The organism is Prochlorococcus sp. MIT 1318 (genome assembly GCF_047304505.1).
In the GTDB taxonomy this organism is placed as follows: domain Bacteria; phylum Cyanobacteriota; class Cyanobacteriia; order PCC-6307; family Cyanobiaceae; genus Prochlorococcus; species Prochlorococcus marinus_D.
This window is the reverse complement of the sequence record NZ_CP138958.1, coordinates 57,672-111,153: the sequence shown is the minus strand read 5'-3', so window position 1 is coordinate 111,153 and position 53,482 is coordinate 57,672. Positions and strand designations below refer to the sequence as shown.

Here is a 53,482-nt window from a genome sequence, read left to right as displayed (position 1 = left end):
TTCACCTTGGGATACGTCGAACCCTGCAGCCATGGCAGCCGTTTGGCCATAGTTTTTGCGTAGAAGTACGCCCACCAGTTCTGGTGTTTTAATACTTAGCTGCTCCAGCACCTTGGCGGTTCCGTCGGTGGAGCCATCATTCACCAGCACCAGCTCGAAGATTTCACCAGTAGGGCGTAAGGCTGCAAGGAGTTGATCTATCAACTTTGGCAGGCTTTCCTCTTCGTTGAAGAGGGGCACTACGACTGAGAGGTCCATGGGCGAGGGCATGCCGGAGGCCTTCCGCAGTAGAGAGCAACTTAGGCGCTGCCCTTCAGGGGAGGGTGGTTCCGTCATGGCAGCGTTCCACTCGCCCCGCCCCGCGCAGCTCAGCTCGGTAGTAGCAGGCCACTGGATGGGTGTCTTTGGCAGGCAGCCGGTCGAAACCGATGCCGTTGCGTCCATGCTCTTTACCGGAGCTATGCCAGTAGCTTCCGTTGCCTCCATATACGCCAACGTGGCTGCAGCGTTTTCGACTGCCGAAGAAAATCAGATCTCCAGGGCGGAGTTGTTTGGTGTTGTCAGGTTGCACAGTTATTGGCGTACAGAAGCTTTCCTGCTGATAGGCGTCGCGCGGCAGCCAGATGCCTTGACTAGCAAAGGCGGTCTGTACAAGGCCAGAGCAGTCAAAATCTGGCCCGATGCTGCCGCCCCATAAGTAAGTGTTTGGCTGGTTGGCTGCTGCCTCCACCCAGGTCATCACAGCCGCTAGTCGTTGCTGGATCTCTCTGATGGCAAGCAGTTGAGGTCGCCAGCTTCCCCGTTGAATGATCTGGCCGTTCACTTCGCGCAGATCAATCCAGCAGGGGTATCCGTCTTCCAGTAGCCGCACCCTTAGCCGTGTTAATGGCTGTTGATATTTGTTGGGCTTCGCTGCATCGAGCACTTCAAAGCTTCGGCCTGCGGCCGCCTGGGTGGCCAGTCCTGCTCCTTCGACACCGGCATAACCGTTGACTCCCTTTTGCAGTTGCCAGCAGCTGCCTGGAGCAAGAAGGTCAGTGGTGATTGGGGTGCCTAGGGTCGGCATTGCCTGAAGTGATTAGCAATGGCGTTCTACCGCCCCGATAGTGCTATGCAGGCTCAGCTAAAGGGGCTGTTAGATCGATTGGAGGCAGAGAGGCGCCCTGGCCTTCATAACAGCGTGGCGATCAGTTGGGTTCGTTATGACTGTTCTGATCCAACTCCCGGCAGTGGCTCGGGGGCCGGTTGGTCGGATCAGCGCATTCTTTTCCCTGCCAGTGTGGTCAAGCTTGTCTATGCCCTTGCTGCTGAGGCATGGCTCCAGCGGGACCTGTTGCCAGAGGCCGATGAGCTTCGTCGGGCGATGCGAGACATGATTGCTGATTCGAGTAATGACGCCACCAGCCTTGTGTTGGATTTGCTTACCGGCACGACAAGCGGCCCATCGCTGCTGGGAGAATCCTGGCAGACTTGGCAGCAGCAGCGGCACCTGGTGAACGACTGGCTGCAAGGGTTGGGCTGGGAAGAGTTGGAAAAGGTGAACTGTTGCCAGAAGACCTGGGGTGATGGACCTTATGGTCGAGAGCGAGATTTTTATGGCGTAGGTCTCGGGAATCGCAATGCGTTAACCACTGCAGCTACAGCTCGCCTGCTTGAGTCAGTGATGACTGATGCTTTGGTGTCTCCGTTGGCCTGCAAGCGCTTGCGTCAGCTTCTTTCAAGGTCTATTGATCTCATGCAGCGCAAGGCTGATCCAGAGAATCAGGTGGATGGATTTCTTGGAGAAGGTTTGCCGGTGGGATCCAGTTTGTGGAGTAAGGCTGGCTGGATGAGTCAGGCTCGTCATGATGCGGCTTGGTGGTCTTTACAAGGAGGCAGGCCGATGCTTTTGGTGGTCTTCACTCAAGGCAGGGAGCGAGCTAATGACACAACCCTCTTGCCGGCAATAGCTCGCGAACTCAGCAAGCTATAGGGTTAAAAGAATTGAGGCCTCTAAGTAAATCAAACGACAAAAAGTTGAATTTGAGTGAAAGCGGTATAAAGTAGAAAGCACATGTCTTAATTGTATTTATCTATATAGATAAAGCCTTTGTTAGCAATTGATCTAGTGAATTTAGGTCCTTTTACCTTTTTAAAGGTGCCCCCGCCTTTCTCGTTTGGCGGGGCTTGAGTGGATCGATTCAGTCAAGTCGGTTAAAGCGGGATTAGTTTGGAGAAAAGATATATATATTTTGCTTGGAGTTAAATGCTCACACATACTTTGGGAGCTCTATGCTTAAGTAGAGAAGGCAAGTCCTCCTGCTATGCCCCATTTAACAAATCGCCTTTAGAGGGGTCAAACGGTAGGGAATTTGTTAGATGCTTAATGCTTTCAACCCCAGCTTGGTTGGTTGAGTAAAAAATAATAAGCTTTCTAGATGTTTTCATTGCCTGCTTTTGTCGGGCTGGAGAGCTTTCGCTGAACGTTACGCAGAATTGGACAACGAATTCCTTGCATGCTTTTGCAGGCAAAGGGATTTGCCGCGCCACGAAGAAAAATTCTTGCCGATTATTGGATAGCTTCTTGGACAACACAAGCTTGCAGCTGGTCTAAACGGCGCAAATCCGTTTGACACGCAGGAACTGTTTGATGGCAGTCGATTAAAGCCGTTTGAGGAGTGCCTGGCACTCTCGGAAACTGACTTTCAACGGAGAGGGAGGGATTCGAACCCTCGACAAGAGTTGCCTCCTGTAACTCCTTAGCAGGGAGCCGCCTTCAACCACTCGGCCACCTCTCCAGCGGCATACATACCCTACCAATACCCACCTCTAGTGCTTTGTTTTAGTTGTCTGGGTTTGGTGTCAAATCACCAGTCTGGGTAGTCGATGTTTGAAGCTGCAGAGCACCTCCCATGGAATTGATCCACTGAGATCACTCCATTGTTGTGGTGTAATACAGGCGTCGCCGTCCTTGCCTAGGAGGGTCACGATGCTTCCTACCTCTAGGTCGGGGTGATTTGTGGCATCAAGCACGAGTTGATCCATGGTGATGGCGCCAACCTGTGGGAGAAGCTGACCATCGGCTATTGCAGAGATTTGGCCTGATAGGGATCGGCTGACCCCGTCGGCATAGCCGATTCCTACGACTGCTAGGCGACTGGGGCGTCGTGTGGTGAAGCGATGGCCGTAACTCACTCCCACACCTGCAGGCACATCCCTTATCAATGTCACCCTTGCTTTTACGCTGAGAGCTGGCTGAAGGTCTACTTTCCCTTGCAGTTGCTGGTTGGGGCTGTGGCCATACAGAGCAAGACCAACTCGCACCATGTCGTAGTGGAGTCCGCGATCGCGAAGGGTGCCGGCGGAGTTGGCAAGGTGCCGCACAAATCCACTGTGTTGCTCTGGCAGCGTTCTGAGTACCGTCTCAAAGTGTTGCTGCTGCTGATCCGTCACCATTGCGGCTTTCCCTTGGAGATCCCCATCTGCCAGGGCTAAATGGCTATAGATACCCTTTAATTCGAGTTGATTGAGGTGGCCTATCGCCTCCACCAGCCTGGGAGCTTCCTTTAGCTCGCAGCCGAGGCGGGTCATCCCAGTATCGATTTTGAGCTGAATCCTGAATTGCCGGCCGCTGCCATCTGCAAGGTTTTGGCAGAGCAGAGCCTCTCGCATACTGCTGAGTGTGGGCATGAGTTGCCAATGAAGGCAAGCTTTCAGGTCTTCGCTATGTGTGAGATTGCCTAGCACAAGCACTGGAGCATTGTGGCCGGCTTGACGAAGCTCAATTCCTTCTTGGAGGGTTGCTACTCCAAGGCTTTTTGCTCCTCCTTTCAAGGCGGCTCGGGCTACGGTTAAAGCGCCATGGCCATAGCCATCAGCTTTCACCACGGCCATCAGGGCACAACTTTCACAAAGGTGTCTCCGAAGGCTGCGGCAATTGGCTTCCACAGCTGCGGGATTAACTTCCACCCAGGCGCGCTGACGTGGATCGGCTTTTGCCATCTGCACAGAGTTTTTGCCCCTAGGCAGATCACCGTGTGGGGCGATCAGGTCTCGCATGCTGGCAGGGTAAACAAGGGAATGACCTCACCCTTGGGGTGTCGGTAGCATGGCGCTTAATCAGGGGGCTGGCATGAGCCAGGTTCTCGTACTCAACGCGTCCTATGAGCCTCTGAATATCACCACCTGGCGACGCGCCCTGGTGATGATGTTCAAGGGCAAGGCGGAGAGCCTGGAACAGGATTCTTCACGCATGATTCGCGAGGACACCATGCTCCCTACGGTGATTCGGTTGCGGCATTTTGTTCGGGTGCCTTTTCGGCAATTGCCCCTGACGCGTCGAAATGTGTTTTTTCGCGATGGCCATTGTTGCCAATACTGCGGTTACCAAGGAGAGAAACTCTCCATAGATCATGTGATCCCTCGCAGCCGTGGCGGTAGCGATACCTGGGAAAACGTCACCACGGCTTGCTTGATTTGCAATGTACGTAAGGGTAGCCGTACTCCTCAGGAGGCTGAAATGCCTCTACATCGGTTGCCGCGGCGACCACTCAGCAGTCTCAGTTTTGAGGCGACTCGACAGATTCACTCGGGCCGACACAGCGAGTGGGAAAAGTATGTAATCGGCTGGGGCTCTGGTGATACCAGCCTCAACGTTAGTCTTCCTCCTGATGACTGAGTTCTTCCAGTTGATGGCGTTGCTCTTCGGCAACGCAGGCGCCGATCAGCTCTTCCAGCTGGCCAGTCAGCACTGGCTCGAGGGAGAAATTGCGTCCTAATCGGTGGTCAGTGGTGCGATTGTCTTTGTAGTTGTAGGTGCGGATCTTTTCGCTGCGGTCACCAGTTCCTACTTGGGCTCTTCTCGTTGAGCTTTCACGCGCGTTGGCTTCTGCAATTTGTCTTTCCAGCAACTTCGCTCTCAGGATTTCCATGGCACGTTCTCGGTTCTGCAGTTGGGAGCGTTGCTGGGTGCAGAACACCCTGATACCGGTGGGCTTGTGGAGCAGGTCCACTGCCGTTTCAACCTTGTTGACATTTTGTCCGCCAGCCCCGCCTGAGCGAGCAGTGCTGATTTCTAGTTCGCTGGGATCGATCTGCACTTCCACTGCATCAGCTTCTGGCATCACGGCCACTGTTGCTGTGGAGGTGTGCACTCGACCTTGGGATTCTGTAGCAGGAACTCGTTGAACTCGATGCACGCCGGCTTCGAATTTCAGTTGGCTGAAGACGGCATCGCCTTTGATTGAGAGGATGAGCTCACGGAATCCCCCCAAATCGGCCTCTGTTGCACTCAACGGTTGGACTGACCAGCCAATGCGTTGACCGTAGCGCTCATACATGCGGGCTAAATCACCTGCCCATAGGCAGGCTTCGTTTCCGCCTGCACCGGCGCGGATCTCCAGCATGACGCTGCGTTGATCACGAGGATCACTTGGGAGTAGGGCCAGGGTGAGGCGTCTCACCAAGACTGTTTTGCGTGCCTCTAGTTGTTGCAACTCTTCCTGGGCTAAAGATTCCATGGCTTCATCACCCCTACTTTCTCGTAGTAGCTGCTTGGTCTCTTGCCATTCTTGCTCCACATGCTGGAGGGCTTCAAAATCGAGTACGAGGGGTTCCAGTCGTGCTCTTTCTCGCGCAATACTTTCAAGAAGTTTGGGATCAGCTGCCACATCGGGATCAGCTAGCTGGCGCTCCAGACTTTGAAAACTGGTCTTGGCTGTTTCCAGCCGTGTGATGAGGGTTGAAGAGTCCATACCCATCAACAGCGGATGTTATTGGCACCCGGCGAAGTCTTTGAGGACAACAGCTCAGTCTTCTTTAGAACTGTTGTCCTTGTTGTTATTTTTGGCGTCTGTTTTTTTTTCATCCGCAGCAGCATCGGCACTGCCCATGCCGTACTTGCGCATGAAGCGATCCACGCGTCCTTCAGTATCAAGAATTTTCTGGGTACCGGTAAAGAAGGGGTGATTACCACTCCACACATCAACGTGGAGTTCTGGTTGGGTGGACCCGGTGGTCATCACCACCTCTCCATTGCAGATCACCTTTGCGTTGGGATACCAGTTGGGATGAATATCAGGTTTAGGCATATCAGGATCAGGAGATGGCAGTCAGGGAAAAGTAGGAGGGGTGAAGGCTCAGCGCTTGGAGAACTGAGGAGCTTTGCGAGCTTTCTTGAGGCCGTACTTGCGACGTTCCTTGGCGCGGGGGTCTCTACTGAGATGGCCTTCAGTTTTGAGCGGTTTACGGTTGTCTGCTGATAACTCACACAGGGCTCGTGCCGCACCCTGTTTGATGGCGTCGGCTTGGCCGGTGAGTCCACCACCGTGAACGTTGACGAGGACGTCGTATTGCTCGTTTAGACCAAGGGTTTGCAGGGGTGCTTTCACTGCCGCGAGATAGGCGGGATTGAAGTTCAGATAGTGGTCACCGGGGCGTCCATTGATGGTGATCGTGCCAGTGCCAGGGACAAGGCGAACGCGGGCAACTGAGGTTTTGCGGCGGCCAGTGCCCCAGTAGACAACGCTGTTATTGGAACTGCTCATTGCGATGAAGCGGCGGGATTGAGCTGAAGGGTTTGGGGTCTCTGGGCGGAATGGGGATGTTCCGGGCCGCGGTAGACCTTGAGTTTGCGGAACAACTGTCTGCCAAGGGCGTTGTGAGGAAGCATCCCTTTAATGGCTTTTTCGACGATGCGTTCAGGTAGACGATCCTGCAACGCTTGGAAGGTTTCAACCTTCATCCCCCCTGGACGGCCAGAGTGACGGCGGTAGAGCTTTTGATTTGCCTTGTTGCCGCTGACTCTGATTTTGTCCGCATTGACCACCACAACAAAGTCACCTGTATCCAGGTGAGGGGTGAAGCTTGGCTTGTTCTTGCCGCGAAGCACGGAGGCCACCTCAGTAGCAAGTCTGCCAAGAGTCTGATTCTCTGCATCCACCAGAAACCACTGGCGTTCGATCGAATCAATTGAGGGAACGGAGGTCTTGTTCATCACGCCGGCATGCCGGTTCGGAGATGCACTATCGCAAGGGATAGTGCTGGGCAGGGAGCATCAGGCACATTTAGGACTGAGCCTGATCAAGCTCGATCTCTAACTTTAGCCTTTCAAGGGAGAAAATCCAAAAAGATCACTCATGTAATGGCTCGCGAAGCCCTTGTGTTTGCCCTAGGGGTTAGGCGTGGTAGTGGGAGTTCCGCTTGCCTCCGGTGCAGATGGAGGATCCAAAGGAGGATCATTTGCTCCGAGGGAATAGCGCGGTTGGCAGTCATACCAACCGCCTTTAGAGAAAATGTCTTCTTCGTATCCTGCACGCAGGAGGCAAAGACCCTGAGCTGGTGCCGCTTCTTTCACTTCTTGACGGCGTTTCTCCTTCCAGCGCCGCTCAAAGGTCTGAAGATTAAGTCGGTGTTCGCCTAAGGCCACCAATTGGCCCATCAACAGCCGCACCATGCCATAGAGGAAGCCGCTGGCTTGGATCTCAATCATTATTAAATCTCCCTGACGCTCAATCTTTACCTCCTGAACTGTGGTGCGGGCATGGGCTCGTCGACTACCAGCCCGTTGAAAAGCGCTGAGGTCTTGCAACCCAAGGAGCCCCTCTAGAGCTATTTGCATCAGGGTTTCATCAAGACGAACGTGGTAGCGGTGCCAGCTCCAGGGGGTGAGGAACAGATTGGGTCGCCGACCGTTGTAGATCGTGTAGCGATATCTTCGGTATATGGCTGAATGACATGCATGCCAGGAGGCTGGGCGTGCTACTGCTTCCCGCACACGAATCGTGCTAGGTAGTCGTCCGTTTAGAGCAGGTGCCCAGCGTTCAGCTGGGATGGGACCACAGCAGTCGAAGTGCACAACTTGGCCCGCAGCATGGACACCAGCATCTGTGCGGCCTGCTGCAACGGCCTGAATAGGCCTCTGAGGATCAAGCTGGGAGATTGCCTCTTCAAGTACTTGTTGAACGCTCACCGCTTGTGGTTGACGCTGCCAGCCGCAAAAGTTTGAGCCTTCATATTGCACGCTGAGGCCAATCCGTCGAACTGTCGTACTTTCTGGCAGTTCGACTTTGGAGTTAGGGAACATTGCTGATCAGTCCAGCATGTTGTCACTGTTCCCAGGCTTTAGACCAATTCTATGATTGCCATCTCAGCATTGTCGCCGCGGCGAGGCACCGTACGGATGATGCGTGTATAGCCGCCTTGACGATCGCCATAACGGTCTTGGGCCTTGTCGAAAAGCGCATGAACCAGTTGCTTGTCGTAGATGTATCCGATGGCGCGGCGTCTTGATGCCAGGCTCCCGTTCTTCGCAAGAGTGATCATGCGTTCAGCTTCGTCCCGAAGGGCCTTGGCTCTGGCTTTTGTTGTTGTGACACGGCCTTCACGGATGAGTTGAGTGGTCAGACCGCGAAGCATGGCTTTGCGTTGATCAGTTGGGCGCCCAAGCTTTGGGACTCGACATTGGTGACGCATGGTTCTCGGTGGTGCGCTGGGGCGGGAATGTAAAAACGGCTAGGCGCTGGTGCGGCTTTGTGGAATTGAGATGCCGATGCGCTCTAGGGCTTCGATGACTTCGTCTGCAGACTTGGAGCCGAAGTTCTTGATCTCAAGCAGGTCTTCGTAGCTAAAGCCCATCAGATCAGAAACTGAGTTCACCTGGGCTCGCTTGAGGCAGTTGTAAGCCCTTACAGAGAGGTTGAGCTCTTCAAGGGGGATCTGTGATTCAGCGGAAGGCTCGGGTTCCAGGCCTGGTTCTTCCACCATTGTGACGGTGGCAAGGGGCTGAAAGAGTTCGATCAGTTGGTTAGCTGACTCTGCAAGGGCATCATCTGGTGTAGTTGAACCATCGGTGACAATTTCTATGCGCAGCCTCTCGCGGGTAGATCCTCCTTCTGCGACGGCAGTCTCGTCGATGGTGAAGTTCACCCGACGGACGGGCATGAACACAGCATCGATCTGCAGTAGATCAATGGCGCTTATGTCTTCGTTGTGGCGATCAACAGGCCGGTAACCGATCCCCCGCTCAACATGAACTTCTAACTCAAGGCTGTGACCCTCATGCACAGTGGCAATTTGGCGGTCTCCATCTACCACTTGGACTTGTGAGGAGAACTGCAGGTCTTTAGCTTTGACCTGGGCAGGGCCGGTAACCACAAGTCGCCCAATCTCTAGTTCACTCGTTCGACTGTTTACCGACAGTTGTTTGCAGTTCAACAGGATGTCGAGCACATCTTCTCGGACTCCTGGGATGGTCGCGTACTCGTGGTTGACACCGGCAATGCGGACAGCGGTGATGGCGCTGCCCTCAAGGCCCCCCATCAGCACCCTGCGGAGGGAATTGCCAAGCGTGGTGGCTTGCCCGCGTTCGAGCGGTCCAATGAGGAAGACGCCTGTTTGGGCGCGATCATCGGCAACTTGATGCTCGATCCGGTCGATCTGGTATTGCAGCACGGTCTGAAGCGGGGAGAGAGGGCAGGAGCTAGGGAGTGAAACGCGGTTCAGACGCGCCGGCGTTTGGGCCGACGGCAACCGTTATGGGGGAGTGGGGTGACGTCTCTAATAAGAGTGATTTCGAGGCCTGCCACCTGCAGGGCGCGGATGGCGGTTTCACGGCCGGAGCCGGGTCCACGGACTAGTACCTCGATCTGACGCATGCCCTGTTCGAGTGCCCTACGAGCTGCAGCTTCAGCTGCAGTTTGAGCGGCAAAGGGGGTGCCCTTACGAGCACCCTTGAAGCCACTGGCTCCAGCAGATGACCAGGCGATAACTTCCCCAGCTGTATCGGTGATTGAGACGATGGTGTTGTTGAAGGTGCTCTGAATATGTGCAACGCCATTGGGGACATTGCGCTTGGTCTTTTTGGAACCTGTTTTTTTGGTGGGTTTGGCCATGGGCTGGGGCCTGGTAGATACGGTTTTGGGAGGGTCTGCCTGGGCAGCGCAAATAGATGTTGCTTATTTTTTCTTTCCAGCCACGGTTTTGCGTGCGCCGCGCCTGGTACGTGCATTGGTTCTGGTGCGTTGACCGCGAACTGGGAGGCTCATGCGGTGTCGACGTCCCCGAAGGCAACCAATATCTTGCAGTCGCTTGAGGGCCATGCCTTCTTGGCGTCGAAGGTCTCCTTCAATCGTGAAGGCTTCTAAGGCCGTACGCAGCTTCTGCACATCTCCATCTTCCAGATCCTTGACTCGGATGTCCGGATTGACGTCAGATTTGGTCAGGATGGTTTTGGCGCGGGTTAGACCAATTCCATAGATGTATGTGAGTGCAACTTCAACCCGCTTGTCACGGGGTATGTCTACGCCAGCAATCCGTGCCACTTAGCAGTTACTCGAGGGGGGATAGGGGTCGCCGATGGTGGCGAGAAAGGTTGGTGATGATTGAAGGCCCAATTCAGGGGTGTTCAATCACCAATGAGCAACAGGGAGTTATCCCTGACGCTGCTTGTGCTTAGGGGTGGAGCAGATCACCATGACCCTGCCGTGGCGGCGGATCACCCGGCATTTGTCACACATTTTCTTGACCGAGGCACGCACCTTCATGGAGTGTGGCTCTCCAAATTTCCAAACGGCAACCATACCACGTAGGTCAACATAAGGATTTTTCGATGCTGATAGCGATTGATTCGATACTGCCGTGGGCTTCCACCGTTTGCAGCAGTCCTTGTTGGCGGTAATGGTCGATGAGGGGGGCTGTTTTCTCGCGGTAGACCTCAAGGCGATTACGAATCACGCTTTCGTTGTCATCACTCCGGCCTCGGGAAATTAACCGTTCAATTAACACTGCATCGTTTAGTTCCAGTAGTACAACAGCCTCAATTGGTTGCTTGAGTTCCTCAAGTAAGGGTTCGAGTGCTGTGGCTTGGATCAAGGTGCGTGGAAAACCATCCAAGAGCCAACCACCACTTTGGTTCTTGAGTTGGTTTTCGACGATGGCAAGTACCAGCTCATCGCTGACCAGCTCGCCTCGGTTCATAACAGCAGCCGCCTCCTGACCAAGGGGTGTTTTGGCGCCGACCTCAGTACGCAGTAAATCACCAGTAGATAGGTGCATTAATTCATGGGCTGCGCAGAGACGTTCAGCCTGGGTCCCTTTGCCTGCGCCAGGGGGCCCTAGGAATAGGAGACGTTGCTTCATGGATGGCAAAAAAGGGCTTTCAGACGAAGTGGGGAATCGTTCATTGGCGGACAAGGCCTTCGTAGCGTTGAGAAATCACATAGGTCTGAACTTGTTTTGCGGTGTCGATGGCAACACCTACAAGGATCAGCAGTGACGTAGCTCCGAGGCCTTGAAAGGTCTGAACGTTGGTGGCGCGTTCCACCGCGGCGGGAATGATCGCAACTGCACCGAGGAAAAGTCCGCCCAGCAGGGTGAGTCGGTTCTGAACCCCGGATAGGTAGTTCGCTGTAGCACTGCCTGGCCTCACTCCTGGGATGGCCACGCCTCCCCGTTTGAGGTTTGTGGCGATGTCTATTGGATTGATGGTGAGTGAGGCGTAAAAGTAAGAAAAGCCGACAATTAGCGCGAAAAACACCAAGGCATAGGGCCATGGATTAGCGGCACCTGGGTTAAGAGTGCTTGCAGCCCTGATGAGTAAAGGGTTTTTGGTGAAGTTTGCAATGGTGATTGGTAGAAAGATCAGTGCAGAAGCAAAAATGATTGGCATCACACCACCAGCATTCAGCTTCAGAGGTAGATAGCTCTGGCGGTTTGGTAGCAAATTGGTTCCACCTATCTGTCGTTTTGCGCTCACAATCGGCAGACGGCGTGATCCCTCCTGCACGAAGATGATCCCAACGATTGTCATTAGGAAAACCATCACGAGCACAATGATGCCGACCACATCACCGCGATCGCCGGTTTGTGCTTTTTCAATCGTTGAAGCCAGTGCTTTTGGCAGGGTGGCAACGATGTTCAGGAAGATCACAAGGGACGCCCCTTGACCAATCCCTCGGTCAGTGATGATTTCGCTCATCCACATCACGATCATGGAGCCTGTTACTAATGCCAGGGCTGTCTGAACGACAAAGACGACCTCACTGAGCCCTTCAACGGCGTACTGGCGGAGGATCAGGGCAAAAATCACACTTTGAACTAGACCCCAGCCAAGAGCTACATAGCGCGTGATCTGTGCGATCTTGCGACGACCAGCCTCGCCTTCGTTTTTTTGCAGGTCCTCTAGTTGGGGTAAGGCTGCTGTGAGTAACTGGAGAATGATTGAGGCGTTGATGAATGGGAGGATCCCAAGAGCGAAAATCCCCAGAGTGGAGATCCCTCCACCGGTGAAAATGTCTAGAAAGCCGATCAGTTGTCCGCCCTGTTGCAGGAAGCTCTGAAAGGCCACCCGATCAATACCTGGCATTGGGATGTAGATGCCAAGGCGAATAAAAAGAAGTAATCCCAGGGTGGTCAGCACTCTGCCGCGCAGCTCTGGGTTGCGCACCAATTGGCTGATGACTTCAGCGGCACTGGGGTTGCGACCCCGACTGACGAGCATTGAGAGAAGGGATTGGGTTGGTTTGAAGCAATAAAGCAGTCCGTTGACCGAAGACTCGTCGGACTGCTCAGACCATAGACATGCAGATGTATTGACTTGGAATCGTTTCAGTCAAGGATTTCGCATGTGCCGCCAGCGGCTTCGATCTTGTTGCGGGCTGTAGCTGTGAATGCAGCGGCCTGAATGGTCAGCTTGACTTTGAGTTCTCCATTGCCAAGTATCTTTAAAGGGTATTTGGGACTAGTGACAACACCATTTTTGACAAGGGTGTCGAGATTGATGGTGCTACCCGTCTTGAGCTCATTGAGGGCCGCTACGTTCACCACAGTGAACTCTTTTGAGTTCACTGTGGTGAAGTGTTTGAGTTTGGGTACGCGCCTATAGAGAGGCATCTGCCCGCCTTCGAAGCCCGGGCGAGTAGGGCGACCAGATCGGGACTTTTGGCCTCTCATGCCGAAACCACAGCTTGCTCCTTGGCCAGCGGCAATACCGCGACCTTTACGCATTTTGCGGCGCCTTGCACCTGCGTTGGCTTTGAGAGAGTCGAGTCGAAGAGTAGTCATAGGGGAATCAGGAGTAGATCTGCTCGAGGGAGATCCCCCGTTCCTTTGCGGTCTCCTTATGGGTGCGGAGACTTGCCAGAGCCACCATGGCAGCTCGGGCATTGTTTAGAGGGGTTTTGCTGCCAAGACGCTTGGCTAGAACGTTTTTGATTCCGGCTAATTCCAGAACTGTGCGAATTGAACCGCCTGCGATGACCCCTGTTCCTGGGGCAGCGGGGCGGATTAGCACGTTGGCAGCACCATCGCGTCCGTTGGACAGGGTGGGGATGGAGTTGTGACGAGTGAGAGGAACCTTGACCAGGTGCTTCTTGCCATCAGCAACACCCTTGCGAACAGCACCGATCACATCGCCGGCTTTACCGACTCCAACACCAACTTGGCCACGCTCGTTGCCGACAACCACAATGGCCCGGAAACTCATCTTTTTCCCACCTTTTACGGTCTTGGAGACGCGGCGAATCTGAACGACTCGTTCTTGCCATTCGGAATCACGCTCTTGGCCTCGGCGGTCGCCACGGCGTCCGCCACCTCTGCGCTCTCGTCCCCCGCCACGGCGTTGCTGTTGCTGTTGTTGTTCTTGTTGGCCTTCCGCAGCTGCGGGGACGTCATTTGGGGTGGTCTGGGTGTTGGTTTGGGTCATGGTGAGAGCAGGGATCAGAACTGAAGGCCCGCTTCACGGGCGGCATCGGCAAGGGATTTCACTCGGCCGTGGTACAGGTTGCCGCCGCGATCGAAGACCACCTGTTGGATGCCCTTGGCGAGGGCGCGTTTTGCGACTAAATCCCCGACGGCATTGGAGGCGTCACAGCTGCTGCCATCGGCTTTAAGGCTGGTGCGTAAGTCCTTGTCGAGAGTCGAGGCGGCGCAAAGGGTGTTTTGGGCCTCGTCATCAATAACCTGGGCATAAATGTGGTTGTTGGAGCGGAATACAGCCAGGCGCGGACGCTGGGCGGTGCCATTGAGATGGCGCCGCAGGCGCCGATGGCGCTTCTGGGTCTGCTGCTTTCGGGAGAGGTTAGACATGGTGGGTAATGCGGAGGGAAGTCAGGCAGACCTCTATTTCTTGCCGGATTTGCCGGCTTTGCGCAGGATCCGTTCGCCCTCGTATCTGATCCCCTTGCCCTTGTAGGGCTCAGGTGGACGAATGGCTCGGATTTTTGCAGCTTCGTTGCCCACCAGCTCCTTGTCTGCCCCTGAGACGGTGACGTTGGTGTTGTTCTCTACTGCAAAGGTGACTCCTTCGGGGGGGTCCATTTCTACAGGGTGGCTGAAACCTGCACTCACTACAAGCTTTTTGCCTTTCACTTGTGCACGTGAGCCCACACCGATGAGTTCTAGTTTGCGCGTGTAGCCCTTGCTCACCCCTTCAACCATGTTGGCGACAAGCGAGCGACAGAGACCGTGACGCTCACGCGACTTACGTTTCTGACTTGTGGGTGTAACCACAATTGTGTTCTCCACCTGACTGACGCTGACGCCTTCGGGAAGGGTGCGGCTCAGTTCTCCTTTGGGACCCTTGACGCTGACTGCAAGACCATCAAGGGTTACAGCCACCTTGTCGGGGATGGGGATGGGATTCTTACCGATACGAGACATGGTTCAGGTTCCGGGTCAGTACACGTAACAGAGCACTTCTCCGCCAACGCCCTGTTTGCGGGCATCGCGGTCGCTCATCACGCCTTTGGAAGTGGAGATGATTGCCATCCCAAGGCCACCAAGGACTTTGGGAAGGGCACGGGTGTTCTTGTAGATGCGCAGGCCTGGCTTGCTCACCCGCTGCATTGAGCGGATGGTGGGATGGCGGTGTTTGCCGCTGTACTTCAATTCGAGGACTAGATGGGTGCGTACACCTTCACCTTCTTCGCTGATTTCAGAGATGAAGCCCTCTTGTTGTAGGACTTTGGCAATACTGCGTGACATGCGGGAGGCAGGAACGCGGGTGGTTTGGTGACGTTTTTCACTCGCATTGCGGATGCGTGTGAGCATGTCTGAGATTGGATCGTGGTTGGCCATAGTTCAGTCGTCTCCGAAGAGGGCTTAATTGCTGCGGAACGGCATTCCCATCTCTCGGAGGAGGGATTGGCCCTCTTCATCCGTACGGGCGCTGGTCACGATGGTGATGTCCATACCCCTGATGGCATCGATCTTGTCGAAGGAAATCTCAGGGAAGATGAGTTGCTCCCTCACTCCGAGGGTGTAGTTTCCACGGCCGTCAAAACTCTTTGGGCTGACACCTCGGAAGTCCCGGATTCTGGGCAGTGCAAGATTGATCAGGCGCTCCAGGAAGGCATACATCCGCTCTCCGCGGAGTGTGACGGCGCAACCTATGGGCATTCCCTGCCTGATTTTGAAGCCAGCGATGGCCTTCTTGGCTCTAGTCACGACAACTTTCTGGCCAGTGATAGTAGCCAGTTCAGTAATTGAGGCCTCCAAGGACTTTGCGTTTTGGGCGGCCTCTCCGAGCCCTCGGTTGACGGTGATTTTTAGCACCTTGGGGACTTCGTGAATATTCGAGAGGCTTAGGTCCTTCAGCAGTTTGGGCTGAATGGTCTCCCGGTAGCGCTGTTTGAGTGACATGGCTTGGTGGAAGGGTTCTTCTGGACGTGGTCAGAAGATCGGGGATTGGGAAGAAAGGGAAGTTGGTGGGCTGGAAATTGTGATTTAGATGGCCCAGGGTTCTGTGGTTGGAGCTGTGATTAGTCGATCAACTCTCCGGTTTTTTTGAGGCGGCGTTTTTTGCTGCCGTCTTTTTCGACAACCAGCTCCACACGACTGGCGATCTTTTTGTTATTGGAATAGAGCATCACGTTGGAGGCGTGTACGGACGCTTCCTCTGTGACAATCCTGCCGCTTTCTCCCTCTTGGGTGGGTTTGACGTGACGGGTGCGAATGTTGACGCCCTGCACAATGACGCGGTTCTCTATGGGCAGAGTGCGTAGCACTTCGCCAGTTTTCCCTTTGTCCTTGCCTGTGATGACTTGGACGGTGTCCCCTTTATGGATGCGCATCTTGATGCGCTGAGTGGTTTTTTGTTTGGGGGTTGCGATAGGCATTTCAGATCACCTCCGGAGCGAGGGATACGATTTTGGTGAAGTTGCGCTCGCGAAGTTCCCGAGCCACCGGCCCAAAAACACGAGTGCCTCTAGGGTTTTTGTCCTCGTTAATGAGCACGGCGGCGTTGTCGTCGAAACGAATCGAGTTGCCAGTATCTCGGCGCAGGGTTGCTTTTGTGCGCACCACCACAGCTTTGACGACCTCGGATTTCTTGACGCTCATATTCGGCATCGCGTCTTTTACGGCTGCCACGATGACGTCGCCTACATGGGCATAGCGACGGTTTGAGCCCAGCACACGGATGCATTGGATTCGCTTGGCGCCACTGTTATCGGCAACAGTGAGGAAGGATTCCTGCTGAATCATGTGGAGACCTCTTGAGCTTTGGGACTGTGGCTGAGGACTTCAGCAACCGTCCAACGCTTTGATCGGCTGAGAGGCCGTGTCTCAGTGATTCGCACGCGATCACCGACACGGCAGGTGTTGCCAGCGTCGTGGGCTTTATAACGGGTGGTTCGGCTGACCGTCTTCTGATAGATGGGATGGGGGAAGCGGTTCTCCACCGCTACCACTACTGTTTTGTCCATCTTGTCGCTGACGACGGTGCCGAGCCTTTCCTTGAGTGCCATGGGTTCTAAGGGGAAAATCAGGAGGAGGCGGCGGAGCGGCTGCGCTCCTTCTGCACCGTCAAGAGCTGTGCCAGCTTGATGCGGGCCTCTTTGAAGCGGTGCGTATTGCTCAGCTGCCGGGTGGCTTGCTGAAAGCGGAGATCGAACAGCTCTCGGCGGATGCCATCGATCTGCTCTGTGATGTCGGCGTCGGTGAGTTTGCGCACCTCGGCGGCTTTGGGATGGGCCATGGGTCAGGACTCCGCGGTGATGGCGGGCACACTGGCAGGCTTGTCGCTACCAGCAACCCTCTCTTGGTCGTCCAGGCCGATGAACTTTGTCTTGATGGGTAGTTTGTACTGGGCAAGGCGCATGGCTTCCCTAGCAATGTCTTCGGTGATCTCTTCACCGCCCATTTCGAACAGAATCCGACCTGGCTTAATGACGGCAACCCAAAATTCAGGGTTGCCCTTGCCAGAGCCCATGCGTGTTTCAGCTGGACGCATAGTGACTGGCTTGTCTGGGAAGATCCGGATCCAGATCTTTCCACCCCGTTTGACGTAGCGGGTCATGGCTCGGCGGCTGGCCTCGATTTGGCGTGAGGTAATCCAGCCACATTCCTGGGCTTGCAAGGCAAACTCTCCAAAGGCAATGGTGTTGCCCCTGGTGGCGACGCCGCGCATACGGCCTCGTTGCTGTTTGCGGAATTTGACGCGTTTTGGACTCAGCATGGTTCAGGCCTCCTCATCAACCCTCGTTTGAGCGATCTTCGAATTGTTGGGGTCGACGATTGCCCCTTCGCCGGGGGCTTGCACCCACAGGCATTGATTGGGCCTCGTCTCCCAGTACTTCGCCTTTGAAGATCCAGACCTTGATGCCTAGTACTCCGTAGGTAGTGCTAGCCACTTTTGTGGCGTAGTCGATCTCGGCGCGAAGGGTGTGTAGAGGCACACGGCCTTCGCGGGTCCATTCGGTGCGAGCGATTTCGGCCCCGTTGAGCCGACCACCAACCTGGATTTTTAAGCCCAGTACACCCGCTCGCTGGGCCCGTTGGACGGCCATGCGGATGGTGCGGCGGAAGGCGACTCGCTTCTCGAGCTGCTGGGCGATGTACTCGGCCAGCAGGAAGGCATCGGCATCGACTCGCTCGATTTCGACGACGTTGATCCGAACCTGTCGGCTGTGATCACCGATGGTTTTTTGGATGCCGGTTCGCAGCTCTTCGATGCCACTGCCCTGGCGGCCAACGAGCACACCTGGTCGTGCAGTCTTCAGCTCCACTTCGAGTTGGTCGGCCTTGCGGGCAATCAACACATCGCTGATGCCTGCTGCGCCGTACTTCTTATGGATGAATCGACGGATCCTGTCGTCCTCCTGAAGGAGGATTGGGTACATCTTGCTGGTGGCGTACCAGCGGGATCGGTGCTCCTGGGTGATCCCCAGGCGTAAGCCGGTTGGATGGATTTTGTGTCCCATCGGTCGGTGTCCTCGGGGGTCAGGAGTCGGTCTGGGCTGCCACAGCAATGCTGATGTGGCAGGTTTGCTTCTTGATCGCGAAAGCGCGACCTTGAGCTCGGGGCCGATAGCGCTTCATGGATGGACCCATGTCGGCGCTGGCTTGGGCAATCACAAGCGATGCTGGATCAAGACCAAGGTTGTGTTCTGCATTGGCCACAGCTGACCTGAGAACTTTTGTGATCGGGCCAGTGGAGCGGTAAGGCATGAACTCGAGCATGATCAGCGCGTCGCGATAGGTGCGACCGCGGATTTGATCGAGCACTCGCCGTACTTTTGATACGGATCCGCGGATGAAGCGGCCGTGGGCCTTGGCGATAGTTGTCGTCGTGGGGGATGAGGTCGTCATGGTCTCAGCGGCCTCCTTTTTTGTCTTTGATGTGGCCTTTGAAGGTGCGGGTGGGAGCAAATTCACCCAGCTTGTGTCCAACCATCTGCTCGGTGATGAACACCGGCACATGGCTCCTTCCGTTGTGAACGGCAATGGTATGGCCGATCATCATCGGCAGGATGGTGGAGGCTCGAGACCAGGTTTTGATCACCGACTTGTCATCGTCAGCATTTTGCTTTTCCAGCTTGCGAAGCAGGCTGTCAGCAATGAAGGGGCCTTTTTTTAATGAACGTCCCATGGCGGGTTAAGCGAACGGCAGAACAGTGATTGACATCAGGAATCGCGTCCTCCTCGGCTTCGTTTGGAGGTGCGGCGACGTTTCCGAAGAACGAACCGATTGCTGGGCTTGTTCCGCTTACGCGTCTTGAGACCCAGGGCAGGCTTGCCCCAGGGTGTCACCGGGCCTGAACGGCCGATCGGTGCACGTCCTTCGCCACCACCATGAGGGTGGTCACAGGGGTTCATCACACTGCCGCGAACTTGGGGTCGTCGCCCTAGCCAACGGCGACGACCAGCCTTGCCCAGGCTGGTGTTGCGCACTTCCGAGTTGCCTACTTCGCCGAGAGTGGCGTAGCACTCATGGCGCACAAGGCGAACCTCAGTGGAGGGCAGCTTGAGAGCGACGTAGTCACCCTCCTTGGCCATGACTTGTGCACTTGAGCCGGCCGTACGCGCCATCTGGCCACCCCGGCCGGCATAAAGCTCAACGTTGTGGACGCTGGAGCCAAGAGGGATGGCTGAGAGTGGCAAGGCATTGCCTGTCTCGATAGGTGATTCCGGGCCTGAAATCAGCTGCTGACCAATGGCGATCCCGGCCGGAGCAAGGATGTAGCGCTTCTCGCCATCAGTGTAGAAAAGCAGTGCTAGGTGGGCCTTGCGATGGGGGTCGTAATGGATCGCCGCCACTTTGGCCGGAATGCCGTGCTTATTGCGACGGAAATCGACGATGCGGTATAGGCGCTTGTGCCCGCCACCGCGATGGCGGCAGGTGATAACACCTCTGTTGTTGCGACCCTTGCGGCGATGTTTGGCCACCACAAGAGAACGTTCGGGTTTACGGCCGGTGACCTCATTGAAGTCTGTGACCACCCTGGTGCGTGTTCCTGGGGTGTAAGGGCGGAAGGTACGGATTGCCATGATGTTTTCAGACCCCTCAGGACTCAGGGAAGAGTTGGATCGTGTTGCCTTCGGCAAGCCGCACGATGGCTTTTTTGACCTGGGCTCGCTTGCCAGTGAAACGACCCACTCGACGGCTGCGCCGTGGAGGATTCATGGTGCTGATGCCGACCACACGGACATCGAAGAGTTGCTCTACGGCTGCCTTGATATCAGGCTTGGCGGCACGATGGTCGACCTCAAAGGTGTACTGGTTTTGTTCCAGTGCGCTGGTGGCCTTTTCCGTGATCAGTGGACGGCGGATCACATCCGCCAGCCGACCGTTGAAACGTTCAGTCATCTCCGTAAACCTCCTGGATCTTGGCGAGAGCCTCCTCGCTCAGCACCAGAGAATTGGCGTGGAGCAAATCGAAGACGTTGAGTTGATCGGCGGCGATCAGTTTCACCTTTTCGAGATTGCGCACGGAGCGTCGGATGATCTCGGAGGGTGTGGAAAGAATGATCAAAACCTTTGCATCTGCGGCTACGCCGAGCCTTACAAGGGCGTCTGAGATCTCTCGGGTCTTCGGCGCCTTCAGGCTGTTGCCAAAGTCTTTGACCACAATGACGTCCTCAAGACGGGCCATCAGCGCGGTGCGTAGGGCCAGACGACGTTCCTTTCGGTTCATCGCCAGGTTGTAGGTCCTTGGCTTTGGTCCGAAGATGATTCCGCCGCCTGGGCGTAAGGGGGTGCGGATCGTTCCCTGTCGGGCACGGCCGGTGCCTTTTTGCTTATAGGGCTTGCGACCACCACCACGAACCTCGGCACGGGTGAGGGTGCTTGCCGTTCCCTGACGGCTATGGGCCTGCTGCCTGAGCACTGCACGGTGCATGAGATCAACAGCCGTGGTTTCTTTAGAAACTTTGAGTTCAAGGCTTGCCTTGCCGGCTTCCTTTCCCTGCCAGTCGTGAACAACACATTCAGCCATCACTTACCTCCTTGAGCAGGCTTGCTGCCTACGCGTTTTGCGGGTCGGATGTTGAGCAGGGCGCCTGGCTTGCCAGGCACTGAGCCCTTCACCACCAGGAGATTGCGGTTGCTGTCCACTTTGAGGATGGTGAGTCCACGGGTGGTGCGCTTTTTGCCGCCGTAGCGGCCAGCCATGCGTTTGCCTGGATAAATCCGCCCTGGCGTGGTTCCGGCGCCTGTGGATCCAGGTTCTCGATGGTTTTTGGAACCGTGGCTCATCGGACCACGGCTGAAGCCGTGGCGCTTTTGATAGCCAGAGAACCCACGCCCCATCGTGTCGCCGCTGACGTCTACCTTCTGGCCAGCTTCAAAACTGCCGACGGTGATCGCTGCTCCCAGCTCTAGGCCTTCAAGGCCCTCGACGCGATATTCGCGTAGGTGCTTCAAGAGAACCTCGCCAGATTTGGTGAGGTGCCCTTTGGAAGGCTTGTTGATCAATTTTTCGCGGGTATCACCGAAACCGATCTGTACGGCGGCATAACCGTCGATGTCAGAAGTCTTGAGTTGGGTGATGCGGCAGGGGCCGGCCTCGATCAGGGTGACCGGGATGGCTCTGCCTTGATCGTCGAAGAACTGAGACATGCCCAGTTTCTTCCCAAGGATGCCGATTGACATGGAGGGTAAAAACGCCAGCGTGGATGACCTCCTTCCGTTGTCCGGTCGGGGGGGTGTGATTCAGTGCTGATCAAGGGAGCGCAGTCGTCGCCGAAAGACCTTGGACCGTAAGAAACGGCGGCTGAGGCAATTTCGGATAGAGCTAGCGAGCAAATCAGCTGGCTGGGACTTGGGCGACCTTTTGAGTCAATCAGTTTCCCGGCAGTTCAGGGAAAAATCCCTTTTCTGCTCTGGCCTAGGGATCCGGCGCAATCGTCGGACCTGATTCGCCTTCTGGAGGCCCGGCTAGCGGACGGGCACAGAAATACGAACCAAACCAAGACCTTACACCACTACTTATGCAAATTAAATATGTTCCGAACATGCTGGCAGACTCATGGCTACTTGAGTGATGTCGTCATGCCGCTGTTGCTTTCTGGTCGGGTGTTTCGCCGTGACCTGGATGCTTGCGGCTGTCTGGCTATGCATGTTCCCCTTGAAGGTGGCAGTGAAACCCGGTTACTGCGAAGGCTTCGGGCTGCTGGATACCGCACCCAGCTGAGCTCAGCTCGGGGGCTTGGCGATCCGGAGGTGTTTCTTTTTCAGCTGCACGGTATTCGGCCCCCCCATCTCGGGCATCAAAGCGTTGGGCGCAATGGAGCTGTCGGTGAGGTTCAGCAGGTGATGCCCCAGCTGGCTGAATTATTTGTCGACAATGCTCCTGTGGTGCTCTGGCTTTTAGAGGGGCAGGTGCTGTCAAGATCTGAGCTCTTGGCGCTTTGTGATCTTTGTAAGCGTGAGTCGCGTTTACGGGTCGTTGTTGAGATGGGTGGTGCTCGCAGTTTGAATTGGCAGCCGATGTCCACTTTGCTCGGGGTCTGAACACTATTCCTTCTAACCCTTTCCAGCAGAGTGCTCTTCGCGGTGAGCTCGCCCTGGCCAGTGGGTCTTGGGTGAAGTTGATCTGTGGTGCTAGCAATCAGGATTTGCTTTCCATAACAGACCTTTGTGCGGTTTTTGCCGCGGCTGGTATTCACTGTGTGGATGTGGCGGCCGATGCTGCCGTTGTCAGGGCAGCTCGTCAGGGGCTTGATTGGGTGCAAGCGCGGAGTGGTTTTCGGCCTTGGTTGATGGTGAGCATCAGCGATGGCAAGGATGCCCATTTTCGAAAAGCTTGGTTTGATCCTGCGCGCTGTCCAAGCGATTGTTCGCGGCCTTGTCAACATGCTTGTCCTGCTGAGGCGATTGGTGAGCAAGGTGGGGTTCAGCTAAGCCGTTGTTATGGCTGTGGACGATGTCTGCCGACTTGTCCTCTTGGTTTGATCGATGAACACGACCGGCGACTTGAACTGAGAGATTTCGGCCCTCTGTTGGCGGAATTGCATCCTGATGCAGTCGAGATTCACACGGCACCTGGGCGCGTTAAGGCCTTTGAATCCACAGTTGCAGAGCTGATGTCGGCTCAGGTGCCTCTGCAGCGGATTGGGGTGAGCTGTGGTCTTGAGGGGCATGGGCTCACGGTTGAGGCTTTAGCAAGTGAGTTGTGGCAAAGACATGTTTGTTTAAGGCGTTCTGGGCAAAGACCTCTTTGGCAGCTTGATGGCCGACCCATGAGTGGCGATATCGGGTCAGGAACGGCTCGAGTTGCTGTAGCGCTCTGGCGGAAGCTGCGGCCATTGGCTCCGCCTGGCCCCCTCCAGTTAGCGGGGGGCACCAACGCTCACACGATCACCTATATCTCTAGTGACCATGGGCCGGCAGGTATTGCTTTTGGAGGCATGGCTCGTCGTCTCCTCCAGCCCTGGTTGCTTGAAGCACAGGCCAGGCATGTGAGCCTGAGAGAATGGCCTGAGGGTTGGCAAGCTGCTCTTGCGCAGGCAGAGCAGCTTGTTCGTCCATGGCTGTTCCGCCAATCTGGGTCGTAAGCCTGCTAGAAGGCCGTTAGGGGAGCCATTTCTGCATGGCTGCGGCTGAGGGCCATGAAGCCAAAGCGTATTACTGATGATCTAGACCGATTGTTGGATTTGTTGCCTCTTGCGGTTCAGCAGGCTTTGGCGACACCCAATAGCCGGGAGCAGTTACTCGAGGTGGTCTTGGATCTCGGCAGAGTGCCTGAAGCACGCTATCCGGGTCGAGCGCTTGCTTTAGGAGAGCAGTGCCTCACGCGCGATGATCTGCAAACCACTGTTGATCGATTGGGCCAGTTTGGTGCTGACAACCGTGCTGGCATTGAACGAACTCTGCATCGCATCAGTGCTATTCGTAATCGCCAGCGAGAGGTGGTGGGACTCACCTGCCGGGTGGGAAGGGCCGTTTTTGGCACCGTGGCGATGGTGAGAGATTTACTGGATAGTGGTCAATCGCTCTTGCTGATGGGGCGCCCAGGAGTTGGTAAGACCACCGCGCTGCGTGAGATTGCCAGGGTTCTTGCTGATGATCTGCAGCGCAGGGTTGTGGTGATTGACACCAGTAACGAGATTGCTGGTGACGGGGATATTCCCCATCCAGCTATTGGTCGGGCCAGGCGCATGCAAGTGTCTCTGCCAGAACAACAACATCAGGTCATGATTGAGGCCGTGGAGAACCACATGCCGGAAGTCATCGTGATTGATGAAATCGGTACGGAGCTAGAGGCCCAGGCTGCGCGCACGATCGCTGAACGGGGGGTGCAGCTTGTGGCTACGGCCCATGGCAATGCTTTGGCGAATTTGATCAAGAATCCAACCCTTAGTGATCTTGTTGGCGGGATTCAGGCTGTCACTCTCGGAGATGAAGAGGCAAGGCGGCGACGCACGCAGAAGACTGTGCTTGAGAGGGCTGCTGAGCCCACTTTTCCTGTGGCAGTTGAAATGAATACTCGCAATCGTTGGTCGATTCATGCCGACGTGGCTGCCACTGTTGATCAGTTGCTGCGCGGACAGTTGCCACGCCCCCAGTTGCGGGAGCTGGACTCTGATGGATCGGTGCGGCTCGTGGATGCGCAGCCGAATCGATCATCTTCACCACGTCCTGCTCTGGTGGCGGTCCCTCTGCCGGATCCAAAAGCACCTTCTCCTAGAGCGGCCCCACCTGCTCACGATCATGCTGAGGCGATCTCTGCTGAGCGTTCAGATCACAGAGCACTGCAGGTGCTCTGTTGCGGTATCACGCCCCAACTGGTGGATGAGGCTGTTCGTCGTCATGGCTGGCCTGTTCGTTGGGTGGATGACCTCAATGAGGCTGACGTTGTGCTCAGCATTCGTAAGGGACTCGGCCATCAGCCAACTCTGAGACGTCAGGCGCGTGAATCACGTGTGCCGGTCCTTGTGATTAAGTCCGACACATTGCCTCAGGTAGAGCGTGCGCTGGAGCGGCTGTTAGCACGCCGCGCTGGGCCGCAAGATCAGCTCTCACATTCAGAGTCTCAGGATGTTGATCAGGAAGATGCCCTGGCTGCACTTGAAGAGTGCAGATTGGCTGTGGAAAAAGTAGTGCTGCCCTATGGACGGCCGGTGGAGCTCTTACCCCGTAGCGAGCAGGTTCGTCAGATGCAGGTTGATTTGGTGACGCGCTATCGCCTCAGTAGTGATGTTTTCGGCCAGGCGGAACAACAGCGATTGCGGGTTTATCCCCCTTGAAATGGCTCTGCTTGATCAGCATGCATTGACGAAGGTGGCTTCAATGTGGGTAACTATCTGGATTCCAGTGAAGTCTCCTCTGCGCGGCTAATGATCTGGATCATTGGGCCGTCGCCAAGTGGTAAGGCAGCGGGTTTTGGTCTCGCCATTCCTAGGTTCGAATCCTAGCGGCCCAGTTTCTCAATCCTCAGTTGACGTCTCGCTCCCTGTTGGTTTTCGACTTTGACGGTGTCATTGTTGATGGGATGGGCGAGTACTGGTGGAGTGCCCGTCACGCTTGTATGCAGTTAGTGGGTCTTGACTTTGGTCCAGACCCTTTGCCCGATGCTGTTCCTGAAGCTTTTCGTTTGCTCCGGCCCTGGATCCATCAGGGTTGGGAGATGGTGCTTCTGGCGGCAGAGCTGTTGCGTTCTGATGGACCCTTGCTGCGGCATGGGGCCAAGGCCTTTTCGGCCGATTATCACTTGCGATGTCAGCAGGCTTTAGAGGCTTGGGGATGGCAGCCAGGTCAGTTGCAGGAGGCCTTGGAGCAGGTGCGGCGGAGTGCGCTGGAGGCCGATCGGTCGAATTGGCTGGCCCGCCACCGCCCTTTTCCTGGTGTGATTGAGCGTCTTCGTGGCCTCCACGATGAAGGGTTCGCCTTGGTGGTGCTCACCACCAAGGGGGCCGAGTTCACCGCTGAACTGTTGAAGTGCTTTCAACTTGCTCCTCATGGGTTGTACGGCCATGAGTCGGGTCGTAAGCCTGAGGTGCTGCTGCGGTTGGCGGCGGAGCGACCACTGCGGGGCTTCGTGGAGGACCGTCGTGCCACCCTCGAGACGGTGCTCGCGACGCCCGGACTATCTTCTCTGCCTTGCTATCTGGCGAGTTGGGGCTATCTCAAGCCGGAAGACTGTCGGACCTTGCCCATGGGCATTCGCCTGTTGGAGCCAGAAGCTTTGGCGGCACCCTTGGCGAGCTGGCCCTGATCCGTTAGGGTACTCCTGTACTATCTGGGACGGTTCGCGGTTGTGGTGGTATTGGACTCTTTGATCGGTGTCCGTCAGCTTTGCCGCAGTGCTTTTTGCTTCGCCTAGGTCAGCAGTCGACGGTACTCGTTTAATCCTTTATTTACCATTGCTATGTCAGTTGACGTGAAATCAGCCCAATCCTCTAAGTCTGATTCCCTCCAGGCTGAACCCCGTCCAGGTGAGCGGGACAAAGCTCTCAATTTGGTGCTTGGCCAGATTGAACGCAATTTTGGCAAGGGTTCGATCATGCGCTTGGGGGATGCCTCTCGGATGCGGGTGGAGACCTTCCCTACAGGGGCGCTGACCCTTGATCTTGCCCTTGGCGGTGGGTACCCGAAAGGACGAGTCGTGGAGGTGTACGGCCCGGAGAGTTCCGGTAAAACCACCCTCACCCTGCATGCCATCGCCGAGGTGCAGCGTCGTGGTGGCGTCGCGGCTTTTGTGGATGCCGAGCATGCGCTCGATCCGGTTTACGCAGCCTCTTTAGGAGTGGATATTGAGAACCTGCTGGTCTCGCAGCCGGACACGGGGGAGATGGCTCTGGAGATTGTCGACCAGCTTGTGCGCTCTGCCGCTGTTGATATCGTTGTTGTGGATTCCGTTGCTGCGCTCACTCCTCGGTCTGAGATCGAAGGTGAGATGGGCGATTTGGCTGTGGGTAGCCAGGCCCGTCTGATGAGTCAGGCGATGCGCAAGATCACTGGCAACATCGGCAAATCCGGCTGCACGGTCATTTTTCTCAACCAGTTGCGTCTCAAGATAGGCGTCACTTACGGCAACCCGGAGACGACGACTGGTGGCAATGCTCTCAAGTTTTATGCCTCCGTACGTCTCGATATCCGTCGTATTCAAACGCTCAAGCGCGGCACGGAGGAGTATGGAATTCGTGCCAAGGTGAAGGTGGCTAAAAACAAGGTAGCCCCTCCGTTTCGTATTGCTGAGTTCGACATTCTTTTTGGTCGTGGCATCAGTACCTTGGGTTGCTTGCTTGACCTAGCTGAAGAAACCGGTGTTGTCATCCGTAAGGGTGCCTGGTACAGCTATGAGGGCGACAATATCGGTCAGGGACGTGACAACACGATTACTTGGCTTGAGCAGAATTCTGAAGCCCAGGAGCAGATTGAAGTTTTTGTGCGTCAGAAACTCACTGAAGGGTCTGAGGTGACCGCTAATTCCATGCGTCCGTTGGCGGCTGCGGCCCGTACTGCGGCTAAAAAACCTGCCGTCAGCTTGGCATCTGAAGCTGCTTAAGACTGGCTAAAAGAACGAGACAACCCAAGAGCTCTTTGAGGGTCTTGGGTTTGTTGCTGAAGAGAGAGATTTGGGATGATTGATGCTTTCTTTCCCCAGCAGTTTCTTTTACCTGGCATCGGCGGGGGTCCACCACCCAGCGGCTGGGCCCACGAAGCGCGCTACGACCCACAAAGCCACCATGAAGCCGATGCCAATCCAGGCTCCACGGGTTGTGATGGCGTAAAAACGCTCTTTATCACGTTGGGTAATGGGCAGCCAGGAGACGATTCTGGGGGAATCATCTTTTTTGGTCTGTTTCTGGCGTGGTGCTAGGCCCTGATCGGATCGTCGTCTGGCTTCTCCCATGGCCTTCCTCGTTGCTGTTTGGTTGTTAAAGAGTAGTTGGCTTAATCCGGTAATAGGCGTTGCAGGGGTGTCCAGGGTTCGAGTGTGCTCAGCACTTGCTTCCCCCAGCTCCGTCCTCGTAGACGTCCGTCCAGGATTGCCAGTCGTCCGTGATTCTTTCGGAGCGGGGCAATCGCTGGTGTTAGTAGGCTGAGAGCTTCAGGCAAGAGAAGGTCTCGGAACCAGTCACGACCTTGATTCTTGAGGGATTCTACTCTTGCTGCTGTGAGTGGTGACTCTACGCTCGCCAGGGGAAGTAAGGCCACGATTAGTTGTTCTGGAAGAGGGAGTTGATCCTGGTGATGAAGCCACCAAGCCCAGCGGCAACAGACAACACCGTTGGATTCCGGAGCGGTGGTTTCATGAACGACTCTGCGTCCAAATTCCGCCGCCAACTCACTTGTGAGTTGGCGGCGTAGTTGCTGATCGTCAAGTAAAACCACAGTGATGCCAGGACGTCCCAGGATCAGACGACGGCATTGATCGAGCAGATGCTCTGCATAGATTTCGGTATTCGGTAGTGGTTGGCGGCGCGGTGCAAAAAGAGGTATTGGTTCCTGCAGGTTGGGTTCACTCAATCTGGCCATGACGGTGGCAGGAAATGCTGCAGCGTCCAACTCAGTGCGGACGAGATCGTTCTCCCTTGATCCGCTCAGCAGGACAGACGGCTGGTCTCGTAACAGACCTGGAAGATTTTGAAGGGGTTCGAGCGGTTGTAGATGCCATTGCCATTGCAGTAGTCGGTGATCGAGTTCGGCCCAGCTTGCCCAAAAACGGCTATCGGCTTTCAGCACTGCAGGCCAAGGAGAAGGTGAGGGGCCTAGAAGTCGCATGAGATCTTTGAGAGCCTGAATTTCGCTGCCATCAAGGCGAACTTGGGCATTGGCTCGGGTGGCGTGAGTAAACAGGCTGCGACTTAATCGTTCGTGCAGTTGCATGAGGGAAGCCTCCGCAGCAGGATGTGCCCGCCGCAAAAGCTCCCAGTCTTGAGGTGTGATCGACAAAGCCATGCTGTCCCTGAGTCGCTGGCTTAGTTGGTCTGCTTCTGGAATGATCAACTGCCTTGATTTGAGATGCCCCTGGTGGTGTGCCTCAATCAACTCACTGTGGTTCATCAACCACAGTTGATTCCCTGAGGGCGGTAGGTGCCCTTCCCAGCAGGGGAGTTTGATGCCTTTCGTCAGCAGTTGTGGCAGTTCTACCTTGAGGAGTCGCCGTCGCTGCTGATCGGAAAGGATCATCACAGCATCCTTGGCCTCCAGGCAGAGAGGAACCAGAAGACCAAGCCACCACAGGTCTTTGCTACGAGGGTCGAGCTGGATCAGCGTGTGATCTTTGCGCCTGAGACTGCGGGCAACAAGTCGGCTCAAAGTGAGGTGATGAGGCCAGGGGGATGAGTTCTGCAGGAGCAGGTGCTTGAGCTGCTGATGGCTGCGGGCTTCGAGCATTGCGAGAGCCTAGGAAGCCGTAAACCCGAGAAAGCTCCATGTTGATTGGTCGATCAACATGGACTGCAGTGCGAGAACCGTAGGGATGGAGCAGAACAAAAAAACATCACTTTGCGCTGGAGTCGTAGGGCTTGGGCTGATTGGTGGCTCCTTGGGATTGGATCTGCAGGCGCTTGGTTGGAAGGTCAATGGTCTGGTGCATCGTTCCAGTACCGCTGATAGGGCTCGCGCTAGGGGTTTGGCTCACTTGGTGAGCACCGATCCGGGCATTCTCGCGGATTGTGATTTGGTGATCCTGGCGCTGCCTTTGGCTCAGCTGCTCAATCCAGATCCGAATCTCCTAAAGGCTTTGCCTACAGCTGCTGTGGTAACTGATGTGGGTTCAGTGAAGATGCCTGTTTTAGAGCTCTGGCGCGACCTACACCCCCGCTTTGTGGCTAGCCATCCCATGGCAGGCACCGCTGAAGCAGGAGTGGAAGCAGGGCTGCGGGGCTTATTTCAGCAACGTCCTTGGGTAGCGACACCTGACAATCAAACAGACCTTGAGGCGCTCGAGTTGGTGCGTCGATTTGCGGTGTCTTTGGGCAGTCAATGGTTTACGGCGGATGCAGCTAACCATGATCAAGCGGTGGCGTTGATTTCCCACCTGCCTGTGCTGGTGAGTGCTGCGTTGCTTCGAACAGTGGGTGAGGAGCGCGATCCTGCTGTTCGCGAACTCGCCAGAGTGCTGTCGTCTAGTGGTTTTGCTGATACCACCAGGGTGGGTGGTGGTAATCCCCAGTTGGGAACATCTATGGCTGAGAGCAACACCGCAGCGATCTTGCGTGGTTTGGCTGCTTATCGCTGGAGCTTGGAGCAGCTTGAGGAGGCCGTTTTGAATAGGCACTGGTCGCAGTTAAAGGCTGAATTGGAACGTTCCCAGGCATTGCGACCCAGCTTTCTTGTTGCTGCCAACAACGACCTCAATTCGCCACCCGTAACTGATGACCTCGCTGAGCCATGAGCTGGCGACAGGTCATGAGTGCCGAGATGCTCACCCCTGCAGTACCTTCACCAGGGTGAATTGAGTCGCCACAGAGCCAGAGCCCTCGCATGGGGGTGCGGCTTGCTAGTCCGAAGGGCCCAAATTGTGAAGGGTGCTGCCCAAGGCCACCCACAATTCCCTTGGGCCGACCAGTCCAATGTGCAAAGCTCCTGGGTGTGGCTAGTTCTTGATGCTGCCAATCTTCAGGTGCGAGATCTAACCAACTTTCAAGTGTTTGGCGGATGGCTAACAGGGCCATTTGCTTGCGTTCTTGATAGGTGGATTCAGTTAGGCCAAACCACTCCGCTGTGGCGGTGAACACACTTGCAATCACTGTGGCTTGTCCAGCGGGAGCACGGCCATCTCCCTCACGGCTGATTGATACGAACAGGGAGCCTGGTGTCTTGGAGGCTCTTTGTAGATGGACAGGACAGTTCTTAGGTAGGGCGCTGCGATCGATGGCCCCGTAGAACACCAAAGCTCCACTGGGTTGAGGTAATTTCATTAGCCTTTGGCGATAGGCCTTGGGCATGCCTGCTCCTTGTGGCATCAGCGATCTCAGGCATTGAGGAGGCAGACTGCATACCACATCTGGTGTAGTCAGTTCTAAAGCCTTGCCATTGGGGGTTTTGATTTTGACTGTCCAAGCCATGCCCCGCGCAGCTACTTCTAGGCCCACCACACGATGGCGTAGCAATACCTGGCTGCCATCCCGCTTCAGGGCATGCATTAGGTCATCGCTGAGTTTTTGCATCGATCCCTGCAGATGCCAGAGCCCAAGAGGTGCTTGAGCCATTTGCAACACGGTGGCTCCATAGAGGGCGGCTGTGCGATCGAGCGGTTCTTGCGAATAGAGCTTGATCTGGAGGTCTAGGAATTTGCGAAGGCGCTGATCCTGCGCACAGCCGCATAGCTTTAAGAGATCTGCCACTGTCAGGCTGCTCAATAGCCCTGAGGTGATTGTTGCTGGACGCAGAGCCTGAAGCAGTTGGCCTAAGTCCCAAGCGTTGCGGGGTGTGACCACCGGATCATGGCTTGCAAAGCCCCAGTTGCTTTGGTGGAGCTTGGCAGTCAGAGCCCAGAAGGAGTCACTGCCAGGGAAGTGATATCGCCATTCTTGTTCCCAGCGCTTTGGATCATGCCAGAGCTGAATGGGTTGGGATCCGTCGGCGAGATCCACTGCACAAGCGGGGTTTAGTAGCTCCGCTTGTGGCATGGGCAGGTTGAGATGCCTATAGATGCGTTCATGGCTGCCACTGGGTTCTAGACCGGCAACCTGGGTGGCACCCACATCGAAGATATAGGGACCTCGCCTGAATGTGCCGGCACACCCTCCAGGTTGATGGTGCGCTTCCACCAAGGTGACGGGTAATCCTTGCTTGGCTAAGAGGGCTGTTGCCGTTAGGCCGGCAATGCCGCCTCCGATCACGATGATTGAGTCCTCAGCCATCCGGTCATGCTGGCAAGGTCTAGAGAGGTATGGGTATGAACGAGCGTCTGAGACAGGGCTTGGTAGCAGCCGAGGGACCCTTGAGTGGTGAAGTGATTAAGGATGTTGAGTGCGTCGCAGGCGGATGCATTCATCAGGCCTGGTGTTTGCAGTTGAAGGGTGGTCGGAAACTGTTTGCCAAAACAGGTGGGGCAGATGCTTTGCAAATGCTCAAGGTCGAAGTTGAGGGGCTAAAGGCTCTTAAGGCATGGGTTGATCCGGGAGTGTTGGAGGTGCCGGAGCCTTTGGCGTTTGATCAGGTCTGTGGTGAAGCCGTGTTGTTGCTGCCTTGGTTGGATTTTCGGGCGGGTAGTCAGGCATCCCTGGGCCGTGGACTGGCTTTTTTGCATCGGGCGTCTGCCGCCGAAAACCCTGGACGCTTTGGTTGGCCCGTAGATGGTTTTATCGGTGCTGGCTCTCAGCCAGGGGGGTGGAGGGAGCAGTGGGGCGACGCATTCGTGACGCTGCGCTTGCGTCCTCAGCTCAGAGAGGCGGCTCGATGGGGCTTGGATCTGGTTGATGTTGAGCCAATCCTCTCGGCTTTAATCCCTTGGTTGGATCGCCATCAACCCAGTCCAAGTCTCGTGCATGGGGACCTTTGGAGTGGTAATGCCAATGTTCTCTCAGATGGGCGGGGAGTCTTGCTGGATCCTGCTACCTGGTGGGCCGATAGAGAAGTTGATTTGGCGATGACTCAATTATTCGGTGGTTTTTCGCAGGATTTTTATATCGGATATGAAAACGTATGGCCACTGCCAGCTGATGCAAGCAAAAGGGTGGAGGTTTATAACCTTTATCACCTCATCAATCACGCCAATCTCTTTGGAGGCTCATATCGAAGTCAGAGCCAAGCCATTCTGAATCGTTTGGCAAGTTGGTTGCTGAGTTGAATTGCAATTGGGTTTGCAATGTTCAGCCTAAATATTCCTTGCGGAGGTTCTGAACCCTTTCAGACAGGGCAGAGCGCTTCTCACTGGTGGTGAGGTTTTGCCAGCTCCATTGGCCCACCATCACCACACCAAGCAGTTCGAGCAGTCCAGGCACGATTGGTAGCAAATTGATTGTGTCCATCACTCCCTTGATCAGGATCTGGGCAACAATCACAGCTGCAAAGATGCCTAAAACTTTGCCGATGCGCCCCATCTGGCTCCAATCGAGCTTGTTTAGGGTTTCGTTGACCTTGCCAACGGCTTCGCTGTAACGCTCTGAGAATTTAATCTCCTCACCTGCGTTATCAACGCTGTTTGTGGTGGTCTTTTCTGTGGTGGATTGTTCGTTTGTCACGGTGTTGATGTCGCTCATGAACACGAAACCGATGGCAAATCTTTGCCGAGCGTATCGAAAGGATCTTTGTTATGCCAGGGCTGCTGGAGTTTGATCGTAATTGCCTGATGGTTCTTCGTCGCAGCTTATTGGCTGTGGCGCCATTTGAGGGATGTGCTCTTTTATTGGGTCATCAAGATGATTCTAATAGTGATCAAGGCGGCAGGATCTGGAATGTTCGGCTGATTTGGCCTTGCTGCAATGTATGGGAGCCTGGAATGTCAAGCCTCCCTGAAGGCTCGAATGATCCGAGTCTTGGGGCTGAGTTGCTGCCATCACGCAAGTGTCGCTTTGCTTTGGATCCTCGTGAACAGTTGCAGGCTCAACGCTTTGCCAGAGAGCACAATTGGCAGGTGTTGGGCAGTGCCCATTCTCATCCTGGCGGTGAGGCTGTGCCGTCCCTTATGGATCATCGCTGGGCCACTGTGCCGTCGTTACTGGTGATCGTGGCTGGTTCAGGCAATGTGCGCGCTTGGTGGCTGACAGGAGTGCAACCTGGCCAGCAGCATGAGGTTGCGCATTTGGGACAGTGGTAAGGGCATAGCTAGCGGCACTCTTTCCCCTATGGGTCTTCACGAAACCGTTGATGTAGACCTGAGCCCCGATGAGTTAGAGCGTTTTTCTCGTCATCTCACCCTGCCAGAGGTTGGGATGAATGGTCAGAAACGACTCAAGATGGCTTCTGTGTTGTGTGTGGGTAGTGGCGGGCTCGGTTCGCCGTTGCTGCTTTATTTGGCTGCTGCTGGTGTAGGCAATATCGGGATTGTCGATTTCGATGTTGTTGAGCTCTCTAATTTGCAGCGCCAGGTGATCCATGGCACGAGTTGGGTAGGTCAAGCAAAAACGCATTCTGCTCGGGCTCGCATCCTTGAAATCAATCCCCATTGTCAAGTGGATGTCTACGAGAAAGCGCTGACGCGAGATAACGCTTTTGAGATCATTCAGCCGTACGACATTGTTTGTGACTGCACTGATAATTTCCCTAGCCGTTACCTGGTGAATGACGCTTGTGTTCTTTTAGGTAAGCCCAGTATTTATGGATCGATTCATCGCTTTGAAGGTCAGGCCACGGTGTTTAACCTTGATGCTGAGAGCCCTAACTATCGTGATCTGGTGCCCGAACCGCCACCCGCTGGCTTGGTGCCTTCTTGCGTCGAAGGTGGTGTGATGGGGATCCTTCCGGGATTGATTGGTTTAATTCAGTCCGCGGAGGTCATTAAAATCATTACTGGTATCGGCACGACGTTGAGTGGTCGGCTGCTGGTTGTTGATGCCTTGGCGATGACGTTTCGGGAGATGGCTTTGCGCCCGAGTCAACCGCGAGTTGTGATTGATCAGCTCATTGATTATCAAGACTTTTGTGCTTCTGGTGCTGATAAACCAGCTCAAGAGAAGGCTGCTGGGTTGGAGAGCATTTCAGTTCAGGATCTCAAGTCTTTATTCGATCTTGGCGCTAAGGATTTTGCCCTGGTGGATGTGCGTAATCCCAATGAGGCTGAGATTGCTTGCATTGCTGGTTCAGAATTGATCCCGTTGAACAAGATTGAGAGTGGCGAGGCGATTGAGAAGGTCAGGCAGTTGGCCTCTGGCCGGCGACTGTATGTTTACTGCAAGCTGGGTGGTCGCTCGGCAAAGGCTTTGACCATTCTCAAGCGTCATGGCATTGAAGGTGTCAATGTGACTGGTGGCATTGATGCTTGGGCCAAGGAAGTTGATCGCTCATTGCCTCGCTACTGAGTGGATCGTGATTTATATAGGGACTCATTGTTGAAGGGATTTCAATCAGCCCGCTTCAATAATTACCAGCTGCGGTAGGCGTTTAGGTCAGTCAACCTAAAAAGCTTCTTTGTTGAGGATTGCTTTAGTAATCCACGCCTCGCTTGAGGTCTACGCCCTGTTCGGCGTAGTGCTTGTGGCACACCATTTCTGAGTGGACGCCGGCCAGATCGAAGTAGGCAGGTTGGTTTTTGCAGCGGCCGGTGATGATGACTTCGGTTTCGGCCGGCTTGCGGAGAAGGGTCTGAACAATCGGCTCCACAGGAATCAGTTCAAGATCCACGCTGGGATTGAGTTCATCGAGGATGACAGTTTTATAGAGCCCACTGGCGATGGCGGCTCTGGCAATTTCCCATGCGCGCTCTGCTTCGACGTAATCGATCGGTTGTTGTTGACCTCGCCAGACGATGGCATCCCGGCCGGAGCGAAGATGATCAACAAGGTGGGGATAGCTTTCTCTTAAGGCTGCAATGGCAGCGTCTTCGGTGTAGCCATTGCCACCTTTAAGCCACTGCAAGATCAACACGCGATGGCTTTTGTCTTGGCTGATGCCACGGCCAATGGCCTGTAGAGCCTTGCCTAGGGCACTGGTGGATTTGCCTTTGCCCTCACCGGTGTAGATCTCAATTCCACCGGTGGGAAGGAAGGGAATGACGCTGTCATCCTGAGGCTCCGGACGACGATGGGCGCGCATTTCGGAATGCAGATCGGCCACCTGAACCAGGGCTCGTGGAGCGGCCCGTCCGGTGACGATGATCTCCATGCCGTCAGGTCGGTCGGTGAGTGTTTTGACCACATCGTCAACAGCCAGCAGGCCTAGATCCAGCACGGGATTGAGTTCATCAAGCACAACGACTGAATAGAGGGCGCTGGCGATGGCTCCCTTGGCGATATCCCAGCCGCGTTGGGCTTCTTGGCGATCAAAATGGGTAGCGTCCTGGGCGATGAAAAATTCACCCCGACCTGTGCGCACTTGGTCGATTAGGTGAGGGAAGCCCTGTTGCAGTGCCTCAATAGCAGCATCTTCGTCGTAGGCGCGGCCTGGGCCTTTGAGGAATCGAAGCAGCAGCACCCTGGTTCGTCGTTGCTCGCAGATCCCCAGCCCGATGGTGCGTAGGACAACACCAAGAGCGGCCTGACTTTTACCTTTTCCCTCGCCGTCATAGATGTGCAGTTGGCCATGACTGCGTTCATTGCTTTCGGCTGCGGTCGCGATGCCAATCCCACGTCCTCTTCTGCCGCTTGATGTTTGGCGATTTCTGGGTGTCTTGGATGCTGCCGTCTGCGAAGCCATTGACGGGTCCTCTACGGTTGGAGCTTAACGAGATCGATGGGCTGAGAAGGTGGTTGCTGGGACGGCTGGTGCAGCGGTGTTTCGGCAGTTGGAACCTCTGCCGGAGCGGGAGTATGCCCAGTTGCAGATGTTGCGCAAGCGTCTTGCCAGTTTTGGACGTGTTTGTGTGGCCTATTCCGGTGGAGTTGATAGTGCACTAGTGGCAGCGATTGCGCGGGAACAACTTGGGCCTCAAGCCTTTGCTGTGACAGGGGTTTCTCCTGCACTTGCCCCTGAGCTTCTCGATGAGGCCCGTCAGCAGGCTGCCTGGATTGAGATTCGTCACCAGGAATGCATGACTCAGGAATTGGATGATCCGGCCTATAGCAGCAATCCCACAGACCGTTGTTTTGCTTGTAAGCGTGAATTACATCGGCATCTGGGCCCGATTGCGCAATCAGCCGGTGGAGCTCAGGTGGTGGATGGCGTGAATCACGACGACTTGGGAGAGCATCGACCTGGCATTGATGCGGGCCGTCAGGCGGGTGTGCGTTCTCCGCTGGCTGAATTAGAGATTGGCAAGGCAGGTGTACGTCAGATGTCACGAGCTCTTGGATTCCCTTGGTGGGATAAGCCTGCGCAGCCCTGCCTGGCATCACGTTTTCCCTATGGCAATAGCATCAACGCTCAACGGTTGCGTCAGGTTGGTCTGGCTGAAGCCTGGTTAAGAACGCTGGGTTTTGCTGAGGTGCGAGTGCGCAGCCAGGGCTTGGCTGCACGCATTGAAGTCCCCGCTGATCGGATTGAGGATGTGGTGCTTGAGTTGGATCGTGAGCAGGTCGTCGCGCATTTCCTTTCGCTGGGTTTCACCTCCATCAGCCTTGATCTGGAAGGTTTGGTCAGCGGCAAGCTCAATCGCACTGGCCAAGTGCATTGAAGGCGGGCAATGGCTTGAAGCTGTATCCCTTTCGCGACTCCTCTTGACTGAGTTGCTATCTGCGGATGATTGAGCTTGCTGCTGTGGCTGATGTCATAGGCCACAAGCCTGAAAGGTCGTTCTCGCTGCTCCACCAGCTGCGCGAGTAGGGCAACAACAGCTTGTCTGGTGCTTTATGGGGAATCAGGTCGTTAGAGCTAGCTCTGCTGGCTCTTGGGCCGCGAGGGCTAACAAGGGTGGCTGTTGAGATGCCCTATTCCTTGTAGGCCTGCATCTTGATAACGCAGGAAAAAAGGAGGACTTTTAGTTTTGATTTGAGCTTGATTCAGGGCGAGCAGAGCGACGACTAGTCGTCTTCTTGGTAGCTGGGAGGTTGGCCAAGGTTTGTTGGCTATGGGGCTTTGCGGCGAGGGATGCCTCAATTCGAAGCACCTCTGCCTCACGAATGGCTGTGTTCTTATCCAAGTACTCAATGCTGTTTGGGTGTGCTGGTGGCAAACCTTCGGCTGCGCTTCCAGCTCGCAAACAATACAGACTTTTGCAGAATCAACCATGAGCATTTCTGCACATCAAAGTCCAGCAGCTAGAGAGGCTGCTTGGGAGCCACATGGGAGGGAGAATTAACAGTTTTTTCCTGCTGAACGTCCTTTCCCTCTCGGTGAAAAACGGAACTTGAAGACCTAGGTCTTAGATGCCCTGGCAACTACCCCTTGACTTATAAGGGCCTTTAAGCCTATGGCATATGTAACATTGCTAATGGCTAAGAAATGGAGAGTAAACCGAACCTGTGTTCATGTTGAATTATTCTCTCGCTCCTGGATTTATATTGACTAGGCTCTTATCTTCCTTCTCTAAATATCCAGTGTTTGTTGTGGTTGTAGATAAGTGGTTGGAACGACTTGGTCAAATGGTTAGAACGTTGTGGTCACTCTTTCGCTAGGAAATTTCTCTGTATTCAAATACTTTTCAGTACAGTACTTGCTATGAAATCTACATCGGAACTGCTGAAGGAGTCTCAAGAACAGCTCAGTTAAACAGAATTAGCCGTCAAAGACTTAGAAAAATGCTAGGGCTAATGAACAAAAGATTTGATGAACTGAATGGAATGATGATTGGGCTGGGGCAAGCTCTTACTTTAGAAGAGAGAAAGAGAGACGATTATCGCAAAAGGGAATAGCAAAGGTTGAGGTTAGAAGAAGAGCATTTGGATAAGTTTGAGCATGACAGGAGGCTTGACTAGTCACTAGTCTCTGAATCTCAAGCCACTACGAACCGGAAGGTGGATGAATGGGGCAATGTGAGTAGGTGTTGAGATACACCTTGCCTTTTAGAAGTGCCTGTAACGATCACTCAAATGCTTCAGTATTGGTTTCAGCAGGTCGCTGTGGCTAGCTGATTAAGCCTTTGGATGGCGAACTGCGGTCGCTAGAGCTGCTGGTGTTTTCCGTTGGAAGCTCTTTAGTGCATGGCTTTTGGCGCCAAGTTCCTGGCGTAAGAGCTCACAAGCTTGTTCCGGCATCGTTTGATCGCCGCAAGTGAAGACATCCACCGCGGCATAACCATTCTCAGGCCATGTGTGGATGGAGAGATGCGATTCAGCTAGAAGGGCAAGCCCTGTGACCCCCTGAGGTTCAAATCGGTGGGTGATCAGATTGAGAAGAGTGGCACCAGCACGCTTGGCTGCTGTTGTGATCGTGGTTCTCAGAAAGGCCTCGTCATTGAGCTTGGTGTGATCGCAGTCATAAAGCTCGAGGATGCAGTGCTTGCCCACCATGTCGGTGGCGCTGTGATTGATGGAGCTTGTGTTGTCTTGGCAATTGGTGTCTTCCCATCCTGGATTGGGATGCAAGCAAGACAGGGTTCTCTCCATCAAGGCAATAAAAATCAGCTCGCCACCTTAGCGGACCTCTTCCGATCGATTTAAAGATCCTGCTTCGATGATCTGTGATTGTTGTTGCCATTCATCCTGGAAGCCTTCCAAATGGGTCGCGCTAACGAGGCACTGATGTTTCTCTCCTACAGCCTCGAGCAGCAGCAACTGTCTGCCGGGATCCAGTTCCGCAAGAACGTCATCCAATAACAGCAGAGGGGGTTCACCGCAGAGTTCGCCTACCAGTTCTAGTTCGGCAAGCTTGAGCGCCAGCACCACGGTTCGCTGTTGTCCTGCTGAGCCAAAGCGGCGCGCTTCTGAATCGTTGAGTAGCAATCTCACCTCGTCGCGGTGAGGACCGATCCGGCAACTTCCTAACCGTTCCTCCTCACTGCGCTGGCCGAGGAGTTGCGTTTCGATCGCCAACCTCCAAGGTTCTTCCGCTTCCTCACCTTCGAGTTGGCTCCCTGGCTGATAGTCGAGTCGCAACCGTTCCTTGCGTTTGCTGAGGGTTTCCTGCCATCGGGCTGCAAGTGGTTCAAGGCGGGCGAGAGCTCGACTGCGACGTCGATGAATGCGAGTGCTGACTAAAGCCATCTGTACATCGAAGGCATCCAAGAGGGAATCACGCTCCTGAATCGGGCTGTGGCGCCACTGACGCCACAGCTGGCTTCGCTGACGCAGCAGCTTGTTGAAGCGACTGATCAGATCTGAATAGATCGGTTCAAGTTGTTGTACGACGCGATCAAGCCATTGGCGCCGCAGGGCAGGCTCGCCTCGAACGAGATTGAGATCGATAGAGCTAAACCCCACGCAACGCAGTGGACCGATTAGATCCAATTGGCGGGTGAGCGTTTTGCCGTTGCGGCGGGCTTGTCGACCTCCTTGCCGCCGCAATTCCAGTTCGAGCTTCTCAGTGTCATCAGCGATGGCGCGAAGTAGGGCCCGCTGTTCTTCCCAGTGGATCAAGTCTTGATCGCTGCTGGCGCGATGCGAGCGCAGGCTGCCGAGTAGCTCTACGGCTTCGAGAAGGTTGGATTTGCCGATGCCGTTGGGGCCAATGACCAGCAGCCGATTTTCCGTCAACTCCAGCTGAAGCCTGCTGTAATTGCGATACCCCTGCAGTTCGAGCTGGTGAAGCCGAATCGGTCTTGGAGCGGCATGAGGTTAAGGTACCTTGATTGAGGGGGCTTGAGAGTTGCTCTCATATAGCGGCATCCAGCCGATATTTGTGGGCATGTAGCTCAGTTGGATAGAGCATCAGATTCCGGTTCTGAGGGTCGGGGGTTCGAGTCCCTCCATGCTCGTATTTGCTTTAGCTCCCATACTCTTCTAGAGCTTTCAGTGGCATCGTTCAGTTGAGGAGCTGATCTCAATTCAGGTTGTAGTCGGTCATGCAAAGATGGCCAGAGTGCTGCAGTTCTCTAGCCATGCTTGGGTCACAAGCGTGGTTTTTCTTGCTGCTGGAAGGATCCGATAACGATGTTGACTCGACGACTTAGCGGAGTCGATAACTCATCGCTCTTATGCCATCTGGATCAATAATGAAGCCTTGATCCTTCAATGCTTTGAGGGAGATGGCAGGTGCCAATATTGAGATGCTGCAACCAGGCAGAATTCGGCGCAAATTGTCAAGCGCTTGATGTACGAGAACTGCAAGCAATTGTGCTTGTAATGAGCCGGGTTGGGCGACGAGATTCCAGAGGTTGACATTGAGGCCATGGTCGCTTGTGGCGCGCACAAAACCAACCAGGGTTCCTTTTTCTTGTTCAATAATGCTTAGATGCCAAACGCTTCGCTCAAAGGCCAGGGCCCATTGCTCTGAAGTGTGAGTGGCTTCTCTGCAACGAGCGAGAAGTTTGTTTAGTGCTTGAGGATTGGGTGGCTGTTCAAGGTCTAGCCGGAAGCCGGGGGGGAGTTCGGGCTGTTGAAGAAAGGCAAGCAAGGTGGTTTCAACCGGTGTTGCGCATGCCTGCAGCAATGCCGTTAATGGTGAGCAGTGCGCCTCTTAGCAGTTCGCTGCGGCTGTAAGTGCGACCATCGCCAGCATCGTTCATGGGTGGCTGCCGGTTCTGATCACGCAGCTTGCGAAGCAGGGCCACTTGCAGAAACCCAAGGGGCACGATCGTGCGATTGCGAAGATCGACTGATAGCTGTAGGGCGGGATCGGCACCGAGCAACCTGGGTTGTCCTGTGATGTTTAAGACCAACCGGCGGGTGAGGCTGTACTCCGTTTCGATGATCTCGAAGATACGCTTAAAGGCTTCACGGTAATCTTCGCGGCCAAGGCTAGTCATGTAGTGATGGGCCAGGTCTAGGTCTACTTTTGAAAGGGTCATCTCCACTTTGGAGATCAGCATTCGGAAGAATGGCCAGCGTTGGTGCAGTCTGCGTAGAAGATCAAGCTGGTCAGCGTCTGATTCGACTTCAGCGGCTAATGCTGTTCCAACGCCAAACCAGCTCGGTAGCAGGAAGCGACTTTGCGTCCAGCCAAATACCCAGGGGATCGCTCTCAGACTAGAGAGGTCCTTGGCGCCGCTTTTGCGTCGAGCAGGACGGCTGGAGATTTGCAATTTGCTGATTTCTTCGATCGGCGTGACCTGTTGGAAGAAGGCCACCAGATCAGGGTTGTTGTGGACGAGGGCCCGATAGTGCTCACGTGAACGGCCAGCCAGTCTGGTCATCAGTTGGTTCCAACTTGGGGTGGCATCTAGCTGGTTGGTTACCAGACTGTTTTGCAGGACGGCTGTTGTGAATGTTTCTAGGTTGTAAAGGGCTAGCTCGGGCAGGCTGTATTTCGATGCCAGTACTTCTCCCTGCTCAGTGATCTTGATTCGGCCGCGCACGGTTCCGCTTGGTTGGGCAAGGATTGCTTGGTAGGCAGGGCCACCTCCTCTGCCAACAGATCCACCGCGTCCATGGAAAAGGCGCAGAGCCACACCCTGGCGGTTAGCTAGATCTTGCAGGGCAATTTGGGCTTGATGGATCTCCCAATTGCTGGATAGAAATCCGGAGTCTTTGTTGCTGTCCGAATAGCCAAGCATCAGCTCCTGCAAAGGTTGGACCTGTTCGCTTACACGAGGGAGCAAATTGCGGTAGACAGGTGAACTCAAAAGTGCCTCCATTACTGCTGGAGCCCGCTGGAGATCCTCTACGGTTTCGAAGAGGGGCACCACAAGCAGTTCGGCATGGCCAGCAGCCGGATCCACGAGGCCGGCTTCTTTGGCGAGCAGCAGCACCTCGAGTAGATCGGAAACTGTGTGACTCATTGAGATCACATATGTGCGGCAGATTCGGCTGCCGAATTCCTCCTGCAGTCGGTGCAGCATGCGAAACACGGCCACCGTTTCTGCTGTACTGGGCGACCAGATAACGGCAGAGGGGATCAGGGGGCGGCGAGTCTGTAGTTCCTCCATTAACCATTGCACTCGCTCATTTTCTGCCATGTCGCCATAGGCCTTAGGGAGGTTTAGGTAGCGGGTTAATTCGTCGAGAGCATCGCTATGGCGATTGCTCTCCTGGCGGATGTCAAGGCTGGCTAGCGAGAAAGCGAAGATGTGGACCTGATTTAAGAGGGTATCCAGAGGCTCACAGCTCAGATCTGTGCTGACAAGACTGTTGCGGATCAGTTCTAGGTCGCTGCGGAATTCTGCTACTGATTTGTAGTGAAGGGCTTCTCCCGCATTAATTCGATTGGGGCTGGGGTTTAGGCCTTCTGGTGGGGTTTGCCAGCCTGCTTCGGCCAATTGCTGGTTGCGTTGTTGAGTGAGTTTCAACCTCTCCAGGGTGTAGCTGAGTTTGAGGCGATAAGGCTCGAGTCGATAGCGGGCTGCGCGTTCCTCGTAAACCTCGGGGAATCGAAGCCGGTCCATTTCCAGTGACTCCAACAGTGGAGTGCTTACCTGGCTCCATTGCATGGAGATGCTGAGTTGATCACGGAGTTTTTGAACGGCATTGACATAGCGCTCCAGCATCAGCTGACGTTGATAACAGGCGGTGCGCCAGGTGATTTCTGGTGTAACGGAAGGATTGCCGTCTCTGTCTGATCCAACCCAAGATCCAAACGTGCAGAAGGCAGCTTGTGGAATGTGTACGTCCGGATAGCTCTCGGCCATTGCAGTGATCAGGCGACGCCGTAGCTGGGGCATGGCATCAAAAAGCACCTGTTGGAAATAGTGGAGGGCGTAATCCACCTCATCCAGAACGGAGGGCTTGAACTGATGAAGCTCATCGGTCCGCCACCAGAGCCTGATCTCCTCCTCAAGCTGCAGTCTCAGGCTTTCTTTCTCAGATGTCGATTTTGTTGGATCTGATTGAAACTGCTGCAACAGGCTTGCAACCTTGCGTTGCTTATGGCGAACGGTATGACGGACGATTTCAGTGGGATGAGCAGTGAAAACGAGGCGGATATCCATCTCCTGTAGAAGGGTCTCCAGCTGAGCTGGTGGCACGTTGAGACGGCGAAGTCGTTCGAACAGCTCCCTGAATGTGGCTGGGTCTGTCTGCGTGGCGAGCGGTGGAGCAAAGGGGTCATAGGGTTTGTCTTGGCGGTTGTTTTCTTGGCCAGAGGACATACTTGCGAGGTAGCTGTCTTCCTCGATCCGTTGCTCGAGGATATTCACCAGTTGGAAATAGAGGGAGAAGGCGCGTGCTGCGGTGATCGCTTCTGCCAGGTCCATCTCTTGGATCAACAGCACGATTGCTCTGCTGGCACTGTTCTCATCTGCACCTTCAAGGGCCAAAGGTTCACTGAGTTGCTTTAGTCGAAGTAGTCGTTCTGCCTGATCCGGTGGACATTCGCTGCGTAGCACCGTTTGCCAAAGGTCTTCCACCAGTTCAAGGCGGTTCTGCAGTAAGCGTCCTGCCTGCTGCCCTTCCCCGATTGCTCTGGGCCGTTCGCAATCAGTTTTTTGGGCGGAAGACTGCTGCATCGATGCGCTAGTGGACTCAGGTTTGGCCATGATCATCCCAAAATGGCCTCGGCTTTGCTTGCGTTGAGCTCTTCGGCGTTCATTTCGGCAATGCTGTCTTGAATGACAGCTTCCACAGACTTGCCATCGGCATAGCTCTGTAGCCATTGAATGGCTTGATTGCCCTTATTTAGGACCCTATGCAGCGGTGCAAGTTGTTTCTCCAGACCTAGATCTCTACTGATCGGAATGATTCCCTCGAGCATTGTCTCGATCCAGGAGCGGCACAGGATGGGGCTCCCATCTCGCCAGTGGTGCAGGGTTGCGTCCAGGCTCATTTGAGCGACAGCAGAATCATTTGCATCACAAAGATCAGCAAGTTCATCGGTGGTTAGTCGACTCACTTTGAGTGGATCCATTTGGCTTGGGTTCTGAAGAAGGCTGAGCACGCGAAGTTCGATTAGGGCAGTCACTGCAAGCAGAACATCGGGATCGGTGATTAAGTCGCAGATGCGCAGCTCTAGACGGTTGAGTTGATAGGGGCGCCGAGGTCCGTTTGGCCGTACTGAGGTCCATAGATGACGCTCATTTTGCATCGTGCCAGTGGCCAGTTGTGCTTCAACCCAAGCGACATAGTCAGGATGGTTTTGGAAGAGTGGTACCCGCTCTGGAGTGAGTGGAAATTGCAGCCATCGCTGAGAGTGGCTTCCCGTGGGCTGGCCATCGAGGAAGGGGGAGCTTGCACTCAGGGCAAGAAAGAGGGCTGCTTCACAACGCACCAAGCGCAGCGCAGCAAACAGCATCGGTAGATCTTCAAGCCCTAGGTTGATGTGGACACTGGTGGTGACCACCCTGGTGCCGTAGTTGGCCTCAATCAAATCGTGATAGGGGTTGAGCGGATCAGATCGTTCAAAGTGATGACTGTCGCCCAGGCTGAGGGTGCTACCAGGAATCAATGTGAGCTGCCGTGGAACCAACCATTGGCGCAGTCTTCGTCTAGGAGCCAGCAGGGCTTCCCTCAATGGGCCGTAGTGTTGATTTGGCTCAGTGATGTATTCCAGATTTCGGTGGTCTGGTTCTGTGACGAAATCAGCAAGATCGCTTGCTACGGCAGTAGCTACGCCGACGTGCTCACCGCTGAAGCGTCCTGTGAACAGCTCCACTTCGAACCCCTTAAGTAGCAGCCGGCTATTCATGACTTGTGGGACTCGAGGCAGGCCAGGGCTGTGAGCATTCCCCTTGCCTTGTTGAGGGTCTCTTCGTATTCCTTGGTGGGGATGGAATCGGCCACCACACCAGCGCCTGCTTGAACCTTGACTTGCCAGCCGCCTTCAGGATGGGGCCGCACAATCATTGTGCGAATGGTTATAGCTGTATTCAGAGCACCGTTGAGATCGATGGACCCATACACACCTGAATAAGGTCCTCTTGAGTCGGGTTCGAGCTCATGAATGAGCTGCATGGCTCTGATCTTTGGGGCGCCACTGACCGTGCCTGCTGGGAATGAGGCCATGAGTAGATCCCAAACATCCTTGCCTTTGGCAAGCACACCTTCCACTGCACTGACGATGTGCATGACGTGGGAATATTTCTCGATCACCATCAGCTCTTTCACCGTCACACTGCCCGGCCTGCAAACGCGTCCAAGGTCATTGCGGCCAAGATCAACCAACATCACATGCTCGGCACGTTCCTTGGGATCTGCCATCAACTCTGCTTCAAGATTGTGGTCCTCAAGTTCGTTGCCGCCACGCTGACGCGTGCCGGCAATAGGCCGAAGGCTGGCCTTAATGCCATCGGCGACAGGCTCCGCCTTGACCATGACCTCAGGACTTGAGCCAATCAGCTGCCAGTCGCCGAAGTCAAAGAAAGCCATATATGGAGAAGGATTCACCATCCGCAGACTTCGGTAGAGCTCAAGTGGCTGTTGAGGAACTCTGGTCTCCAGCCGTTGACTGATTACAAGCTGGAACACATCACCTGCGGCGATGTGTTGCTTGGCGGTTTGAACTGCCTCCTCAAAGCCTTGTTGGCTGTAGTTACTGATGGTGGAAGGTGGAGATTGACTTTTTGGTTGCCATTGCAGTGGTTGAATCGGCGCAAGTGGTTCCGCCATGCACTTTTCTAGGTCTTGAATGCGTGCTTGTGCCTTGTCCCAAGCTTCGTTAGCCGTTTGCTCGCCACTCAGGTCTGCGTATGCCACGGCAGTGATGAGGCGTTTGACTTGATCAATGATCAAGATGCTGTCCATCAGCATCCAGATGCCATCAGGCGGATCGTTGTTGTCCCTTAAGTGAACGGGCACTGTGGGTTCAACCCACTTGATCAGTTCAAAACCCCACATTCCATAGAGCTGGCCAAGGGGGGGTAGGCCTGGCAGGGTTGCGGTGCGATAAGGAGCAAGCCATTGCCTGAGGCCTTCAAAAGGGTTGCCGATGGCTTCATCAGTTCCTCCTTCTCGCCAACGACGTGTGAGGTGTTTCCCTCGGCAGGTGGCTGTCCAAAGTGGATTGCAGGCAACCACACTCCAGCGCCCAAGAGTTTCACCCCCTTCGACCGATTCGAGTAAGACTCCAGGGGGATGATCTGCCCCAACTTTTAACCAAGTTGTGAGAGGGGTCTCCAGATCCGCTGGCCAACTGCGGGCCAAAGGAATGAAATTGGCACCACTAGCAGCCATCTCAAAGAAATGGGCACGATCAGAGCTGAGCATGAGGGAATCTTCGCAGCTGGTGCCGAGTGGTTGAAGATCCCCGTACCCTTCAGGCGAAAGGGACTCAGGCGTCGTAGGTGTTGCGCCCGCTGAATTTTAATTTCGCTGGATTGGCGTTTTCTCCGATCCGTCGATTGTTGACGTTCACCATAACCCTCCCTTCATTGACTTTCTCGGGGAATACGCCGTCTTTTGGATGCAGGAATTCGGTGTCACCACCTGGGAAGACGCGATAAATTTTGTAGTCTTCAATCTTGGGTTTGAAGGTACGCAGTTGAGTGCCTAACGCGAGGCATTGTTCTTTGCGAGCGAAATACATGAGGTTCTCGCCCTCATTCATTTCAGCTGCGCCGCCAGTGGGTAGTTCGAACGCCTGAGCTGTTGTGCTGCTCCAAGTTATGGCGTACTTCTCTTCGGTTTCAGCGGAATTTAGAAGGCCCCCGGTGCTCCCTAGATACTTGGGATACTGACCTGTTAACGCCGTTGCTGTCATGAGTAACCTCGAGAATCGGCATACCGTTACTGGTGAAAAGTAGCACTGCGTTTTGTGCCCTATGGCACTGCTTGGCAGCAAGCTTCACACCCGTCAACATTGTGGCTTGTTTTGGAGTTCAAAGTTTTTCCTCAGCGATGGGAAAAAATACTGTGAGACCTTTGTCCCGACGCTGTGTTAGCCACCCACCCAAGCTAGCCAGCATTCGTTGGGTTGCAGCTTGGCTGAGTTGCAGGCTGCCGGTTTTGGGGTCCCAGCTCAGCACTGGGCCTAGAGCAGCCTTTTGATCCCTACTGCTGGCTCCTTGATCTTCATGATTGGGTATTTGGCTGAGGATTTGAAGCTTTAGGCGGGGGCCCGCAGGGCGAAGCGTGAGCGATAGGCTGCCACCTGCTGGCAGGCCGCGGCTCGTGCGATCAATTAATCCACCCAGCATCGGTTCAAGACGTCTTGGATCACTAAGAACTTCTGGCAAATCAGGGGTGATATCGATCTGGAGTCCTACCCCGCGGCGTTCGAGCTGCTGACGCCAGGCTGGATGAAGCATGGCCAGCATGGCGCCGAGGTCGGTATGGGCGAGCATGGACGCTTCTGGCGGCTGCCGCTGAAGTTCTGCGGCATGAAAAATGAGCCCGAATCGATCAATTTGCTCAGTGCACTCAGCATCGATCTGTTTGAGACGTTTGACTACGACACCAGGAAGGTCACTTCGCCGCAGCAGGGAGTGGATCAGGGTTCGAATGGTTGCTAGTGGGGTTCGCACCTCATGAGTGAGTGCCTCCAGCAGAATGAGTTCAGCACTCGTTTCTTGATTGGCTTCTCCTCTGAACTTGGCCGGGTGTGATCTTTCAGGAATCGGTTGCAGTGTGAGACTTGGGGCCATGCCGGCCAACCGTTCCGCAAGTCGAGGCCAGAAGATTTTTTCTAGTTCAGGGTTGCTTTGTAAGGGGCCTAGGTTTGCCAAAGCCTGACGAAGCTCAATGGCATGGCCAGGGTCTTCGCTGTTCAGTCTCAGGTCCAGCATCTTCAAGAGATCACTGAGAGTTTCTGGATCACTGCGCATTAACAGATGGCGCTCTGCGGGTTTGCCATGCAGTGCCAGGGCAATTTGAACATCCGGGGTAATGATCAGCAGAAGGGGCTCATGACCATCGTTTTGGCGCAGTGGTAACCGTTGATAGCCCCCGACGGCTGAATTGCTTCTCTCATGGATTGATGACCTCACGCGACTGGGAGGCAAGAGGCCGCCTTGAGGAGAATGGAGGGTTTCGAGCTCGTCTGGTGCCCAGACCCATCCTTTTAAGCGTTCGAGCAGTCTTGGCTCATAGAGCGCAGGTAGGGGTGCTGCCAGCCAAAGCCCCTTTTCAGGATCCATGGGCAGCAGGATGTCGTCTTGCAAGGTGTCCAGAGCTGCCCACCACAGGCGTCGAACGGTGGCTTCATCGACCCGGCCAGGAGTGACACCTTCTGCAAGTCGTTGTTGGATCGTGGAGAGCGAGATGGAATCGCTCACCAGTTGTTGAGTCTTGTGTGGCCTCGGCGTGCCACCGAAAGGCAGAGTCCAAGTGCTACGAAGTTCACCACCATTGCTGAGCGGCCATAGCTCATAAATGGTAAGGGGATACCAGTTACAGGACCAAGGCCAATGGTCATAAAGATGTTCACGACCACTTGGAACATCACCATCGTGGCGACGCCTATGACAACCAGTGATTCGAAGTCAGTGCGGGCTTCTCTGGCAACTTGTAGTAGGCGTCCCATGAGTAGCGCGAAGCCTGTTACGACAAGGATGGTCCCGATGAAGCCAGTTTCTTCTCCTAGGGCACTGAAGATGAAATCGGTGTGCTGCTCGGGGATGAAACGTAGCTTGGTGAGTTGACCTTGCAGCAGCCCTGTGCCAAATAGCCCGCCAGAGCCAATGCCCACAGTGCTTTGCAGGAGGTGATAGCCACCACCTAGGGGGTCTTTGGTGGGATCGAGAAACAGCACCAGCCGTTCTCTTTGATAGTCCTTGAGGCCATGCAACCAAAGCCAAGGGGTGGTAACAGCCACGATTCCTTGCAGCGCCAAAGTGAGCGAAGCGGCCAGGCGTTTCCATGGCAGTGAGCGATAGGCCAGGAAACCCATCAGAGGGAGCCATGCGCAGAGAGTCCAAGGCCATAGCCCTGCAAGGAGTGCTGTGGCTAGAGGCGATAGGAGCAACAGGACCCATTCCCAGGGCATGTCAGCCCAATAGAGCATTGTCACTAGCAGGGCGCCGAACACGAGTGAACTGCCGAGATCCGGTTGCAGGAAGACCAGTGTCCAGGGCACAGAAATCACGGCCAAAGGCCTCATCAGGTCGATGGGGCGTTCTATCGGGTGGCGGTCGAGTACTGCTGCCAAAAGGAGTATTGCTGCCAGTTTGGCGAATTCAGATGGCTGAACATTCACCCCAGCGATGCTGATCCACCGCTGAGCGCCTAGGGCGGAGGTGCCGATTAGGCGAACGGCTACCAGGCTCAGAACAGTGAGTGCGTAGAGGGGAATTAATAGCGGCCGCAGTCTCTGGACTGGCAATCGGGCCAGCAACAGAGCGACCAAGCATCCCAATCCAGCGGTGATCCAGTGGTGATACCAGTCGGCGTAATCAGCCTGTCTTTGAGTGCTGGCGATCAGGACGCCCGCAAGGATCACCATGGTCACTGGCACCCCCCAGAGCACAAGATCCAGTTCTTTCCACCATCTGCGTAGATGCCCCTTAGAACGGAAGGACTTGCCACCATTGAGTCGCCGCCTCTGGCTTGAAAGCATGGTCAGGTGGCCTTGGAGGCGCAATCCAGAACTTGTTTGGCTAATTGCTTGAAGGCTTTGGCACTCACTGATTCGGGTCGGCTATGAACGATGGGGCTACCTTCATTGCCCCCCTCTTGCACAGGCATTTCCATAGGGATTTGTGCCAGCAGAGGGACATTGTTTTCCATCGCCAGCTGCTCTCCCCCTCCAGAGCCGAATAGGGCGTAACGACGCTCTGGTTGATCGGGAGGTACGAAGGCGGTCATGTTTTCGACCACGCCGAGCACGTTGATGCCCATTTGCTTGAACATTGCCAGTCCTCGGCGCGCATCCTGCAGTGAAACTTTCTGGGGGGTGGTGACAATCACCACCCCCGCAATGGGAACTGCCTGCGCTAGTGACAACTGTGCATCGCCAGTGCCTGGAGGTAGATCGACCACCAAAACATCTCGCTCCCCCCAGTAGGCCTGATAGAGGAACTGGCGGATAATCCCGTTCAGCATCGGGCCGCGCCAGATCACTGGTTGGTTCTCCTCGATCAGCAGACCCATCGACACCATGGCTATCCCATGACTTTCGATCGGGATGATGCATTGCTCAGCACCGTTGCCGCTCACCTCAGGCGTACGATCAGCGACTCCAAGCATGGTTGGAGTATTTGGTCCATAGATATCGGCATCGAGCAGTCCCACGCTTAGGCCCTCCTGGGCTAGTGCGCAGGCCAGATTGACGGCCACGGTGCTTTTGCCAACACCCCCTTTACCACTGCTTACGGCGACAATCTGCTGAACCCCTTGGATGGCCTGGGGCTCGGCAGATTGTCCATGGCCAGCCTGGCCTATAGGCCCCTGGCTGGCAGTCTCTCCAATTTCAATCTGTACCTCACTGATGCCGTTGAGCTCTAGTAAGACTTGTCGAGCTTCTTGTGCCAATCGATCCCTTTGGCTTTGGGCAAATCCAGGCAAGGTGAGACGGATGACGGCGCGAGGAGGAATGACACGGACCTGGTCAATCCAGCCCATTTCAAGAGCCGAGCGGCCGCTGCCTGAATCCTTGACTTGATCAAGCGCAATGTGTGCCTGCTCGGCCGTGGCCATGCCTTTCCTTCAGGTGAGAGGATCCTATGTGTGGACTCACGTAACAGTTCTAAAGGGCGATATCTGAAAAGACACAAAAAAAGAGCTGTCCTGGCGCAAAATACAACGGAATTCTATTACTGTTGTCTGCATGGTTCCTACTTTGATTGGCAAGGTTATGGGTGCTTCTGAGAATGTTGGCCAAGGTCCTCCTCCTCACTCGCGCAAACGTGCACGTGAATTGGTACTCGGATTGCAAGATGAGATCTGTAATGAACTGGAGAGTCTTGATGGTGGCCAATCTTTTAGAACTGACAGTTGGGAGCGGCCTGAAGGGGGTGGTGGGCGATCCAAGGTGATGCGTGAGGGCCGAGTTTTTGAACAGGGCGGCGTTAATTTCTCTGAGGTGCACGGCGAGGAGTTGCCTCCGTCGATTCTGAATCAGCGGCCTGAAGCAAAGGGGCATCCCTGGTTCGCTACCGGCACTTCGATGGTGCTACACCCGCGCAATCCCTATGTGCCTACGATCCACCTTAATTACCGCTATTTCGAGGCGGGGCCAGTGTGGTGGTTTGGCGGTGGCGCTGACCTCACGCCGTTTTATCCCTACCTGGAAGATGCCCGCCATTTCCATCGCGTTCATAAGCAGGCTTGCGACACGGTTGGACCTGAGCTCCATAAGGTCTTTAAACCTTGGTGTGACGAATATTTCTATCTGAAGCACCGTGGTGAGACACGTGGTGTGGGTGGAATTTTTTACGACTACCAGGATGGATCTGGAGTGCTTTACAAAGGTCAAAACTCTGAGGGTCCAGCTGCACAGGTCTCACGGGAGTTAGGGCCTCATCCAAAGAGCTGGGAACAGTTATTTGAGCTGGCCAAGGCTTGTGGGAAGGCTTTCTTGCCGGCTTATGTGCCGATTGTGGAGAAACGTCAGGAGCAGGCTTATGGCGATCGAGAACGTCAATTCCAGTTGTATCGCCGTGGGCGATATGCGGAGTTCAATCTGGTCTGGGATCGGGGCACGATTTTCGGATTGCAAACCAATGGTCGAACTGAGTCGATCTTGATGTCTTTGCCACCACTGGCTCGTTGGGAGTATGGATATGTCGCACCAGCTGATTCAAGGGAGGCTTTGCTCACTGATTTGTTTACTCGACCTCAGAATTGGTTTGAGGATTCGACGTTGGAGGAGCGTTGTCGACCACACCAGGCGGTGGATTAGAAGACGTCTTCCCACGTACTCCCAGCATCAAAGCATCGGTGACTTGAAGGGCGATGGCTTGAATGGTTGCTTCTCTGGTTTTGGGGTTGCGGAGATTTGCCTCCAGACTTCCTTCCAGCATTCCGATCTCAAGGATGCTGATCCCGCGTCGTGGTCCACCAAGGCCTCCCCGAAAGAATCTGGGAAATCGACCGAAGCTCTGAGCAAGACTTTCATCCACTCGGTTGAGGTTGCGATTGAGGGCCGGGATCAGTCCAGATCCATATCCATGCGGGCTGTATGCATCGAAGTGAATCTCTAGGATGTAGTCGCCTTGCCTGGAAAGGCGGCGGGCTACTGACCAGTTGGTACGTGGATCGCTCGCTTTAGCAATTGAGAGTGCTCCTGGGTCGTAGCCGATGATATTGAGCCCTTTTTGCTTACTGAGGGCAACGACTGCATCGCGTACTTTCTGGTTCCAAAAGAGTTCATCCCGCATGCGGGGATCCATCGGTGCTTCTCCCCTTTGATCAACTGCAGCTCCTGGGGTTCCTGAGCCATGCATCCCCTGTGAGTCTGCATGTCCTGCCATGACAACAATCTTTAAAGAGGGAGACACAGGTTGGCGACCTACCCAATTGCCCCTTAAGCGCGTGCGGGGACCGGTGTTTAGCTCTGCAATCGGTGATTGAGACGGTGCTGTTCTTGAAGGAGATTCAATAGGTGGCGGAGATGGTGCTTCTGCGGAAGTGGCCGGGCAAAGCAAGCTGATCCCCAAGCTGAAAGCTTTGCTCAGAATCAATAGGCTCCTGCCTTTCCCGCTGAGATTTGAAATCACTCAGATTGGAGAGGATAGAAGAGAGCCATCGCTAGCCAGCTCAAGGGGCTGGGAGAGTTCCAATTCCATGGCAATCAGTTCGTCGCGATGGGCCCTCAGCCTCAGGGTGCTGCCTTCGTCGTCGCTGGCGCTGATCAAGCGAAGTTCAACGGCTTCAATGCGGTTGGCGCGATTGCTGTAGATCAATCCTGCGAGTGGGCCCAGACCAATAAGCAGAAGTGGCCACCAGTCCAGGAGGGGATAAAGCTGGCGGACAACCAGTCCAAGGCAGCCTGAACCAACTGCAGCGTATAGGGATAACAGGATTGCCAGCGATTGGCTGGAGGCAACGCTTCCAATGAAGCGAAGGACTTGTCTATCAGCATCGCCACTATCTTGCTTCCAGCCTCGTTCCTCCAGCCACTGGATCATTCCATTGAGGACCTCTAGTGGGGGACGCGGTGAGTGAACATCTACAACCGTGGTTCGGTCTTTACTTGCTGCCCGCAGAAAGAACACCAGGCCGATGGCCAGTAGCACTGTGAGTAGCAGGGTCGAGGAGAAGACCGCCGGCATCGCGTTCGTGCATGGGTGCTGATGTACCCATCTGTTCTAGGTCTTTACGATGCCATGGCAGGGCTCTATCAGTCGCTTTGCATCAGCCTTTGCTGTAGCGAGGAGCTGAAGCATGCGATTCGGTCGGATCAGGTTTTGGGCAGCGTTGCTTGGTGTTGCTGTATGAGCCTTACTTAGCTCTTTAGAAA

Annotated in this window: 64 protein-coding genes and 3 tRNA genes (1 of these 67 running past the window's edge); 15 read left to right on the top strand and 52 right to left on the bottom strand. The window is 54.9% G+C overall.

Annotated elements, in window-relative coordinates:
- Positions 1-270 carry the start of a glycosyltransferase family 2 protein gene (locus SIB66_RS00695; RefSeq protein WP_063407662.1) on the bottom strand. The gene continues 693 nt to the left of window position 1, outside the view, so 270 of the gene's 963 nt are visible here — the first part of the coding sequence; the start codon lies at positions 268-270; its stop codon lies beyond the left edge, outside the window.
- A gap of 43 nt (positions 271-313) precedes the next feature.
- Positions 314-1,066, bottom strand: coding sequence for a C40 family peptidase (locus SIB66_RS00690; RefSeq protein WP_063407255.1), 753 nt, complete (start codon positions 1,064-1,066; stop codon positions 314-316).
- Positions 1,067-1,084: 18 nt separating this feature from the next.
- On the opposite strand from SIB66_RS00690, the gene SIB66_RS00685 reads away from it, so the two are divergent.
- Positions 1,085-1,972 carry a serine hydrolase gene (locus SIB66_RS00685; RefSeq protein ID WP_063407254.1) on the top strand — a complete coding sequence of 296 codons (888 nt, stop codon included), beginning with the start codon at positions 1,085-1,087 and terminating at the stop codon, positions 1,970-1,972.
- A gap of 716 nt (positions 1,973-2,688) precedes the next feature.
- Here the strand turns inward: SIB66_RS00685 and SIB66_RS00680 are convergent.
- Positions 2,689-2,777, bottom strand: a tRNA-Ser gene (locus SIB66_RS00680).
- A gap of 64 nt (positions 2,778-2,841) precedes the next feature.
- The gene (gene alr / locus SIB66_RS00675; RefSeq protein WP_063407252.1) at positions 2,842-4,038 is read right to left on the bottom strand and encodes an alanine racemase; all 1,197 of its coding nucleotides are present in this window, start codon (positions 4,036-4,038) and stop codon (positions 2,842-2,844) included.
- Positions 4,039-4,111: 73 nt separating this feature from the next.
- Here alr and SIB66_RS00670 point away from each other — a divergent pair, with 73 nt between their 5' ends.
- Entirely contained in the window at positions 4,112-4,657 is a 546-nt protein-coding gene (locus SIB66_RS00670) for an HNH endonuclease (protein ID WP_063407251.1), read from the top strand.
- Here the strand turns inward: SIB66_RS00670 and prfA are convergent.
- The 30 genes from prfA to rplC all read right to left on the bottom strand — a co-directional run bounded on the left by prfA (position 4,635) and on the right by rplC (position 21,346).
- Complete coding sequence (gene prfA / locus SIB66_RS00665; protein ID WP_063407250.1) at positions 4,635-5,732, bottom strand: peptide chain release factor 1; 1,098 nt, start codon at positions 5,730-5,732, stop codon at positions 4,635-4,637. The two genes, SIB66_RS00670 and prfA, sit on opposite strands and share 23 nt — an antisense overlap.
- A 54-nt stretch (positions 5,733-5,786) precedes the next feature.
- Positions 5,787-6,068 carry a 50S ribosomal protein L31 gene (gene rpmE / locus SIB66_RS00660; protein ID WP_063407249.1) on the bottom strand — a complete coding sequence of 94 codons (282 nt, stop codon included), beginning with the start codon at positions 6,066-6,068 and terminating at the stop codon, positions 5,787-5,789.
- A 48-nt stretch (positions 6,069-6,116) separates the two neighbouring features.
- Entirely contained in the window at positions 6,117-6,524 is a 408-nt protein-coding gene (rpsI, locus tag SIB66_RS00655; RefSeq protein ID WP_011826929.1) for a 30S ribosomal protein S9, read from the bottom strand.
- A complete protein-coding gene (rplM, locus tag SIB66_RS00650; protein WP_011131125.1) occupies positions 6,521-6,973 on the bottom strand; it encodes a 50S ribosomal protein L13 in 453 nt (150 codons plus the stop codon). The genes rpsI and rplM overlap by 4 nt, the downstream gene beginning before the upstream one ends.
- A 174-nt stretch (positions 6,974-7,147) precedes the next feature.
- Positions 7,148-8,062 (bottom strand): tRNA pseudouridine(38-40) synthase TruA, encoded by a 915-nt coding sequence (truA, locus tag SIB66_RS00645; RefSeq protein ID WP_063407248.1) that lies wholly within the window; start codon positions 8,060-8,062, stop codon positions 7,148-7,150.
- Between the two features lie 38 nt (positions 8,063-8,100).
- Complete coding sequence (rplQ, locus tag SIB66_RS00640) at positions 8,101-8,451, bottom strand: 50S ribosomal protein L17 (protein ID WP_011131123.1); 351 nt, start codon at positions 8,449-8,451, stop codon at positions 8,101-8,103.
- A gap of 39 nt (positions 8,452-8,490) precedes the next feature.
- Positions 8,491-9,429: a DNA-directed RNA polymerase subunit alpha gene (locus SIB66_RS00635; RefSeq protein ID WP_063396903.1), complete on the bottom strand. Its 939-nt coding sequence runs from the start codon at positions 9,427-9,429 to the stop codon at positions 8,491-8,493.
- 47 nt (positions 9,430-9,476) lie between these two features.
- Entirely contained in the window at positions 9,477-9,869 is a 393-nt protein-coding gene (gene rpsK, locus SIB66_RS00630; protein WP_011826926.1) for a 30S ribosomal protein S11, read from the bottom strand.
- A 63-nt stretch (positions 9,870-9,932) separates the two neighbouring features.
- Positions 9,933-10,298 carry a 30S ribosomal protein S13 gene (gene rpsM, locus SIB66_RS00625; RefSeq protein WP_011131120.1) on the bottom strand — a complete coding sequence of 122 codons (366 nt, stop codon included), beginning with the start codon at positions 10,296-10,298 and terminating at the stop codon, positions 9,933-9,935.
- 108 nt (positions 10,299-10,406) lie between these two features.
- On the bottom strand, positions 10,407-10,520 hold the full coding sequence (rpmJ, locus tag SIB66_RS00620; protein WP_011131119.1) for a 50S ribosomal protein L36: 114 nt from the start codon (positions 10,518-10,520) through the stop codon (positions 10,407-10,409).
- A 46-nt stretch (positions 10,521-10,566) separates the two neighbouring features.
- Positions 10,567-11,115, bottom strand: a complete 549-nt coding sequence (locus SIB66_RS00615; RefSeq protein WP_063407247.1) for an adenylate kinase — start codon at positions 11,113-11,115, stop codon at positions 10,567-10,569.
- A gap of 40 nt (positions 11,116-11,155) precedes the next feature.
- Positions 11,156-12,475 (bottom strand): preprotein translocase subunit SecY, encoded by a 1,320-nt coding sequence (gene secY / locus SIB66_RS00610; protein WP_011826922.1) that lies wholly within the window; start codon positions 12,473-12,475, stop codon positions 11,156-11,158.
- Between the two features lie 107 nt (positions 12,476-12,582).
- Positions 12,583-13,038: a 50S ribosomal protein L15 gene (gene rplO, locus SIB66_RS00605; protein WP_063407246.1), complete on the bottom strand. Its 456-nt coding sequence runs from the start codon at positions 13,036-13,038 to the stop codon at positions 12,583-12,585.
- A 7-nt stretch (positions 13,039-13,045) separates the two neighbouring features.
- Positions 13,046-13,678 carry a 30S ribosomal protein S5 gene (rpsE, locus tag SIB66_RS00600; protein ID WP_063407245.1) on the bottom strand — a complete coding sequence of 211 codons (633 nt, stop codon included), beginning with the start codon at positions 13,676-13,678 and terminating at the stop codon, positions 13,046-13,048.
- 14 nt (positions 13,679-13,692) lie between these two features.
- Complete coding sequence (gene rplR / locus SIB66_RS00595; RefSeq protein ID WP_011826919.1) at positions 13,693-14,061, bottom strand: 50S ribosomal protein L18; 369 nt, start codon at positions 14,059-14,061, stop codon at positions 13,693-13,695.
- A gap of 33 nt (positions 14,062-14,094) precedes the next feature.
- Complete coding sequence (gene rplF, locus SIB66_RS00590) at positions 14,095-14,634, bottom strand: 50S ribosomal protein L6 (RefSeq protein ID WP_011131113.1); 540 nt, start codon at positions 14,632-14,634, stop codon at positions 14,095-14,097.
- Positions 14,635-14,649: 15 nt separating this feature from the next.
- Positions 14,650-15,051, bottom strand: coding sequence for a 30S ribosomal protein S8 (rpsH, locus tag SIB66_RS00585; protein WP_011131112.1), 402 nt, complete (start codon positions 15,049-15,051; stop codon positions 14,650-14,652).
- A 24-nt stretch (positions 15,052-15,075) separates the two neighbouring features.
- Entirely contained in the window at positions 15,076-15,615 is a 540-nt protein-coding gene (gene rplE, locus SIB66_RS00580; protein WP_011131111.1) for a 50S ribosomal protein L5, read from the bottom strand.
- Positions 15,616-15,734: 119 nt separating this feature from the next.
- Positions 15,735-16,091, bottom strand: a complete 357-nt coding sequence (rplX, locus tag SIB66_RS00575) for a 50S ribosomal protein L24 (protein WP_063407244.1) — start codon at positions 16,089-16,091, stop codon at positions 15,735-15,737.
- Position 16,092: 1 nt separating this feature from the next.
- Positions 16,093-16,458 (bottom strand): 50S ribosomal protein L14, encoded by a 366-nt coding sequence (gene rplN / locus SIB66_RS00570; RefSeq protein WP_011131109.1) that lies wholly within the window; start codon positions 16,456-16,458, stop codon positions 16,093-16,095.
- Positions 16,455-16,721 (bottom strand): 30S ribosomal protein S17, encoded by a 267-nt coding sequence (gene rpsQ / locus SIB66_RS00565; RefSeq protein ID WP_011131108.1) that lies wholly within the window; start codon positions 16,719-16,721, stop codon positions 16,455-16,457. Before rpsQ ends, rplN begins: the two co-directional genes overlap by 4 nt.
- 17 nt (positions 16,722-16,738) lie before the next feature.
- Complete coding sequence (gene rpmC, locus SIB66_RS00560; RefSeq protein WP_011131107.1) at positions 16,739-16,951, bottom strand: 50S ribosomal protein L29; 213 nt, start codon at positions 16,949-16,951, stop codon at positions 16,739-16,741.
- A gap of 3 nt (positions 16,952-16,954) precedes the next feature.
- The gene (gene rplP, locus SIB66_RS00555; protein WP_063407243.1) at positions 16,955-17,431 is read right to left on the bottom strand and encodes a 50S ribosomal protein L16; all 477 of its coding nucleotides are present in this window, start codon (positions 17,429-17,431) and stop codon (positions 16,955-16,957) included.
- 16 nt (positions 17,432-17,447) lie between these two features.
- A complete protein-coding gene (gene rpsC, locus SIB66_RS00550; RefSeq protein WP_063407241.1) occupies positions 17,448-18,176 on the bottom strand; it encodes a 30S ribosomal protein S3 in 729 nt (242 codons plus the stop codon).
- A gap of 19 nt (positions 18,177-18,195) precedes the next feature.
- Positions 18,196-18,564: a 50S ribosomal protein L22 gene (gene rplV / locus SIB66_RS00545; RefSeq protein WP_011131104.1), complete on the bottom strand. Its 369-nt coding sequence runs from the start codon at positions 18,562-18,564 to the stop codon at positions 18,196-18,198.
- Positions 18,565-18,568: 4 nt separating this feature from the next.
- A complete protein-coding gene (gene rpsS / locus SIB66_RS00540; RefSeq protein ID WP_011131103.1) occupies positions 18,569-18,844 on the bottom strand; it encodes a 30S ribosomal protein S19 in 276 nt (91 codons plus the stop codon).
- 35 nt (positions 18,845-18,879) lie between these two features.
- A complete protein-coding gene (gene rplB, locus SIB66_RS00535) occupies positions 18,880-19,743 on the bottom strand; it encodes a 50S ribosomal protein L2 (protein ID WP_011131102.1) in 864 nt (287 codons plus the stop codon).
- A gap of 16 nt (positions 19,744-19,759) precedes the next feature.
- On the bottom strand, positions 19,760-20,062 hold the full coding sequence (locus SIB66_RS00530) for a 50S ribosomal protein L23 (RefSeq protein WP_011826907.1): 303 nt from the start codon (positions 20,060-20,062) through the stop codon (positions 19,760-19,762).
- A complete protein-coding gene (rplD, locus tag SIB66_RS00525; protein WP_063396914.1) occupies positions 20,055-20,690 on the bottom strand; it encodes a 50S ribosomal protein L4 in 636 nt (211 codons plus the stop codon). The genes SIB66_RS00530 and rplD overlap by 8 nt, the downstream gene beginning before the upstream one ends.
- Positions 20,690-21,346 carry a 50S ribosomal protein L3 gene (gene rplC, locus SIB66_RS00520; RefSeq protein WP_011826905.1) on the bottom strand — a complete coding sequence of 219 codons (657 nt, stop codon included), beginning with the start codon at positions 21,344-21,346 and terminating at the stop codon, positions 20,690-20,692. The genes rplD and rplC overlap by 1 nt, the downstream gene beginning before the upstream one ends.
- 399 nt (positions 21,347-21,745) lie before the next feature.
- Here rplC and SIB66_RS00515 point away from each other — a divergent pair, with 399 nt between their 5' ends.
- The 6 genes from SIB66_RS00515 (at position 21,746) to recA (ending at position 27,203) form a co-directional block, all read left to right on the top strand.
- Entirely contained in the window at positions 21,746-22,207 is a 462-nt protein-coding gene (locus tag SIB66_RS00515; protein ID WP_063396915.1) for an NAD(P)H-quinone oxidoreductase subunit N, read from the top strand.
- 71 nt (positions 22,208-22,278) lie between these two features.
- Complete coding sequence (locus tag SIB66_RS00510; protein WP_063407661.1) at positions 22,279-23,250, top strand: LdpA C-terminal domain-containing domain; 972 nt, start codon at positions 22,279-22,281, stop codon at positions 23,248-23,250.
- A 54-nt stretch (positions 23,251-23,304) separates the two neighbouring features.
- Positions 23,305-24,942 (top strand): AAA family ATPase, encoded by a 1,638-nt coding sequence (locus SIB66_RS00505; RefSeq protein ID WP_063407237.1) that lies wholly within the window; start codon positions 23,305-23,307, stop codon positions 24,940-24,942.
- Between the two features lie 104 nt (positions 24,943-25,046).
- Positions 25,047-25,118: transfer RNA gene (locus tag SIB66_RS00500), tRNA-Gln, on the top strand.
- Positions 25,119-25,133: 15 nt separating this feature from the next.
- On the top strand, positions 25,134-25,910 hold the full coding sequence (locus SIB66_RS00495; RefSeq protein WP_063407235.1) for an HAD family hydrolase: 777 nt from the start codon (positions 25,134-25,136) through the stop codon (positions 25,908-25,910).
- A gap of 153 nt (positions 25,911-26,063) precedes the next feature.
- Positions 26,064-27,203, top strand: a complete 1,140-nt coding sequence (gene recA / locus SIB66_RS00490; RefSeq protein ID WP_063407233.1) for a recombinase RecA — start codon at positions 26,064-26,066, stop codon at positions 27,201-27,203.
- Between the two features lie 108 nt (positions 27,204-27,311).
- On the opposite strand, the gene SIB66_RS00485 is transcribed toward recA, so the two are convergent.
- Both SIB66_RS00485 and SIB66_RS00480 read right to left on the bottom strand, forming a co-directional pair.
- Complete coding sequence (locus SIB66_RS00485) at positions 27,312-27,551, bottom strand: DUF2839 domain-containing protein (protein WP_063407231.1); 240 nt, start codon at positions 27,549-27,551, stop codon at positions 27,312-27,314.
- 41 nt (positions 27,552-27,592) lie between these two features.
- Positions 27,593-29,038, bottom strand: coding sequence for a hypothetical protein (locus SIB66_RS00480; RefSeq protein ID WP_063407229.1), 1,446 nt, complete (start codon positions 29,036-29,038; stop codon positions 27,593-27,595).
- A gap of 58 nt (positions 29,039-29,096) precedes the next feature.
- Here SIB66_RS00480 and SIB66_RS00475 point away from each other — a divergent pair, with 58 nt between their 5' ends.
- The gene (locus tag SIB66_RS00475; protein WP_063407227.1) at positions 29,097-30,041 is read left to right on the top strand and encodes a prephenate/arogenate dehydrogenase; all 945 of its coding nucleotides are present in this window, start codon (positions 29,097-29,099) and stop codon (positions 30,039-30,041) included.
- Here SIB66_RS00475 and crtD read toward each other — a convergent pair.
- Positions 30,001-31,512: a C-3',4' desaturase CrtD gene (gene crtD / locus SIB66_RS00470; protein WP_063407225.1), complete on the bottom strand. Its 1,512-nt coding sequence runs from the start codon at positions 31,510-31,512 to the stop codon at positions 30,001-30,003. The two genes, SIB66_RS00475 and crtD, sit on opposite strands and share 41 nt — an antisense overlap.
- A gap of 35 nt (positions 31,513-31,547) precedes the next feature.
- Between crtD and SIB66_RS00465 the strand changes: the two genes are divergently transcribed.
- The gene (locus SIB66_RS00465; protein WP_063407660.1) at positions 31,548-32,441 is read left to right on the top strand and encodes a fructosamine kinase family protein; all 894 of its coding nucleotides are present in this window, start codon (positions 31,548-31,550) and stop codon (positions 32,439-32,441) included.
- Between the two features lie 22 nt (positions 32,442-32,463).
- Here SIB66_RS00465 and SIB66_RS00460 read toward each other — a convergent pair whose 3' ends face one another.
- Positions 32,464-32,853: a CAAD domain-containing protein gene (locus SIB66_RS00460; RefSeq protein WP_063407219.1), complete on the bottom strand. Its 390-nt coding sequence runs from the start codon at positions 32,851-32,853 to the stop codon at positions 32,464-32,466.
- 89 nt (positions 32,854-32,942) lie between these two features.
- Here SIB66_RS00460 and SIB66_RS00455 point away from each other — a divergent pair, with 89 nt between their 5' ends.
- Both SIB66_RS00455 and moeB read left to right on the top strand, forming a co-directional pair.
- Positions 32,943-33,410: a M67 family metallopeptidase gene (locus tag SIB66_RS00455; RefSeq protein ID WP_236070357.1), complete on the top strand. Its 468-nt coding sequence runs from the start codon at positions 32,943-32,945 to the stop codon at positions 33,408-33,410.
- 28 nt (positions 33,411-33,438) lie between these two features.
- Positions 33,439-34,611 carry a molybdopterin-synthase adenylyltransferase MoeB gene (moeB, locus tag SIB66_RS00450; RefSeq protein WP_063407659.1) on the top strand — a complete coding sequence of 391 codons (1,173 nt, stop codon included), beginning with the start codon at positions 33,439-33,441 and terminating at the stop codon, positions 34,609-34,611.
- A gap of 124 nt (positions 34,612-34,735) precedes the next feature.
- On the opposite strand, the gene SIB66_RS00445 is transcribed toward moeB, so the two are convergent.
- The gene (locus SIB66_RS00445) at positions 34,736-35,944 is read right to left on the bottom strand and encodes a cob(I)yrinic acid a,c-diamide adenosyltransferase (protein ID WP_236070356.1); all 1,209 of its coding nucleotides are present in this window, start codon (positions 35,942-35,944) and stop codon (positions 34,736-34,738) included.
- A 76-nt stretch (positions 35,945-36,020) separates the two neighbouring features.
- On the opposite strand from SIB66_RS00445, the gene larE reads away from it, so the two are divergent.
- Entirely contained in the window at positions 36,021-36,860 is an 840-nt protein-coding gene (larE, locus tag SIB66_RS00440) for an ATP-dependent sacrificial sulfur transferase LarE (protein WP_063407657.1), read from the top strand.
- A 303-nt stretch (positions 36,861-37,163) separates the two neighbouring features.
- Here larE and SIB66_RS00435 read toward each other — a convergent pair whose 3' ends face one another.
- The 3 genes from SIB66_RS00435 to recF form a co-directional block, all read right to left on the bottom strand.
- Positions 37,164-37,358 (bottom strand): hypothetical protein, encoded by a 195-nt coding sequence (locus SIB66_RS00435; protein ID WP_413410227.1) that lies wholly within the window; start codon positions 37,356-37,358, stop codon positions 37,164-37,166.
- An 898-nt stretch (positions 37,359-38,256) separates the two neighbouring features.
- Positions 38,257-38,730 carry an adenosylmethionine decarboxylase gene (speD, locus tag SIB66_RS00430; RefSeq protein WP_063407214.1) on the bottom strand — a complete coding sequence of 158 codons (474 nt, stop codon included), beginning with the start codon at positions 38,728-38,730 and terminating at the stop codon, positions 38,257-38,259.
- A 27-nt stretch (positions 38,731-38,757) separates the two neighbouring features.
- Positions 38,758-39,855, bottom strand: coding sequence for a DNA replication/repair protein RecF (gene recF, locus SIB66_RS00425; protein ID WP_236070430.1), 1,098 nt, complete (start codon positions 39,853-39,855; stop codon positions 38,758-38,760).
- A 108-nt stretch (positions 39,856-39,963) separates the two neighbouring features.
- Here recF and SIB66_RS00420 point away from each other — a divergent pair.
- Positions 39,964-40,037, top strand: a tRNA-Arg gene (locus SIB66_RS00420).
- Between the two features lie 191 nt (positions 40,038-40,228).
- On the opposite strand, the gene SIB66_RS00415 is transcribed toward SIB66_RS00420, so the two are convergent.
- From SIB66_RS00415 to SIB66_RS00380, 8 genes are all read right to left on the bottom strand, one after another.
- Complete coding sequence (locus tag SIB66_RS00415; RefSeq protein ID WP_063405159.1) at positions 40,229-40,711, bottom strand: hypothetical protein; 483 nt, start codon at positions 40,709-40,711, stop codon at positions 40,229-40,231.
- The gene (ppc, locus tag SIB66_RS00410; RefSeq protein WP_236070355.1) at positions 40,683-43,697 is read right to left on the bottom strand and encodes a phosphoenolpyruvate carboxylase; all 3,015 of its coding nucleotides are present in this window, start codon (positions 43,695-43,697) and stop codon (positions 40,683-40,685) included. Before ppc ends, SIB66_RS00415 begins: the two co-directional genes overlap by 29 nt.
- On the bottom strand, positions 43,694-44,836 hold the full coding sequence (gene gshA, locus SIB66_RS00405) for a glutamate--cysteine ligase (RefSeq protein WP_063407211.1): 1,143 nt from the start codon (positions 44,834-44,836) through the stop codon (positions 43,694-43,696). The genes ppc and gshA overlap by 4 nt, the downstream gene beginning before the upstream one ends.
- Positions 44,833-46,353, bottom strand: coding sequence for an anthranilate synthase component I family protein (locus tag SIB66_RS00400; RefSeq protein ID WP_063407209.1), 1,521 nt, complete (start codon positions 46,351-46,353; stop codon positions 44,833-44,835). Before SIB66_RS00400 ends, gshA begins: the two co-directional genes overlap by 4 nt.
- Before the next feature lie 64 nt (positions 46,354-46,417).
- A complete protein-coding gene (locus SIB66_RS00395) occupies positions 46,418-46,846 on the bottom strand; it encodes a photosystem I reaction center subunit II PsaD (RefSeq protein WP_063405166.1) in 429 nt (142 codons plus the stop codon).
- 118 nt (positions 46,847-46,964) lie between these two features.
- Complete coding sequence (locus SIB66_RS00390) at positions 46,965-48,359, bottom strand: sensor histidine kinase (protein ID WP_236070354.1); 1,395 nt, start codon at positions 48,357-48,359, stop codon at positions 46,965-46,967.
- A complete protein-coding gene (gene rodA, locus SIB66_RS00385) occupies positions 48,356-49,639 on the bottom strand; it encodes a rod shape-determining protein RodA (RefSeq protein WP_063407655.1) in 1,284 nt (427 codons plus the stop codon). The genes SIB66_RS00390 and rodA overlap by 4 nt, the downstream gene beginning before the upstream one ends.
- A gap of 2 nt (positions 49,640-49,641) precedes the next feature.
- Entirely contained in the window at positions 49,642-50,718 is a 1,077-nt protein-coding gene (locus SIB66_RS00380; protein WP_063407206.1) for an Mrp/NBP35 family ATP-binding protein, read from the bottom strand.
- A gap of 130 nt (positions 50,719-50,848) precedes the next feature.
- On the opposite strand from SIB66_RS00380, the gene hemF reads away from it, so the two are divergent.
- Positions 50,849-51,922, top strand: a complete 1,074-nt coding sequence (gene hemF, locus SIB66_RS00375) for an oxygen-dependent coproporphyrinogen oxidase (protein WP_063407205.1) — start codon at positions 50,849-50,851, stop codon at positions 51,920-51,922.
- Here the strand turns inward: hemF and SIB66_RS00370 are convergent.
- On the bottom strand, positions 51,849-52,679 hold the full coding sequence (locus tag SIB66_RS00370; RefSeq protein WP_236070353.1) for an N-acetylmuramoyl-L-alanine amidase: 831 nt from the start codon (positions 52,677-52,679) through the stop codon (positions 51,849-51,851). The two genes, hemF and SIB66_RS00370, sit on opposite strands and share 74 nt — an antisense overlap.
- Positions 52,680-52,739: 60 nt before the next feature.
- Entirely contained in the window at positions 52,740-53,294 is a 555-nt protein-coding gene (locus SIB66_RS00365) for a cofactor assembly of complex C subunit B (RefSeq protein WP_063407201.1), read from the bottom strand.
- Between the last annotated feature and the right edge of the window lie 188 nt (positions 53,295-53,482).

Excerpts from the sequence above, each read along its gene's own strand:
- rplX (WP_063407244.1), bottom strand. The coding sequence starts at position 16,091 with ATGCCTATCGCAACCCCCAAACAAAAAACCACTCAGCGCATCAAGATG.
- rplV (WP_011131104.1), bottom strand. The coding sequence starts at position 18,564 with ATGACGACCTCATCCCCCACGACGACAACTATCGCCAAGGCCCACGGC.
- prfA (WP_063407250.1), bottom strand. The coding sequence starts at position 5,732 with ATGGACTCTTCAACCCTCATCACACGGCTGGAAACAGCCAAGACCAGT.
- rodA (WP_063407655.1), bottom strand. The coding sequence starts at position 49,639 with ATGCTTTCAAGCCAGAGGCGGCGACTCAATGGTGGCAAGTCCTTCCGT.
- rplF (WP_011131113.1), bottom strand. The coding sequence starts at position 14,634 with ATGTCTCGTATCGGTAAGAATCCCATCCCCATCCCCGACAAGGTGGCT.
- rplR (WP_011826919.1), bottom strand. The coding sequence starts at position 14,061 with ATGTCTAACCTCTCCCGAAAGCAGCAGACCCAGAAGCGCCATCGGCGC.
- SIB66_RS00400 (WP_063407209.1), bottom strand. The coding sequence starts at position 46,353 with ATGCTCAGCTCTGATCGTGCCCATTTCTTTGAGATGGCTGCTAGTGGT.
- rplC (WP_011826905.1), bottom strand. The coding sequence starts at position 21,346 with ATGTCAATCGGCATCCTTGGGAAGAAACTGGGCATGTCTCAGTTCTTC.
- SIB66_RS00395 (WP_063405166.1), bottom strand. The coding sequence starts at position 46,846 with ATGACAGCAACGGCGTTAACAGGTCAGTATCCCAAGTATCTAGGGAGC.
- rpsC (WP_063407241.1), bottom strand. The coding sequence starts at position 18,176 with ATGGGACACAAAATCCATCCAACCGGCTTACGCCTGGGGATCACCCAG.
- SIB66_RS00670 (WP_063407251.1), top strand. The coding sequence starts at position 4,112 with ATGAGCCAGGTTCTCGTACTCAACGCGTCCTATGAGCCTCTGAATATC.
- SIB66_RS00685 (WP_063407254.1), top strand. The coding sequence starts at position 1,085 with ATGGCGTTCTACCGCCCCGATAGTGCTATGCAGGCTCAGCTAAAGGGG.
- recA (WP_063407233.1), top strand. The coding sequence starts at position 26,064 with ATGTCAGTTGACGTGAAATCAGCCCAATCCTCTAAGTCTGATTCCCTC.
- SIB66_RS00515 (WP_063396915.1), top strand. The coding sequence starts at position 21,746 with ATGCCGCTGTTGCTTTCTGGTCGGGTGTTTCGCCGTGACCTGGATGCT.
- speD (WP_063407214.1), bottom strand. The coding sequence starts at position 38,730 with ATGGAGAGAACCCTGTCTTGCTTGCATCCCAATCCAGGATGGGAAGAC.
- SIB66_RS00615 (WP_063407247.1), bottom strand. The coding sequence starts at position 11,115 with ATGAAGCAACGTCTCCTATTCCTAGGGCCCCCTGGCGCAGGCAAAGGG.
- SIB66_RS00380 (WP_063407206.1), bottom strand. The coding sequence starts at position 50,718 with ATGGCCACGGCCGAGCAGGCACACATTGCGCTTGATCAAGTCAAGGAT.
- rplN (WP_011131109.1), bottom strand. The coding sequence starts at position 16,458 with ATGATTCAGCAGGAATCCTTCCTCACTGTTGCCGATAACAGTGGCGCC.
- SIB66_RS00445 (WP_236070356.1), bottom strand. The coding sequence starts at position 35,944 with ATGGCTTCGCAGACGGCAGCATCCAAGACACCCAGAAATCGCCAAACA.
- SIB66_RS00365 (WP_063407201.1), bottom strand. The coding sequence starts at position 53,294 with ATGCCGGCGGTCTTCTCCTCGACCCTGCTACTCACAGTGCTACTGGCC.
- rplD (WP_063396914.1), bottom strand. The coding sequence starts at position 20,690 with ATGGCTGAATGTGTTGTTCACGACTGGCAGGGAAAGGAAGCCGGCAAG.
- rpsS (WP_011131103.1), bottom strand. The coding sequence starts at position 18,844 with ATGGGACGTTCATTAAAAAAAGGCCCCTTCATTGCTGACAGCCTGCTT.
- rplE (WP_011131111.1), bottom strand. The coding sequence starts at position 15,615 with ATGTCACTCAAACAGCGCTACCGGGAGACCATTCAGCCCAAACTGCTG.
- SIB66_RS00505 (WP_063407237.1), top strand. The coding sequence starts at position 23,305 with ATGAAGCCAAAGCGTATTACTGATGATCTAGACCGATTGTTGGATTTG.
- rpmJ (WP_011131119.1), bottom strand. The coding sequence starts at position 10,520 with ATGAAGGTGCGTGCCTCGGTCAAGAAAATGTGTGACAAATGCCGGGTG.
- ppc (WP_236070355.1), bottom strand. The coding sequence starts at position 43,697 with ATGATCATGGCCAAACCTGAGTCCACTAGCGCATCGATGCAGCAGTCT.
- crtD (WP_063407225.1), bottom strand. The coding sequence starts at position 31,512 with ATGGCTGAGGACTCAATCATCGTGATCGGAGGCGGCATTGCCGGCCTA.
- gshA (WP_063407211.1), bottom strand. The coding sequence starts at position 44,836 with ATGAATAGCCGGCTGCTACTTAAGGGGTTCGAAGTGGAGCTGTTCACA.
- rplO (WP_063407246.1), bottom strand. The coding sequence starts at position 13,038 with ATGACTACTCTTCGACTCGACTCTCTCAAAGCCAACGCAGGTGCAAGG.
- rpsH (WP_011131112.1), bottom strand. The coding sequence starts at position 15,051 with ATGGCCAACCACGATCCAATCTCAGACATGCTCACACGCATCCGCAAT.
- rpmC (WP_011131107.1), bottom strand. The coding sequence starts at position 16,951 with ATGGCCCATCCCAAAGCCGCCGAGGTGCGCAAACTCACCGACGCCGAC.
- SIB66_RS00485 (WP_063407231.1), bottom strand. The coding sequence starts at position 27,551 with ATGGGAGAAGCCAGACGACGATCCGATCAGGGCCTAGCACCACGCCAG.
- truA (WP_063407248.1), bottom strand. The coding sequence starts at position 8,062 with ATGTTCCCTAACTCCAAAGTCGAACTGCCAGAAAGTACGACAGTTCGA.
- moeB (WP_063407659.1), top strand. The coding sequence starts at position 33,439 with ATGGGTCTTCACGAAACCGTTGATGTAGACCTGAGCCCCGATGAGTTA.
- SIB66_RS00475 (WP_063407227.1), top strand. The coding sequence starts at position 29,097 with ATGGACTGCAGTGCGAGAACCGTAGGGATGGAGCAGAACAAAAAAACA.
- rplM (WP_011131125.1), bottom strand. The coding sequence starts at position 6,973 with ATGAACAAGACCTCCGTTCCCTCAATTGATTCGATCGAACGCCAGTGG.
- hemF (WP_063407205.1), top strand. The coding sequence starts at position 50,849 with ATGGTTCCTACTTTGATTGGCAAGGTTATGGGTGCTTCTGAGAATGTT.
- SIB66_RS00465 (WP_063407660.1), top strand. The coding sequence starts at position 31,548 with ATGAACGAGCGTCTGAGACAGGGCTTGGTAGCAGCCGAGGGACCCTTG.
- secY (WP_011826922.1), bottom strand. The coding sequence starts at position 12,475 with ATGCTCGTCAGTCGGGGTCGCAACCCCAGTGCCGCTGAAGTCATCAGC.
- rplP (WP_063407243.1), bottom strand. The coding sequence starts at position 17,431 with ATGCTGAGTCCAAAACGCGTCAAATTCCGCAAACAGCAACGAGGCCGT.
- alr (WP_063407252.1), bottom strand. The coding sequence starts at position 4,038 with ATGCGAGACCTGATCGCCCCACACGGTGATCTGCCTAGGGGCAAAAAC.
- rpsK (WP_011826926.1), bottom strand. The coding sequence starts at position 9,869 with ATGGCCAAACCCACCAAAAAAACAGGTTCCAAAAAGACCAAGCGCAAT.
- rpmE (WP_063407249.1), bottom strand. The coding sequence starts at position 6,068 with ATGCCTAAACCTGATATTCATCCCAACTGGTATCCCAACGCAAAGGTG.
- rplQ (WP_011131123.1), bottom strand. The coding sequence starts at position 8,451 with ATGCGTCACCAATGTCGAGTCCCAAAGCTTGGGCGCCCAACTGATCAA.
- SIB66_RS00530 (WP_011826907.1), bottom strand. The coding sequence starts at position 20,062 with ATGACTGAACGTTTCAACGGTCGGCTGGCGGATGTGATCCGCCGTCCA.
- rpsQ (WP_011131108.1), bottom strand. The coding sequence starts at position 16,721 with ATGGCACTCAAGGAAAGGCTCGGCACCGTCGTCAGCGACAAGATGGAC.
- rplB (WP_011131102.1), bottom strand. The coding sequence starts at position 19,743 with ATGGCAATCCGTACCTTCCGCCCTTACACCCCAGGAACACGCACCAGG.
- SIB66_RS00460 (WP_063407219.1), bottom strand. The coding sequence starts at position 32,853 with ATGAGCGACATCAACACCGTGACAAACGAACAATCCACCACAGAAAAG.
- rpsE (WP_063407245.1), bottom strand. The coding sequence starts at position 13,678 with ATGACCCAAACCAACACCCAGACCACCCCAAATGACGTCCCCGCAGCT.
- SIB66_RS00690 (WP_063407255.1), bottom strand. The coding sequence starts at position 1,066 with ATGCCGACCCTAGGCACCCCAATCACCACTGACCTTCTTGCTCCAGGC.
- SIB66_RS00480 (WP_063407229.1), bottom strand. The coding sequence starts at position 29,038 with ATGCTCGAAGCCCGCAGCCATCAGCAGCTCAAGCACCTGCTCCTGCAG.
- rpsI (WP_011826929.1), bottom strand. The coding sequence starts at position 6,524 with ATGAGCAGTTCCAATAACAGCGTTGTCTACTGGGGCACTGGCCGCCGC.
- SIB66_RS00455 (WP_236070357.1), top strand. The coding sequence starts at position 32,943 with ATGGTTCTTCGTCGCAGCTTATTGGCTGTGGCGCCATTTGAGGGATGT.